Origin of the sequence: Alkalispirochaeta alkalica DSM 8900 (assembly GCF_000373545.1) — a bacterium.
Classification (GTDB): Bacteria; Spirochaetota; Spirochaetia; order DSM-27196; family Alkalispirochaetaceae; genus Alkalispirochaeta; species Alkalispirochaeta alkalica.
Map to the genome: position 1 here is coordinate 112934 of NZ_KB891703.1, position 57671 is coordinate 170604.

The 57671-nt window shown below is 63.7% G+C and carries 38 protein-coding genes (1 of these 38 cut by a window edge); 23 read left to right on the forward strand and 15 right to left on the reverse strand.

The window, feature by feature from the left end:
* Positions 1-493: 493 nt before the first annotated feature.
* The 9 genes from B071_RS16380 (at position 494) to B071_RS16400 (ending at position 9690) form a co-directional block, all read left to right on the forward strand.
* The gene (locus tag B071_RS16380) at positions 494-1255 is read left to right on the forward strand and encodes a PIG-L deacetylase family protein (RefSeq protein ID WP_438829618.1); all 762 of its coding nucleotides are present in this window, start codon (positions 494-496) and stop codon (positions 1253-1255) included.
* Between the two features lie 7 nt (positions 1256-1262).
* Positions 1263-2219: an aldose 1-epimerase gene (locus B071_RS0106995; protein ID WP_018526391.1), complete on the forward strand. Its 957-nt coding sequence runs from the start codon at positions 1263-1265 to the stop codon at positions 2217-2219.
* 245 nt (positions 2220-2464) lie between these two features.
* Entirely contained in the window at positions 2465-2755 is a 291-nt protein-coding gene (locus B071_RS0107000) for a PTS sugar transporter subunit IIB (RefSeq protein ID WP_018526392.1), read from the forward strand.
* Between the two features lie 20 nt (positions 2756-2775).
* Positions 2776-3555 carry a DeoR/GlpR family DNA-binding transcription regulator gene (locus tag B071_RS0107005; RefSeq protein WP_438829619.1) on the forward strand — a complete coding sequence of 260 codons (780 nt, stop codon included), beginning with the start codon at positions 2776-2778 and terminating at the stop codon, positions 3553-3555.
* A 364-nt stretch (positions 3556-3919) separates the two neighbouring features.
* Entirely contained in the window at positions 3920-5449 is a 1530-nt protein-coding gene (locus tag B071_RS16385; RefSeq protein ID WP_438829620.1) for an ABC transporter substrate-binding protein, read from the forward strand.
* Complete coding sequence (locus B071_RS0107015) at positions 5446-6561, forward strand: ABC transporter permease (RefSeq protein WP_018526395.1); 1116 nt, start codon at positions 5446-5448, stop codon at positions 6559-6561. Before B071_RS16385 ends, B071_RS0107015 begins: the two co-directional genes overlap by 4 nt.
* Positions 6562-6962: 401 nt before the next feature.
* On the forward strand, positions 6963-7682 hold the full coding sequence (locus tag B071_RS20470) for an ABC transporter permease (RefSeq protein ID WP_498365800.1): 720 nt from the start codon (positions 6963-6965) through the stop codon (positions 7680-7682).
* A gap of 74 nt (positions 7683-7756) precedes the next feature.
* Positions 7757-8734, forward strand: coding sequence for an ABC transporter ATP-binding protein (locus tag B071_RS19430; RefSeq protein ID WP_498365801.1), 978 nt, complete (start codon positions 7757-7759; stop codon positions 8732-8734).
* 77 nt (positions 8735-8811) lie between these two features.
* Entirely contained in the window at positions 8812-9690 is an 879-nt protein-coding gene (locus tag B071_RS16400) for an ATP-binding cassette domain-containing protein (RefSeq protein WP_438829623.1), read from the forward strand.
* 15 nt (positions 9691-9705) lie between these two features.
* On the opposite strand, the gene B071_RS0107035 is transcribed toward B071_RS16400, so the two are convergent.
* The gene (locus B071_RS0107035; RefSeq protein WP_026245061.1) at positions 9706-10008 is read right to left on the reverse strand and encodes an antibiotic biosynthesis monooxygenase; all 303 of its coding nucleotides are present in this window, start codon (positions 10006-10008) and stop codon (positions 9706-9708) included.
* 1116 nt (positions 10009-11124) lie between these two features.
* Between B071_RS0107035 and B071_RS0107045 the strand changes: the two genes are divergently transcribed.
* The 3 genes from B071_RS0107045 to B071_RS0107055 all read left to right on the forward strand — a co-directional run bounded on the left by B071_RS0107045 (position 11125) and on the right by B071_RS0107055 (position 15454).
* Positions 11125-12867, forward strand: a complete 1743-nt coding sequence (locus B071_RS0107045; RefSeq protein WP_026245062.1) for a formate--tetrahydrofolate ligase — start codon at positions 11125-11127, stop codon at positions 12865-12867.
* A gap of 36 nt (positions 12868-12903) precedes the next feature.
* Positions 12904-14403, forward strand: coding sequence for a phytoene desaturase family protein (locus B071_RS0107050; RefSeq protein WP_018526402.1), 1500 nt, complete (start codon positions 12904-12906; stop codon positions 14401-14403).
* A gap of 217 nt (positions 14404-14620) precedes the next feature.
* The gene (locus B071_RS0107055; protein WP_018526403.1) at positions 14621-15454 is read left to right on the forward strand and encodes a TerB family tellurite resistance protein; all 834 of its coding nucleotides are present in this window, start codon (positions 14621-14623) and stop codon (positions 15452-15454) included.
* A 15-nt stretch (positions 15455-15469) separates the two neighbouring features.
* Here B071_RS0107055 and B071_RS16410 read toward each other — a convergent pair whose 3' ends face one another.
* Together B071_RS16410 and B071_RS16415 are read right to left on the reverse strand one after the other, a co-directional pair.
* Positions 15470-16732, reverse strand: a complete 1263-nt coding sequence (locus B071_RS16410) for a galactokinase (RefSeq protein WP_018526404.1) — start codon at positions 16730-16732, stop codon at positions 15470-15472.
* Positions 16729-17226 (reverse strand): outer membrane protein assembly factor BamD, encoded by a 498-nt coding sequence (locus B071_RS16415; protein WP_018526405.1) that lies wholly within the window; start codon positions 17224-17226, stop codon positions 16729-16731. The genes B071_RS16410 and B071_RS16415 overlap by 4 nt, the downstream gene beginning before the upstream one ends.
* Before the next feature lie 57 nt (positions 17227-17283).
* Between B071_RS16415 and B071_RS0107070 the strand changes: the two genes are divergently transcribed.
* Complete coding sequence (locus B071_RS0107070; RefSeq protein WP_018526406.1) at positions 17284-17991, forward strand: DUF554 domain-containing protein; 708 nt, start codon at positions 17284-17286, stop codon at positions 17989-17991.
* 153 nt (positions 17992-18144) lie between these two features.
* Here B071_RS0107070 and glgP read toward each other — a convergent pair whose 3' ends face one another.
* Both glgP and B071_RS0107080 read right to left on the reverse strand, forming a co-directional pair.
* Positions 18145-20688 (reverse strand): alpha-glucan family phosphorylase, encoded by a 2544-nt coding sequence (gene glgP, locus B071_RS0107075; RefSeq protein WP_026245063.1) that lies wholly within the window; start codon positions 20686-20688, stop codon positions 18145-18147.
* Between the two features lie 33 nt (positions 20689-20721).
* Positions 20722-22056: a homoserine dehydrogenase gene (locus B071_RS0107080; RefSeq protein ID WP_018526408.1), complete on the reverse strand. Its 1335-nt coding sequence runs from the start codon at positions 22054-22056 to the stop codon at positions 20722-20724.
* 1422 nt (positions 22057-23478) lie between these two features.
* Between B071_RS0107080 and B071_RS20270 the strand changes: the two genes are divergently transcribed.
* Positions 23479-24432, forward strand: a complete 954-nt coding sequence (locus B071_RS20270; protein ID WP_438829624.1) for an SPL family radical SAM protein — start codon at positions 23479-23481, stop codon at positions 24430-24432.
* 1164 nt (positions 24433-25596) lie between these two features.
* On the opposite strand, the gene B071_RS0107100 is transcribed toward B071_RS20270, so the two are convergent.
* The 3 genes from B071_RS0107100 to B071_RS16425 form a co-directional block, all read right to left on the reverse strand.
* The gene (locus tag B071_RS0107100; RefSeq protein WP_018526412.1) at positions 25597-26178 is read right to left on the reverse strand and encodes a hypothetical protein; all 582 of its coding nucleotides are present in this window, start codon (positions 26176-26178) and stop codon (positions 25597-25599) included.
* Positions 26179-28270: 2092 nt separating this feature from the next.
* Positions 28271-29392 (reverse strand): ABC transporter ATP-binding protein, encoded by a 1122-nt coding sequence (locus tag B071_RS0107110; RefSeq protein WP_018526414.1) that lies wholly within the window; start codon positions 29390-29392, stop codon positions 28271-28273.
* A 1413-nt stretch (positions 29393-30805) separates the two neighbouring features.
* Positions 30806-32149, reverse strand: a complete 1344-nt coding sequence (locus tag B071_RS16425) for an aminotransferase class I/II-fold pyridoxal phosphate-dependent enzyme (protein WP_083914598.1) — start codon at positions 32147-32149, stop codon at positions 30806-30808.
* Between the two features lie 76 nt (positions 32150-32225).
* On the opposite strand from B071_RS16425, the gene B071_RS0107125 reads away from it, so the two are divergent.
* Positions 32226-33803: a DUF5312 family protein gene (locus tag B071_RS0107125; RefSeq protein WP_498365802.1), complete on the forward strand. Its 1578-nt coding sequence runs from the start codon at positions 32226-32228 to the stop codon at positions 33801-33803.
* On the opposite strand, the gene B071_RS16430 is transcribed toward B071_RS0107125, so the two are convergent.
* The 3 genes from B071_RS16430 to galE form a co-directional block, all read right to left on the reverse strand.
* Positions 33785-34408, reverse strand: a complete 624-nt coding sequence (locus B071_RS16430) for a methylated-DNA--[protein]-cysteine S-methyltransferase (protein ID WP_018526418.1) — start codon at positions 34406-34408, stop codon at positions 33785-33787. The two genes, B071_RS0107125 and B071_RS16430, sit on opposite strands and share 19 nt — an antisense overlap.
* Before the next feature lie 59 nt (positions 34409-34467).
* Positions 34468-35640, reverse strand: a complete 1173-nt coding sequence (gene hflX, locus B071_RS16435) for a GTPase HflX (protein ID WP_018526419.1) — start codon at positions 35638-35640, stop codon at positions 34468-34470.
* Between the two features lie 299 nt (positions 35641-35939).
* The gene (gene galE / locus B071_RS0107140) at positions 35940-36938 is read right to left on the reverse strand and encodes a UDP-glucose 4-epimerase GalE (RefSeq protein WP_040587643.1); all 999 of its coding nucleotides are present in this window, start codon (positions 36936-36938) and stop codon (positions 35940-35942) included.
* 222 nt (positions 36939-37160) lie between these two features.
* On the opposite strand from galE, the gene B071_RS0107145 reads away from it, so the two are divergent.
* Positions 37161-38480, forward strand: a complete 1320-nt coding sequence (locus tag B071_RS0107145; RefSeq protein ID WP_018526421.1) for an ATP-dependent 6-phosphofructokinase — start codon at positions 37161-37163, stop codon at positions 38478-38480.
* Between the two features lie 478 nt (positions 38481-38958).
* Here B071_RS0107145 and B071_RS0107150 read toward each other — a convergent pair whose 3' ends face one another.
* Positions 38959-40548, reverse strand: a complete 1590-nt coding sequence (locus B071_RS0107150; RefSeq protein ID WP_018526422.1) for a glucose-6-phosphate isomerase — start codon at positions 40546-40548, stop codon at positions 38959-38961.
* A gap of 4212 nt (positions 40549-44760) precedes the next feature.
* Positions 44761-45714 (reverse strand): TrmH family RNA methyltransferase, encoded by a 954-nt coding sequence (locus B071_RS0107175; RefSeq protein WP_438829611.1) that lies wholly within the window; start codon positions 45712-45714, stop codon positions 44761-44763.
* On the opposite strand from B071_RS0107175, the gene rlmD reads away from it, so the two are divergent.
* Together rlmD and B071_RS0107185 are read left to right on the forward strand one after the other, a co-directional pair.
* On the forward strand, positions 45713-47128 hold the full coding sequence (gene rlmD, locus B071_RS0107180) for a 23S rRNA (uracil(1939)-C(5))-methyltransferase RlmD (protein ID WP_018526428.1): 1416 nt from the start codon (positions 45713-45715) through the stop codon (positions 47126-47128). The two genes, B071_RS0107175 and rlmD, sit on opposite strands and share 2 nt — an antisense overlap.
* A gap of 536 nt (positions 47129-47664) precedes the next feature.
* The gene (locus B071_RS0107185; protein WP_040587731.1) at positions 47665-48084 is read left to right on the forward strand and encodes an Hsp20/alpha crystallin family protein; all 420 of its coding nucleotides are present in this window, start codon (positions 47665-47667) and stop codon (positions 48082-48084) included.
* Between the two features lie 143 nt (positions 48085-48227).
* Here B071_RS0107185 and B071_RS0107190 read toward each other — a convergent pair whose 3' ends face one another.
* Entirely contained in the window at positions 48228-48962 is a 735-nt protein-coding gene (locus tag B071_RS0107190; protein WP_018526430.1) for an HAD family hydrolase, read from the reverse strand.
* A gap of 178 nt (positions 48963-49140) precedes the next feature.
* Here B071_RS0107190 and B071_RS16440 point away from each other — a divergent pair, with 178 nt between their 5' ends.
* The 5 genes from B071_RS16440 (at position 49141) to B071_RS0107215 (ending at position 54405) form a co-directional block, all read left to right on the forward strand.
* Positions 49141-50181 (forward strand): carbohydrate kinase, encoded by a 1041-nt coding sequence (locus B071_RS16440; RefSeq protein ID WP_018526431.1) that lies wholly within the window; start codon positions 49141-49143, stop codon positions 50179-50181.
* 95 nt (positions 50182-50276) lie between these two features.
* On the forward strand, positions 50277-51206 hold the full coding sequence (locus B071_RS0107200; protein WP_018526432.1) for a pseudouridine-5'-phosphate glycosidase: 930 nt from the start codon (positions 50277-50279) through the stop codon (positions 51204-51206).
* Positions 51207-51471: 265 nt separating this feature from the next.
* Positions 51472-52674 (forward strand): deoxyguanosinetriphosphate triphosphohydrolase family protein, encoded by a 1203-nt coding sequence (locus B071_RS0107205; protein WP_438829626.1) that lies wholly within the window; start codon positions 51472-51474, stop codon positions 52672-52674.
* Positions 52664-53527: a DUF368 domain-containing protein gene (locus B071_RS16445; protein ID WP_018526434.1), complete on the forward strand. Its 864-nt coding sequence runs from the start codon at positions 52664-52666 to the stop codon at positions 53525-53527. Before B071_RS0107205 ends, B071_RS16445 begins: the two co-directional genes overlap by 11 nt.
* On the forward strand, positions 53524-54405 hold the full coding sequence (locus tag B071_RS0107215) for a glycerophosphodiester phosphodiesterase family protein (protein ID WP_018526435.1): 882 nt from the start codon (positions 53524-53526) through the stop codon (positions 54403-54405). Before B071_RS16445 ends, B071_RS0107215 begins: the two co-directional genes overlap by 4 nt.
* Before the next feature lie 1706 nt (positions 54406-56111).
* Here the strand turns inward: B071_RS0107215 and pabB are convergent.
* On the reverse strand, positions 56112-57671 hold the 3' portion of the coding sequence (pabB, locus tag B071_RS16455; RefSeq protein ID WP_018526437.1) for an aminodeoxychorismate synthase component I. The gene runs 396 nt beyond the window's last position; only the last 1560 of its 1956 coding nucleotides appear in the window; its start codon lies beyond the right edge, outside the window — the gene reads right to left on this strand; its stop codon occupies positions 56112-56114.

Genomic DNA, 57671 nt, shown 5'->3' on the forward strand with positions numbered 1-57671 from the left:
TACCTCGAGGGAACCTACGCGGTTCACGGGATCGAGGANGTGATGAACCCCGAGGACACGGTGGTCCTCATCGACCCCTACCCCGAGGAAGAGGATAAATTCGCCCAGGTTCTCAGCGAGGGGGTGGGGCTCCACGTTGTGGCGATCGCTTCCCGGGAGACCCGATTCCCCACGATCCGCATCCCCCAGGCAGGGCCCGAGGCTGTCTANGCCCAGCTCGCTGCAGGGTGGAATCTTCTCGTGGAGACGGGGATCGCCCTGGGGGTGAACCCNGACAAGCCCCAGCGGGCCCGCAAGGTGGGCAACGAGTTTCAGGGCTCCTGAGAGATCGGAGATATCGTGGCTCAGAAATGTCATGACTGAAGAGATGCCATGACTGGAGTATGCCNTGACTGGAGAAAACAGAATGAGCGAGAACGGAACAGAGAGAGGCTATAGCCTGGCCCGACGGTTTCCCGACGGAGCGGTTCGGCGGGGAGCGCTGTCCCGGGTGATGGAGGACTGGAGAGAGGAGGAGCGGTGGCTCTTCTTCTCTCCCCACGACGACGATCTGGCGATCGGTGGGGGGCTGCTGATGGCGATCGCTTCCGCCGAGGGGGTCTCCCAACGGGCCAGGATCGTCACGGACGGACGCATGGGCTACACCAGCGTTACCGGGGCCGACGAGATCGTCCGGGTGCGTCAGGAGGAGACGGCAGCCTCNTTCCAGGTGCTGGGGGTGGAGGACTACGCCTGGTACGGGTATCCGGACTCGCAGCTGCACCTTCATCTGGGGCGGCGGGCTGCCGCCCAGGGCGGCCAGGGCGACCCGCACGGTGTTGCCGGGTTCTGCGGCCTCCAGAACAGCTGTACGGCGGAGCTGCGTTCCTTCCGTCCGACCCGGGTCTTCATCATGTCCTCCGCCGACTACCACCCCGACCACAAGCTGGTTCACCAGGAGGTGCTGATTTCCCTCTTCCACGCCGGAGGTGATATCTGGCCCGAACTGGGACCACCCCTGGAAGAGACCCCCCGGGTCTACGAGATCGCCGCCTATTGTCCCTTTGTGGAGGCGCCCGATCTGGAGATTCGCGCCGGTGCGGCGCTCTTCGAGAAAAAGATCTCCTCCATCGAGGCCTTCGCCTCCCAGGCCCAGATCGCGCATCTCGTGGAGGGACTGCGGCGTGGTGGCCCGGTGGAGTATGTCCGCACCTTTCCCTTCACCTTCTACGATTCCCGGCGCTACGAGGCGCTCTTTTCCCCGGAAGGAGGGTGACACCACCATGATACGTCGTCTTGAGCGCCCTTCCGGGGCACGGCTGTCCGTTGATCTCTCCCGGGGTGGCGCGGTCCGGGATCTTCGGCTGGTGCCCGAGGGCTCCCGCGAGGGGGCGCTGGCTGTTCTGGACGACGGTTCTTCCTCTGAAGAATCGGCCCGCTGGTTCTGCGGGCGTTTGCTGGTCCCCTTTAACGATCGTATTCCCCGGGGGGAATACCGCTGGCAGGGAAGGTTCTTCCAGCTACCCCCGAACGATCCCGATGGGACCGATGCAATTCACGGCTTTCTCTACGAGACTCCTCTGAAGGCGCTGAAAATACAGGAATGCTCCCGTGAGTCGGTGCTGTTCCTGGAGGGAGCCCTGGAACCTCGCGAGGGCTATCCCTTTCCTCTCTTTCTGGAGGTCACCTATACCCTCAGGGACGATTCCCTGCTGGTGGATCTGCTGGTGAAAAATACCGGTCCTGAGACGGCACCGGTCGCGCTGGGATGGCATCCCTATTTCTCGCTACCCGAGGCCGACCGGGTGGACCGGCTCGCCCTGGAGATACCCGCACCGTGCTATTACCAGGTGGATCGTGACCTGATTCCCACGGGGGAGACTCCCTCCGTGGAGGGCTCACCCCGGGATTTTCGCACGCCCCGCCTGATCGGTGACGACGAGATAGACCTGGCCTGGCCCCTGGATGGTTCTCCCCGGGACGGTTCCAGGGTAGTCCTGCACGGGGTGCGGCACCGTCTTGAGCTCTGGTGCGACGACGCTTTCGGAACGGTCCAGGTTTTTATTCCTCCCCACCGGCGATCGATCGCCCTCGAGCCGGTCACGGGGCCAGCCGATGCCTTTAACCGCCCCGTGGCGGGGTCTCCCGGGGTGCTTCCCGGGGCCTTCCTGCGGGGCCGGGCCCGGGTGAGGCTACGGCCCTCGACGCAGGAANAAACCCCGGCCATGGCGAGGTCCTGAAGAACAGAGCCCTGAAGAGCAAGTCCGCTCCGGTCCCCGGTGCAGGNNAAAGGTTCCTCCCGGGACACATAAATTTCCTCCTGCCTCCGTTGTCTTCTCTCGGCGATATCAGTATTCTGTGCTAGAATGGGAGGTCGGCGGTTTTCGTCGTCTTCATGTAATAGAATAATATATAACAGACCTGCCATGTTTTGCTTCGCCCGGAGTGGAGCGACGGGAGCGGCTGAAAAGAGGTTGTCATACAGATGGTCAGAAAAAAGAAGATTCTCGTGGCCTGCGGGACCGCGATTGCGACGTCCACCGTGGTGGCGCGAAAAATTGAAGAAGAGCTGGGAAAGCGAAATATCCCCGTGGAGACCTCGCAGTGCAAGGCTGTGGAAGTTCCCGAGAGGGTTCAGGGCCACGATCTGGTGGTGACCACCACCTTCGTCTCCGGTACGGGTGATGTCCCCGTGATCCATTCCGTTTCCTTTCTCACCGGTGTGGGGCTGGAGCGGGATCTCGAAAAGATTGTGGGGTATCTCACCAGTGACTAGCGGTTGAGCTGGCTATGGCTATGGTGGTGCAGAGCAGAAAGGAACGTCTGCGGGGGGTGCTGAACAAGATCCGTCTGGAACGCCACACCACACTGGAGGAGCTGGCGCGGTTCTTTCAGGTCTCCACGGCCACGATCAGGCGTGACATCAAACGACTCGAGCAGGACTCCACGGTGTTGCAAACCGTGGGGGGCGGGGTGATCTACAAGGCCGACAAGGCGGGGGCACTGGCCCCGGGGCCCATGATCCAGGCCGTAGAGGAAAAGATTCGTATCGCCGAGTACTGTACCGAGCTTGTGCGCGACCAGGACGATATCCTCATCGGTCCGGGTACCACCACCTTTCTCACGGGCAAGATCATGAGCGGCATCGAGGATCGCCACTTTCGGCTGATCACCAGTTCCGTGGAGCTCGCCCTGGAAGCGGGGGTCTCGGAGAACATCCGNCTGGTTTTGCTGGGCGGGGAGGTCTGGAACAAGTACGTGGTGGATCCCCGGGTTGGCCGGGGAGGGTACTTTGATAGCTGTCATCGGGAACACACCACGATCCTCTCGGCCGACGGAATCCACCGCGACCAGGGCATAACCTTCTTCGAGAGCCGCCTGGTTCCCCTGGTGCAGGCCATGATCTCCGTCTCCACCAGGGTTATTCTGGTGGCCGATTCCAGAAAATTCGGCAAGGCCCGGTTCAATCGTGTTGCAAATCTGGACGACCTCAGTTATGTAGTGACCGATGAGAAGGCACCCCAGGAGTACCTGGACCTCTTCCGCAGTCGGGGNATCGAGGTCCATCTTGTCTAGGAGAAGCAGTCTGTCCCGCAGGGGGCTCGCCCTGGCTCTGACACCGGGNCTGGCGGCGATCCTGGTGGTCTCTCTGGTGGTGGGGCTGGCGGGATGCAGCCGGGAGCCCGAAGTCTCCAGGGAGGAGGCCCAGCTCCTGCGCGAACAGCGGCGCAGCACCTTGCTCCAGCAAACCTCCTACCGCCCGGGGCCTCCCGAGTACCGTCCGGGCCAGCCCGGGGGNACCTTTGTGGCCACCCTCACGAGCGACCCCAANTCCTTTAACGACCTCACCGCCCGGGACGGTGATACCCGGGCAATTGTGAATCACCTGAGCGATTACCTGGCCGATTATGACGTGTACCGGCGGGAGTTTATCCCCCGGATGGCCTCCTTCTCCGTGGAGGTCGATCATGACCAGGACAAGCTCCGCGTTTTCTACACCCTTCGGGATGATCTCTACTGGACCACGCCCGACTCGGACCCCGAGACCTGGATTCCCGTGACGGCCGACGATATTGTCTTCTGGTACGATCAGGTCGAGGGCAACCCCAGTCTCCGCCTTCCCGGCTACCCCGGGCAGTTTGTGGAGATGCCCGACGGGAGCAGCGCCCGCGTTACGGTGGAGAAAATCGACACACGCCGGGTGGTTTTCACCTTCCCCCGGATCGTGGCAAACCCGATTCTCTCTACCAATATGCGGGTCTGGCCCCGACATATCTTCGAGCCCGCCAAGGCCGAGGGGGGGAGCGAGGCTCTTCTGGACGTGCTCAGCGTGGACACCGACGTGACCACCATTCCCAGCGTGGGGCCCTACCACATTGTGGAATACACCCCGGGAGTCCGGACGGTGATGAAGCGGAACCCCGCCTACTGGAGACGGGACGAGGCCGGTCAGCGGCTCCCCTATATCGAGCGGCTGATCTACCGGATCGTCCCCGATGAGAACACCGCCTACCTGCTCTTCCGCGAGGGTACCAAGGACAGCCACTCCGTGCGACCCGAGCAGCTGGACGAGCTCCTGCGCATCGGAACCCGCGATTTTTCGATCTATCGCGGAGGGGCCTCTCTGGGGGCCTCGTTTTTCACCTTCAACCAGAACCCTGCCAATATTAACCCCCAGCGACACCGCTGGTTCATGCAACGCGAGTTTCGCCAGGCCATGAGCAGTCTCCTGAACCGGCCCCGGATCGCCCGTCAGGTCTACCGGAGCCTGGCCTCACCGGCCTACCACTTCTTTGCTCCCCCCAACCCCTTCTTCGACGAGGATATCCGGCTGGAGTATACCTACAACCCCGAGCGGGCGCTCGAGTTGCTCGCCGGGATCGGGATCACCCCCGGCGAGGACGGCCTTCTCTACGACGACCGGGGCAACCACATCGAGTTTACCATCAGCCTGGGTGCGGAAAACACCGCAGGAATAGACATGGCCAACATCTTTGCCGATGAGCTGGAAAATGTCGGGATCACCGCCCGGGTACGCCCCATCGACTTCCAGAACCTGGTGGAGCGGCTCACCTCAACCTTCGACTGGGAGGTCGTTCTGGTGACGCTGGGCGTGAACTACTGGCCCGAGAGCGGCAGCAACGTCTGGCAGTCCAGCGGGAACTTTCACCTCTGGCACCCCCTCCAGGAAAGCCCCGCCACGGAGTGGGAGGCCCGTGTGGACTACCTCTATAACGAGGGCCGCTTCACCCTCGATCAGGAACGGCGCAAGGAGATCTACGACGAGTTCCAGCGGATTATCCTGACCGAGCTGCCCCTGCTCTACACGGTCCATCCCTTTTCCTTCTTCGCGATCCGGGATCGCTGGCAAAACGTCTTTTTTGATACCCTGGGCGGCAGCGACAGCATGTACTATTTTCTGCAGGGACCACCATCTGCAGGAGGCGCCATGGGGAGCNNCAATTCATGATCGCCCTCCGGCGAGGCGCTCCCCGGCGGTCCCCGGGAACCCCCGGTGAGGTCCTGCGGCTTCTGGCCCGGCCGGTGATCCTCTTCCGCGAGGCCTTTCCCCTGGCGTCGTTCATCGCGGGACGCCTCTTCTCCATGGTGACAATTCTTTTTTTTGTCGGGCTGGGGGTCTTCGGGCTCATGTCTCTCACCCCGGGGGACATCGTGGATACCTACGTGCGCAGCCAGATGATGATGGACAGCGAGTTTCGCCAGCCCGACCACCAGTACACCGAGGAGGCGATCGCCGCTGCCCGGGCCAGNCTCGGTCTGGATCAGCCCTTTTACATCCAGTACGCAACCTGGCTCAGGCGGGTAGTGGTGGAGCGTGATCTGGGCCGAACCCTGATATCCCGGGCGCCGGTGCTCTTCCTGATCAGGGACCGCATGATCAACAGTCTGATCCTCAACCTGATATCGCTCTTTTTCCTGACGATCATCTCCTTCGCCCTGGGGATCTATTTCAGCACCAAGGCGGGAACGCGCACCGACGTGGTGGCCACCGTGGTGGCCCTGGTGCTGCACGCCTTTCCGGGGCTCCTGCTCCTGATCCTGCTGCAGCTCTTCGCCTCGGTTTCGGGAATCTTTCCCATCACGGCCTATCCCGATTTCCCCTGGTCCGAGGCCCCCCTGAAGTTCACCTTCAGTTACCTTCACCACATTCTGCTCCCCCTGATCGGGGCCTTTCTGGGCGGCATCGGGGGGACCCTGCGCATGATCCGGGCAACCATGCTGGACCAGCTGGGGCAACCCTACATCACGAGCCTGCGCAGCCGGGGAATCAGCGAGGGTCGGGTCTACTTTGCCCACGCCTTCCGCAACACCCTGAACCCCTACATCACCTCCAGCGCCAACCTCCTGGCGAGCCTCTTCTCGGGCTCCCTGATCCTGGAGATTATCTTCTCCTATCCCGGCATCGGCCGCCTCATGTTCGAGGCGGTGCGCCAGGAAGACGTGAACCTGGTGCTGGCAAACATCATGTTTATCAGCTTTCTGGTACTCTCCGGCATGGTGATCAGCGATATTCTGCTCGCCCTGGTGGACCCTCGAATCAAGTTTGGAGCGGACCGGTGAGGAGCCCCGGCGGTATTCTCCTGCGCCGACCCCTGGCGGGCGCCTCGGTGCTGGTCCTGGTGATCCTCTACGGGACCATGATTCTGGCCGAGTTCTGTGCGCCCTACCGGGCGGGAACGGTCTTCCGCGAGCACGCCTACCATCCGCCCAACCTCCGNTTCTATTCCCGGGAGCTGGGGTTCCGGCCGCAGATACAGAAACACGTCCTGATCGATGAGTCGACCTGGCGCTACGCGCCCGTGCGGGGCGAGTACGTGCCGATCCGGTTCTTTACCACCGGTTCGTCCTACCGTCTGGCGGGGGTCCTGCCGGGAAGGGTCCGTCTTTTTGGGACGGACGAGGCCTACGACGAACGGGGCGCCGATTGGGAGCAGGGGGGGCGAACCTATCCCGTCTTTCTTATGGGTGCCGACAACCTGGGCCGGGATCTCTTCTCGAGGATTCTCTACGGCAGCAGGATATCCCTCACCATCGGTTTCATCGGGATATCGATCTCCCTCTCGATCGCCATCGCTCTGGGGGGGCTCGCCGGCTACTACGGAGGCTGGATCGACTGGCTGATCATGCGAATCGCCGAGTTCGTGATCCTCATTCCCGGTCTCTATCTGATCCTCTTTCTGAGGAGCCTTCTCTCGCGGGAACTCGATTCGGGCCAGTCCTTTATGCTGATCACGGTGATCCTCTCCTTTGTGGGGTGGCCCGGGAGCGCCCGCCTTATCCGGGGGCTGGTGCACAGCATCAAGCGCGAGGATTTTGTGGTCAACGCCCGGCTCGAGAGCATTCCCCCCCTGGTGATCATCTTTCGTCACATCATCCCCCAGATGTCCTCGATCCTCATCGTGAGTGTGACTCTGGGGATTCCCGGGTTTATCCTGGGNGAGACCGTCCTGAGCTATCTCGGTCTGGGGATCGTGGACCCCGCCGTGAGCTGGGGAAGCCTCCTGAACCGGGAGATCTCCACCCTGGCGAACCTGAGGAACTTTCCCTGGTTTCTGTATCCCGGGCTCTTTCTGCTTCTGGCCACTCTGGCGTTTAACTTCATCGGTGATCTTCTGCGGGATCTCCTGGATCCCTACCATCGGGAGCGACCCTCCCCCCGGAAACGAAAGGAGACCTCGTGACGACGAAGACAGAACTTCTCGCCGTGGAGGCCCTTCAGGTGGACTTCGCCGTGCCCGGGGGACCGCTCCGGGCGGTGCGGGGCGTCTCTTTCCGCCTCGATCAGGGGGAGATTCTGGGGGTGGTGGGCGAGTCGGGGAGNGGCAAGAGCGTCACGGCCCACTCGATCCTGCGGCTTCTGCCCGGCAACGGAGCGATCACGGGGGGGAAGATCCTCTACCGCGGAGAGGATATCGCCCGCCTGAAGGCGGAGGAGCTGCGCCGGTACCGGGGCAAGGAGGCGGCCATGATCTTTCAGGAGCCGGGCCGCTCCTTTGACCCCCTCTATACCGTGGGNGCCTCCCTGAGCGAGACCCTGCGGGCCCACGCGCCGGAGATCTCNCCCCGGGAGGCCCGTGAACGGTCGATCCGGCTTCTGGAGGAGGTAAAGGTCCCCGATCCGGCCAGGAGGCTCGACAACTTTCCTCACCAGTTTTCCGGGGGGCTTCTGCAGCGAATCATGATCGCCCACGCCCTCGCGGCGGAACCGGCCGTGCTCGTTGCCGACGAGCCCACCACGGCTCTGGATGTGACGATCCAGGCGGGGATCATCGATCTTCTGCTGGATCTGCGGCGGAAGCGCAATCTGGCGATTCTCTTTATTACNCATAACCTGGCTCTNGTTTCGGGCTTTGCCGACCGGCTGGTGGTGATGTACGCCGGGGTCATTCTGGAAGANGGGCCCCCGGGGGATGTCTTGTCCCGGCCCCGGCACCCCTACACCGAGGCGCTCCTGAGGGGGCTTGTTCCTCTGGGCGCGCACCACCGGGACGGGCCCCTGCAGGGGCTGACGGGGGCGCCTCCCGATCCGCTGGCCCCCGAACCGGGGTGCCCNTTTGCTCCCCGGTGCTCCCTGGTGACCGCAGAATGCCGTGGCGGGCTTCCTCCCTGGCGGAGGGAGGGCGAGAGTTCCTTCCGCTGTCTGGTGCCCGGTCCCAAGGGTTCCGGGCCGGTCTCTCCCGGCGCCGGNGCCCCCCCTTCTGGTGAGGGTCCGCACCCTGGAGGAAGCCTGTGATTACCCTGGATCGCGTGGAGAAGCGCTACCCCCTGGATGCGGGATTCTTTGCCCGGCAGGACCGGTTTGTCCACGCCGTGCACGGCCTGAGCCTGGCCGTTGAGCCGGGAGAGATCTACGGCCTGGTGGGTGAATCGGGGTGTGGCAAGACCACCACGGCCCGGTTGATCGTCCGGATGGAGCGTCTNTCGGCGGGGGAGATCACCTTTCGCAGCCGCCAGGGAAAGGAGTATCGCCTTTCGCGGGTCGAGGGACAGGCCTTGAAGGAGATGCGNAGCCGGATTCGCTATATCTTTCAGGACCCTGCCCGCTCGCTGAACCCCCGGATGACCGTTCGGGAGGTGCTTCTCTCGGGGTACCGGTACGCACCGTCCTGGCCGGGGCGCGCCCGGGCCGAGGAAGAGGCCCGGCGAATTCTGGAAGAGGTGGGNCTTCGGGCGGGCGATCTTGACCGGCGTCCGGCCGATTTTTCGGGGGGGCAGCGTCAGCGGATATCCATCGCCCGGGCGCTCATCACGGGGCCGGAGGTGGTTATCTGCGATGAGGTGGTGAGTGCCCTGGACGCTTCCATCCAGGGGCAGATTCTGAATCTGCTTCTTCAGGTGCGGGAGGAGCGGAAATTGACGATGCTCTTTATTGGTCACGATCTGGCCGTGGTGGGGTATATGTGCGACCGGATCGGCGTCATGTACCGGGGGGTNCTGGTGGAGGAGGCCCCGGCGGGGGATCTCCTGAGGGAGCGGCATCACCCCTACACGAGGTATCTCTTCGACGCCCAGCCCGCTCTGGGGCGGCCCCGGAGCGAGACGCNCCTGAAACCTCCTGTTCCTCCGGGCTCGGGAGANCTCACGGTTCCCCCCGTGGCAGACCCTCGGGAGCTGATCATGACCGAGATCGCCCCGGGACACCGGGTGAGCGCCGCTTTTCAGGGNGCCCCGGGNCCGGGGGAGGGGTAGCCCCGAGGTTCGNCCTCAGGATTCGCTCTTCGGGTAGAGGATCGTGAAATCCATGCCGTGGCGGGGGTGGGCCATCATGGGTTCTGCCTGGTCGCGCCATTCCTTGTAGTGCCGGCTCTCCTTGTGGGCCAGGATCGCCCCCGAGTCGCGGTACATCTCGTAGAGCGCGTAGACGCCGGGGTTCTGCTCGTCCTTCAGCACGTCGAAACGAAGAACCCCCGGTTCCTCCAGGGAGGCTTCGTGGTTTTTGGCGGTGATTTCCTCGAACTGGTCGTAATATTCGGGCTTCACGCAAATGATAACGACTCGAACTTCCATTCCTATACGGTACGATACTTGTCCCGGTTTCGCAATCAAAATCTTCTGCTCCGGAGCAGGAGCAGAAGCAGAAGCAGGGATCGGCCGGGAAGCGACGAGGTGCGCCGGGGCCGTCCTTCACAAAGGCCCGGGGCGTCGCCGGATCTTTGACGAAGAGCGGTCCAGGCCGTATCTTTGCGATAGAATAGAGTGCCGGGGGTGCCCCCGGGGCAGCCTGCAGGGCACGATGAGAGAGGAACAAATCAGTTCCGGGACAAGGAGTCTGGTGTGAACAAGAATAGGGTGAACAGGAAGAGCGTGAGCAGAGATAGCGTGAAGAGAGAACCCGATACGAGAAGGAGCGGGACACACCGGAATCCCGGGACGACCCGGAGTCCCGGTAACGGAGGGGCAGGGAAGGCCCCGGTTTTTTTTCGGCGATCCTGGGTTCTGGCCCTGGTGATCGTCCTGGGGGTTTCGGCGGCATCGCCTCTCTGGGGACAGGCCGACCGCCGGGCCGAGGAACGGAGCCGTGTCGATCTGGCGGGGCTCGCCGAGGGGCCGGCTATTATCGGGGGCGGTATCATTCTGGGTGAACCCTCGGGGTTCACGGCAAAACTCTGGTTTACCGAGACGGGGTTCGCCGTCGACGCGGCCCTGGCCTGGTCCTTTCAGGATGACGCGGGTCTCTATCTCCACACGAACGCTCTCTATCACCTGACGATCATCGAGACGGCGGGGGGNCGGTATCTNTCCCCCTTTGTCGGAGGAGGTCTCTCCTATCGGNTCGGGTCTGATCACCGGGTGGAGGTTCGGGTGCCCCTGGGCCTCTCGGTGCTTCCCCTGGAGGAGCTGCCCCTGGAGTTCTTTGCCGAGATAGCACCCGGTGTGGGGATCGTGCCCGATACCTCTCCCAATTTCGGTGCAGGCATCGGGGTTCGCTATTTTCTTCCCTTTTAGGTCCTTTCTGCCGGAATAAGGCAGATCTGGATTTCCCGGGTGGCCGGTGCCGGTTCCGGTGGGGCTGCCGGTGCCGCTGCCGGTTCCGGTGGGGCTGGTGCCCGGGCAGGCGAACCTGCGGGGCGGCGGGTCCAGGTTTTCGTTGTCGGCACCCCTTTTTTGTGGTACAACACAACAATGCGTCTATCAGATCTGGAAATTGCCCAGGCCGCCCAGGTTGAACCGATTGAAACCATCGCGGCCAGACTCGGACTCGCCCCGGNGGAGTGGNTTCCCTGGGGAAGAAACATCGCCAAGGTTGACCCCCTTCTGGCCCGGGGTGAGCGCCACCCCGAAGCACGGTACATCGATGTTACGGCCATCACCCCGACNCCGCTGGGGGAGGGAAAGACAACCACCACCGTCGGCCTGACCCAGGGGCTGGGGGCGATCGGACGAAAGGGGATGTGCGCCATACGGCAGCCCTCGCAGGGGCCCACCTTCGGAATAAAGGGCGGTGCCGCCGGGGGTGGGTACAGCCAGGTTCTCCCCATGGAGGATTTCAACCTCCACCTGACCGGCGACATCCACGCGATCACGGCGGCTCACAACCTGATCGCTGCGGCGATCGATAACCAGATGTACCACGAGTCACGCTGGTCCGATTCCTTCTTCCAGAAGCGGGGGATCCAGAAGGTCCACATCGACCCCTACGAGATATCGTGGAACCGCGTCCTCGATCTGAACGACCGTTCTCTCCGCTCCGTCGTCACCGGTCTGGGAGCGCTCGCCGACGGGCCGCTCCGTCAGGGCGGGTTCGATATTACCGTGGCCAGCGAGCTTATGGCGGTTCTTGCCCTGGCCCGGGACCTGCGGGACCTGCGGGAGCGGATAGGCCGGATCGTGGTGGCCCTGGACCGCAGGGGTGCGCCGGTGACAACCGAGGACCTCGGGGTAGCTGGCGCGGCCACGGTACTGCTCCGGGATGCCCTGTGGCCCAACCTGCTCCAGACTCTGGAAGGCCAGCCCGCCTTTGTTCACGCGGGACCCTTTGCCAATATCGCCCACGGAAACTCCTCGGTCATGGCAGACCGGATCGCCCTGGCCCGGGGCGGTTTTCTGGTGACCGAGAGCGGTTTCGGTGCTGATATCGGCATGGAGAAGTTTTTTGATATCAAGTGCCGGGTCAGCGGGATCATGCCCGATGCGGTTGTTCTGGTCGCCACGATCCGGGCCCTGAAGATGCACGGCGGGGGGCCTNCCGTGACACCGGGCCGCCCCCTGCCGCAGGAATACTGCCAGGANAACCTCGATCTGCTGAGGTCGGGCCTGGACAACCTGCGTGCCCATATCAGGATCGCTGCTCTCTTTGGCGTTCCCCTGGTGGTGGCGGTGAACGCCTTCGACACCGATACGGAGGGGGAGCTCGCGCTGGTTCGCGAGGCGGCGCTCCGCGAGGGGGCNGCCGACGCCGTGGTTACCCGCCATCACGCCCGGGGTGGTGAGGGCGCTGCGGCCCTGGCCGAGGCCGTGGCCCGGGCAGCCGACGCACCCCGCACCACCGAACCGCGNCACCTCTACGANCTTTCGCTTCCTCTGGAGGAGAAGCTGCGTACCGTGGCAACCCGGGTCTACGGGGCCAAAGATATCGAGCTGAGTCCCCTGGCGCGTCGCCAGATCGAACGGTACGAGGAGGAGGGCTACGGCACCATGCCGGTTTGTATCGCCAAGACCCATCTCTCCCTGAGCCACGACCCCGCTTTGAAAAATGCGCCGGAAAACTTTATCTTTCCGGTACGGGAGTTGCGGCCCAGTGCAGGTGCCGGCTTTGTCTACGCTCTGGCCGGGGACATCCGGACAATGCCGGGGCTTCCCAGCGTTCCCGCCTTTCGCGGGGTCGACATCGATGTAGAGACGGGGCAGATCACGGGACTGTTCTAGTACAGCAGAAGGGCGCCGGGGGCGCAGGAGGCAGCGATGAAGCGCGTGTTGGTTGTTGGCGCGGGGTTCGGGGGACTATCAGCGGCGGCGTTCCTTGCCCGGGACGGCTATGATGTTACAGTTCTCGAGAAGAACAGCTGGGTCGGCGGTCGGGCGCGCGAGTTCACGCGGGAGGGGTTCCGCTTTGACATGGGGCCCAGCTGGTACTGGATGCCCCGGGAGCACGACCAGTGGTTTCAGAAGATGGGCCGTTCCCGGGAGGAGTTCTACGAGATCCACCGGGTCGACCCCAGCTATCGCGTCTANTTTGATACCCCTCCCGGGGAGGGGCCGGAGTTCTNCCTGGATATTCCGGCCGACCCCGGTGAAGCACGGAAGGTCTTCGAAGGGATCGAGCCCGGGAGCGGAGAGCGTCTGGGCCGCTACCTGGAGGATTGCGCGGCCAAGTATACCCTGGCCATGGACAGCTTTATCTTCCGCAACTATTATTCGATCTTCGATTTTCTGCACCCCCGGGTTGTGCCGCACCTGCCCCGGCTGAACCTCTTTCAGAGCTACGCNGCGCGGGTGCGGCGACAGGTTCAGAGCCCGGCGCTCCGGAAAATCCTGGAGTTTCCCGTGGTCTTTCTGGGCAGCCGGGCGGGGAAGACNCCTGCGGTCTATACGCTCATGAACCACGTCGATTTTTCTCTNGGGACCTGGTATCCCCAGGGCGGGTTTTCCGCCGTTGCCCGGGCGATGCAGCAGGTCTGCGAGGACCTGGGGGTTCGNTTCCGCCTGGGTCACGAGGTAACGGCCCTCCGTGTGGAGCAGGGGCGTGCCCGGTCCGCATCGGTTCACACCCAGGCGGGCGAGACCTATCAGGAGGAGTTCGATCAGGTGGTGGCCAACGCCGATTATCACCACGTGGAGCAGCAGCTCCTNTCGCCGGAATACCGGTCNGTCTCTCCCGGCCAGTGGGATCGCCTCTCCCTGGCTCCGGCTGTGGTGAACTACTACCTTGCCTTTGATCGGCCCCTGGATGAGTTCCAGCACCATACCTTCTTTTTTGATGCCCCCTGGGAAGAGCATTTTCAGGCGGTCTACGAGAAGCCCCGGTGGATCGATAAGCCCCTCTTCTACCTGCACCTGCCATCCCGGACGGACAGAACCTGTGCGCCTCCGGGAAAGGAGGCGCTCTTTCTCCTGATCCCCGTTGCTCCGGGGCTGGAAGANACCCCNAAACAGCGCCAGATCTATCTGGATCAGGCGCTGGACCGAATGGAGGAGAAAACCGGTCGGCCTTTACGNAAACATCTGATCTTTCAGGAGACCATGTCCCTGCGGGAGTTCTCCCGGGACTACCACGCCTTCAAGGGGAACGCCTTCGGCCTGGGTCAGACCCTCTTTCAGACGGCCTGGTTCAGGTTGAAAAACAGGTCGAAAAAGGTGTCAAATCTTTACTACGCCGGGCAGTATACCGTCCCGGGGACGGGNACAACCATGAGCATGATCAGCGGAGAGGTGGTAGCCTCCCGCCTGCGTGAGGGCCGGTAAGGGGGGACAGACCCCCGGGCTGCCTGGTATGTCGCCAGCCCGGCGCGGGAGAGTTCACGGGGCTGGGCTACCTGTCTGCGGGCCCGGCCTCTGCTTCGACTCGGGCGCGGCTGGGCCGGGTGTGAGGCGCAGGAGCTCTCCAGGGGTACCCTGGCCGGAGTACGCGAGTGCAGACAGGCANCGACAGAGACGCGATTACAGAGAGGATAGAACGGGAATGAGCTGGTTTGGAAAGATACTGGGAGGGACGATCGGTCTGGTGATCGGAGGAGGCCCGCTGGGAGCGGTGGCGGGTGCCGCGATCGGGCACCATCTCTTTGACAAGGAGCCCCAGGAAGCAGGAGCAGCCCGGCAGGGAAGTACCCGGCGGGCCTGGGCCTTCCAGGAGGATCCCNTCCCGGGCGCGCAGGCCCGGCACCGGGAGGAGCGTCGCCGGGAGGACCGTCACCGCGAAGAGCGCCAGGCGGCGTTTTTTCTGGCCCTCTTCTCCATCCTGGGAAAGCTCGCCAAGGCCGACGGCAGAATTACCCGGGAGCAGGGAGAGGCGGTGGTCTCNTTCCTGGACAGGATGGGTGTCACGGGGCAACAGCGCGCCTTTGCGATCCGGGTCTTCAACGAGGCAAAAAATTCGCCCTACTCGGTGGAGGAGTTTGCCCGNCAGTTTGCCCAGTGCACCCGGAACCAGCCCGATCTCCGGGCAAGTCTGATCGANATGCTCTTCGANACGGCGCTGGCAAACAAGGAATTNCATCCCGAGGAAGAGAAGATCATCGCCTCGGTCGCCTCGGTCCTGGGCGTTTCGGCNGGGGAGTTACGGGCGATCAAAGACAAGCATCTCGGTGGAGCCGATTACGCCTTTTCCGTGCTGGGTCTCACGCCCGAGGCGAGCGACGAGGAGTTGCGCCAGACCTACCGCCAGCTGGTGCAGGAGTACCACCCCGACCGGATTGTGGCTCAGGGGATGCCCCAGGAGTTTGTAGAGTACGCTTCGGAACGGTTTCGGGAGATCCAGGAGGCCTGGAACGTGATAAAGCGGGAACGCCGACTCTGAAGCAGCCGGCGGCCGCTACGGCAGGAGTTCCTCCGCCCCCTCCAGGTGGGCGGCCACNAGCCCCTGGGGTCTGATCTCCAGGGGGACCACGGACCCCTCNCCGAAGGCCCGTTCCAGGGCGCGGGTGTATTCGGGGAGCAGATCGTCGGGAATGACCGCCAGCATGGTGCCGGCAAAGCCCCCCCCGTGGACGCGACAAGCTCCTGTAGCCTGGCGGTGTTCCAGGTACGATCTGGTCAGGGCGAGCCCCAGGGCCAGAGACTGATCCCGCGATGCTCCCCCGGTGGTAATATTCTGGAGCAGTCTGGCGCTTGAGTCGCCGCTCTCGTTCATGATCTGGAGAATTTCCGTGGTCTTCCGGGAATCGGCTGCGTCGGCAAAGGCCAGAACCCGATCCTGTTCGTCAAAGAAGTGAAGTGCCCGCAGGATCGCCCGGTCTCCCGCCTGGGACCGGAGCGACGAGAGGTGCGCCAGGAGCTGCTTGCGGGAGCTTCCCGAGAGGGTCTCTGCCCCCAGCCCTTTGGCAACGGCCCCCATCTCCCGGGGAATCGAGGCGTAGTCATCGGTGAGATCGGCGTGGGACCCCCCCGTGTGCACCACCACCAGGGTNTGGTTGGTGCGGGAGAAATCCACGTCCATCCGGTGGATTCGGGGCTCCCGGGGCTCGATGAAGTCGATGGCGTTCATACCGCCCAGGGCCGATGCGAGCTGATCCATGAGCCCGCTGGGCTTGTTCATGTGGGTGTTCTCGGCGTANTTCCCCGCCAGGGCCGCTTCCAGGGGCGAGATATTAACCCCCGCCAGGACAGCGTGAACCCCCGCCAGGGCGACCTCCAGGGCTGCCGATGAGCTGAGTCCGCTTCCCGGGAGAACCCGGCTCTCCATGCACCCCCAGTAGGGGGGGGCGGGCAGATCCCGCTGGGCAAGCCCCTCGGCGACCCCCAGCATGAGCCGCTCCGTGTCGTGGGAGGCCTCATCGGGCCGGGCCAGGTCCAGGGAAAACTCCCGGTCCCAGCCGAGGGAGAGAAGGCGCAGGGTGCTCTCCCGGGGAGCCCGGGCCGGGCCGGCCACAACGAGCGTGTCCTGGGTGATCGCTGCTGCAACGACGCGCCCGTTGTTGTGGTCCGTATGGTTCCCGATTATCTCGGTGCGCCCCGGGGCGCTCACCACCACCGTGGGGTCCGCTCCGTAGGTCCGGCGGTAGCGCCGCTGCAGTTCCGCCACGCGTCGGGGACCGTCGGTTACATGGCTCAGCATCTCCGGGATTGGCAGTATCATTCTGCACCGTCCGCAGCGCTGCCTTCTGCGCCACTCCCGTCGGTGGCTTCACCAGCCCCGGCTTCGGTTCCCCCGGTTCGTTCTTCGATGATCTCCAGGAGCCGTCCCGCGAGCACCAGGGGCCATTCGGGCAGACCCTGCCTCGCCTCTTCGTCCTCGTAGGCGGCAATAATCGCCTCGAAGCCTTCCCGGGCCTCGTCGTAGTTCTTTTGCTTGTAGGAAATAAAGGCGATCTCGTACCTGGCTTCCATGATGGCGCCACGGTCCTCGGGGAAGCGTCGGGAAAACTCGCGGTAATAGCGAAGGGCCAGATTCCACTGGTTCCGGTCGGCCGCTTCCTGGGCTCGCTGGAACATCTCCATGCGGCTGAGATCGGGAGGAATCTCCTCGGGGGTGCTCTCGCAACCCGTCAGGGCCGTTGCGGAGAGGAGAAGCAGAAAAACACAGGCCAGAGCCGGCAGGCTCTTTCCGGAGAGGAAGTGCGACTGTCTCATCGTGAAAAAGCTAGCACGTTTGCAGAGCTCCTGCAAGCTCGATAGAATCATGCTCCTATGATAGCTACAGTGGTGAACGTTGTCGCCGTTATTCTGGGGACGATGGTGGGTCTCCTGGCGGGAAAGGGTCTGGGGGGGAATTTCCGGAGCGTTGTCTTCACCGGTATCGGGGTCGTGACGATCCTTCTGGGAGTCCAGATGGCCCTGGAGACGGAGCGAATTCTCTATCTGGTGATTTCCCTCGTGGTGGGGGGGCTCGCCGGAACGGCCCTGGAGATCGAGGACCGGATCTACCGGTGGGGCGAGATGATCAAGCGAAGGCTCCCCCGGCACGCCGGGTCTGATCATTCCTTCGCCGAGGGGTTCCTGATGGCCACGGTCCTCTTCTGCGTGGGGGCTCTGGCGATTATCGGGGCCTTTCAGGCCGGTGTGGAGCAACGCTATTCGCTGCTTCTGACAAAGTCCGTGATGGATGGAGCCATGGCGGTGCTGCTCACGGCCGCCTACGGTCTGGGTGTGGGGTTCTCGGCGATCCCGATCCTGCTCTATCAGGGGGGGCTGACCCTGGCAGCGGGGCTCCTGTCTCCCCTGGTGACNCCCCTGATGCTGAGCGAGATCAGCGGCGCGGGCGGTGCCATCGTGGTGATGATCGGCCTGAANCTTCTGGAGCTGCGCAAGATAAAGACGGCTGACTTTCTTCCGGCCCTGGTGGTGGTGGTGCTTCTGGTGGTGGCCGACCCCTGGATCGGCAGGTTTATTCTCTAGCGCTGCCGCTGTTCTGCTTCCCCGGTCTGGCTTGAGAGGGGACCGGCCCGGAGGGGAGGCACGGAGTACCCGAAGCCGGCCCGGAGGCCCGGCGNGCCCGAAGGCGCTCCAGGCGTTCCTGTCCGGGCCGGTCCCCGGCGGAGGGTTGGGGGATCACTCGTTCCAGGCGATGAGCCCCGGGACGTAGGGGTGTACCAGATCGGGGTGGTTGGGCATCACCCTGATCGCGTAGCCCTGACGACCCGCCAGCTTGCACCGAACCTTTCCCCGGTAGGTATGAAGGGTCCCTTCGGAGTTGTGGACTTTCATCGCCACGACCTCGGGCTCCTCCAGATCACCCTGGGCGGTAATCCGGCCCGTGTAGAGCTGTACCTCCACCTGATCGGGGGCGATCTCTCCCAGCTGAACAGAGCAGGTCACGGAGAAGGAATCGCCCACCTTCAGGCTCCGGCTGAGCTCATCGTTGAGGGTGCTGATGGAGATCGTCTCCCACTGGGACTGGAGGGTCTGCAGGTAGGCTGCCAGGTCCCGGGGCTGGGCAAAGTCGTCGCGCTTTATCCTNTCGTAGTTCTTCAGGGCGGGGAGGTAGAACTTCTCGGCGTACTGCAGGAGCATCCGGCTTGTAGAAAACTGACCTCCCAGTTTGCTCATGGACTCCTTCATGCGGTGGATCCACTCCCGGGGCAGACCGTCCAGACTCCGGTCGTAGTAGGCCGGAATGATCTCCCGTTCCAGGATGTCGTAGAGGAGTTTGCTNTCTATCTCGTCCTGGAGTTCCTCGTCGGCGTATTCTTCGCCCGCTCCGATGGCGTAGCCCAGCTCGGTGTTGTATCCCTCGTCCCACCAGCCGTCGAGGACGGAGAAGTTCTGGACCCCGTTGATGGCGGCCTTCATGCCGCTGGTTCCGCTGGCCTCCAGGGGCCTCCGGGGTGTGTTGAGCCAGATATCACTGCCCGTGACCAGATGCTTGGCGATCTCCAGATCGTAGTTCTCGAGGAAGACGATCTTGCTCCGTATCTCGGGATCGCTGGCGTAGTGGACGATATCCTTGATGAGGTTCTTGCCGGGGATATCGTGGGGATGGGCCTTGCCCGCGAAGATAAGCTGCACGGGGCGGTCCGGGTTGGTCAGGAGCCGCTTGAGCCGCTCGGGGTCCCGGAAGAGCAGGGTGGCGCGCTTGTAGGTGGCAAAGCGGCGGGCAAAGCTGATGGTCAGGGTGTAGGGCGAGAGGACCTCCTCGGCAAAGGCCTGCTGGACCTGGCTTGCCCCGCGCCGCAGNAGNTGCTGNCGCAGGCGCTTTCGCGCGAAAGCCACGAGCTTGTTCTTTCTGATCTCGTGGGTTCGCCAGAGTTCCTCGTCGGAGATACGGTCCATGCGTTTCCAGATATCCAGATGCGTGGGGTCATCGTCGAAGCGGGGGCCGAAGTAGCGGTCCAGAAGTTCCTTCATCTCGGGGCTCAGAAAGCTCCGGGTGTGAACACCGTTGGTGACATGACCGATGGGGATCTCCTCCCGGGGGAGGTCCTGCCAGATCTGCTGCCACATCTGTCGCGAGACCTCGCCGTGGAGTTTGCTCACGCCGTTGTTGTAGGCGCTGAGACGGATCGCCAGGACGGTCATGCAGAAGGGCTCCTGGGTGTCGGCGGGGTTCTCCCTGCCCAGGGCGATGAACTCTTCCCAGGAAAACCCCGTTCCATCGGTGATCGCGTGGAAGTACTTGTGCATCATGTCGATGCCGAACCGCTCGTTGCCGGCGGGCACGGGGGTGTGGGTGGTAAAGATGTTGGTTGGCCAGAGCGCCTGCATGGCTTCGTGGCGGCTCATTCCCTGGTGCTGGACGTACTCGCGGATTCGCTCGAGTCCCAGGAACGCCGAGTGTCCCTCGTTCATGTGGGTTACGGCGGGGTTGATTCCCAGGGCCCGGAGCGCCCGGATTCCGCCGATTCCCAGGAGAATTTCCTGCTTGATCCGCGTCTCCCGGTCCCCTCCGTAGAGCGATGCCGTGATGCGCCGGTCTTCGGGCGTGTTCTGTTCCACGTTGGCATCGAGGAGGTAGAGGCTGGTTCTGCCGATCCGGGCTTCCCAGATGCAGGCCGTCACCAGGGAGGCGGGAAACTGGACGGTGACCGTTACNTCGGCGCCGTCCTTGTCGGTGACCTTCCGGACGGGCATGTTGTACCAGTCGTTCTCGGGATAGCTCTCCTGCTGGAACCCGTCGGCGTTGAGGTACTGCTGAAAGTAGCCCTGCTGNTAGAGGAGGCCTACCCCGACCAGGGGAAGGCCCAGGTCGCTGGCGCTCTTCATGTGGTCCCCCGAGAGGATTCCCAACCCTCCCGAATAGATGGGGAGACTCACATCGAGGCCGTATTCCATGGAAAAGTAGGCGATGGTATTTTTACGGGAACCCCGGTACCAGGTATCCTTGCCGGACTTGTACCGCCGGAACCGGTCCACCACGGCCCGCAGGGCCGCCAGGTAGGAATCGTCCCGGGAGAGGGCCTCGTAGCGTTCCTGGCTTACCAGCCCCAGCATCCGGACGGGGTTCTGGCCGCTTTTTACCCAGGCATCAAAATCCAGCCTGATAAAAAGGTTGAGCGCATCGTGGTTCCAGCTCAGCCACAGATCGTGGGCGATCTCTTCCAGTGGCTTGAGATCCTTGGGAATCTGGGGGCTCACGCTAAATTCTTGGTATTTCATACCAGTAAACGGTATGGATGTGCCCCCGTTATGTCAACTGATTTTCTCGGGATGTTCGTCAACAATGGGCAGAAGGACCACCTCCTTGCCCGTTATTTCCAGGGCGTTGATCTCCTGCACGGCCCGGTCCAGGGCCTGTCGGGTGCAGGTGTGGGTGGTGATCACCACGGGGATCAGCTCCTGCCCGCGGGCCTGCTCGTTCTGGTGNAGACTGGCGATGCTGATCTGCTCCCTGGCCAGGATCGTGCTGATCGCTGCCAGCACGCCCGGTTTGTCCTCGGCCATGATGCGCAGGTAGAACCGGAGTTCCTCGCTCCCCGCAGGCAGCTGGGTGGCTCCGCCGTTCCGGTCGGGCCAGAAGCCGGTGTGGGCAAAGATGGTGGGGGTGATTCCCAGGGCGAGGCCCAGGACGTCCGAGATCACGGCGCTCGCCGTGGGGTCACCCCCGGCACCGCGTCCGTAGAAGAGGGTGTGGCCCACGGCGTGGCCGTAGATACTCACGGCGTTAAAGGGGCCCTCGACCCAGGCCAGGGGGTGTTCCCGGGAGATGAAGGCCGGACCGACCCACATGGCCACGCCCTGGGGGTGGCGGTGCGCCACGGCCAGGAGCTTCACCACGTAGCCCAGATCCCTGCCGGTGAGGACGTCCTGCTCGTCCAGGTCNTCGATCCCCGAGACGGGGATGCCCGCAAAATCGGGAGATATTCCGAAGGCCAGGGAGCTCATGATGGCGATCTTGTGGGCCGTGTCCCCGCCCTGGACGTCCAGGCTGGGGTCTGCTTCGGCCAGGCCGATTTCCTGGGCCTGCTCCAGGGCATCGGCGTAGGAACTGCCCTTGTGGATCATCTCGGTGAGAATGTAGTTGCTGGTGCCGTTGAGAATACCGTAGACGGCGTCGATCTCGTTGGCCAGAAGGCCATCGGTTATGGCCCGGATAACGGGGATACCCCCGGCGCAGCTCGCCTCGAACCCGATGGTGAGCCCCTGCTGNCGGGCCCTGGCAAAGAGTTCCGGGCCGTGAAGGGCCAGGAGCGCCTTGTTGGCCGTGATGACGTGCTTGCCCGCGTCCAGGGCACGCATGATCAGGGTTCGGGGAAACTCAACTCCCCCGGCCAGCTCGATCACGGCGTCCAGGGAGGGGTCGGCCAGGACCGGTTCGATCCCGGAACAGAAGAGTTCCTCCGGGAGGCCCAGACTGCGGGCGTGATCGAAGGACTTGTCTACCAGGGCAGCTACCTCGATCTCCACGCCGCTGCGACGCAGGAGCAGTTCCTTGTCCTGTATNAGGATGCGGGCCGTTGCCCCTCCGACGGTTCCACACCCCACAAGGGCAACGCGAATACGCTTTCTGGCACTCATGGGCCGCATGGTACGGACTGTTCCTGTCGTTGTCAACGAGGATGCTCCCTGCTATGCTCTTTCCGAGTATGGCGAAATCACGGACCGCGCAATTGCAGATACCGGAACCGATTGGAATGACCCTGGTCTCGGCCGATGCCGCCCGGCAGATCGCCGGGGAAAACCCCCGGTTTGATCTTTTTGATTCCCCCGGGAGCGAGGGGGAGCCCGGCGGGATGGCCCGGGGGGAGCGCTCCCGACTNTTTCCTCTGGTGATNGCCCTGGCGCCCGAATCGCTGCAGGGGGGNGTGCCAGGGCGGGATCTGGAGCGCTTCCTCCGCCATGGCTGTGCGGGGGAAGGCCCTGCAGGAGCTTCNCCCGGCACCCTTGATGAATGCCCCGGGGTGAGCGCTCCCGGGGGGGNCGGCGGGGATCGCACCGGGGGTGATTTCGTGCGGGAGAATCCGCTCCTTCTGGTCTGGGGGCATCGCATGCTGGAGGGGGTCGCCCCGGGGGTTCGGCTTCCGGCGGTGCTGGTGGATATCGGGGCGGGAGAACCGGCGCTCCTCCGGGCTGCCCTGGTCCGGGAGGGCCGGGCCGGTAGCTACAGCTGGCGGGAGATGGACCGGATNTACGGCGTGGCCCGGGAGATCGGTGCCGGGGACCCCGACGATCTGGTAGATCCTTCCCGACCTGCGGGCCCTCTGGTCTCGCGGTATCGGGAACTTCCCCCTGTCCTGCAGGGGGCNCTGAATGCGAACCTCCTGGATCTGCGCACGGCCGGACGCGCAGCGGGGTTGCCCGAGANGCTTCTGGGGCCCCTGCTGAAGCTCTCGGAGNCCCTCTCCTTCAGCCGCAGGCGCCAGTTTCTGGTTGCGGCCGAGGAGTTGTGCCGGGCCGGAGGGGATGCTCCGGTGGGAGCGCTTCTGGAGCGCCTGTGGGGGGATTCTCCGGGGGNGCTCCCCGGACAGCCTTCCGGGAAGGGGTCCGGCGGGTNCGNCGGGGAGAGCTCTCCGGCCCTGGCCGAAGAGGCNTTCAGNGAGGTGATGAACCACCGCTACCCCCGGCTGCGCCGTCTCGAGGCGGCTGTCCGGGCCGTGCAGGAAGGAACTCTGCGGGGAAGCGGTGTCCGCCTGGAGCCGCCANCCCGGTTTGAGGGATCGCGGTACCGTATCTCCTTCGAGGCAGGATCGGTGGAAGAATTACGACGCCGCCTGGGTGCGGTACAGAAGATGGAGCAGGACCTGGATGGATTGCTGGAACTACTATTCCAAGACCCTCTCGACGATTCTCTGGCACCCTGATCTCCCCGGGGAGGAGGGATCCCGTCTGCGGGACCGGGTCGAGGAGCGTATCGCCCGACAGAACNTCCCCCTGGTCTCGCGTTCCTGGAGCGAGGTCGCCGGGAGTTCCCGCGATTCCCTTCCCCCCGAACTGGCCCGGGCCGAGACGATGGTGGTGCGCCCCGGGAGCTCCGCCGACTTTGGCCCCTGCCCGGGAACGCAGGGGCACCGGTGCTGCAATTATCTCACCCAGAACATCTACGTGGGGTGCACCCTGGGGTGTACCTATTGCATCATGCAGAGTTATCTCCGCAACAGGACGCTCGAGGTGCTTCTGCCTCACCAGTCCCGGATCGATCACCTCCGTCGTCTTGCCCGGGAAATGCCCGGCCACACGATTCGTGCAGGCACCGGTGAGGTAGGCGACAGCCTGCTCTACGACCCTCTCTTTGATCTGTCGCGTCCCTTTGTGGAGGGCCTGGCCGATATTCCCAATCTCCGGTTCGAGTTGAAGACCAAAACCGACTATGTGGCGCATCTGCCCGAGGTTCCTCGGGGGTCGTCCCTGGTGGTGGGGTTTTCCCTGAACCCTCCCGGGATCGTGGCNCGGGAAGAGGGGTGGGCGGCGACCCTGGAGGAGCGTCTCGCTGCCGCCCGGCTGGCCCTGGAAAAGGGGTACCGCCTGGCCTTTCATTTTGATCCGATCATCCACCATCCCGGGTGGCGCCAGAGCTACGGTGAGGTGGTGCACCTTCTGGGCGAGTTCTCCGACGCCCCCGTAGAGTGGGTCAGCCTGGGAACGCTCAGNTATCCCCTGCCGCTGCGGGGGGCCATAGAAGAGCGCCCCTACGCCCTGGAGGAGTTTGTCCAGTGCCGTGACGGGAAGATGCGGTATCTNCAGCCGCTGCGCGCGGGAATCTACCGGTTCATGCGGGACGAGCTTCGGCGGGTCCTGCCCGGGGCAGCGGTGTATCTTTGNATGGAAAGCAGCACCCTCTGGCGGGATTTTCTCGAAAAGAGGACGGCCCCGCTGAAACCGATCATGCGGCCCCTGGAGGGGTTCAGCCGGGGGTGCGGGGNAGAAGGGTGTCACGGGACAGAGCGGGGCCCCGAGAGGCGGTAAGCGNNACAGGGCCGGGTAGNACGGCCAGTGGTCATGCCGGTACAGTGCCGGGAGCAGCGCGGCAACAGGAGGCGTTCATGACAGAGAGAATCGCAGCACCACCAGGATCCCGCAGAGGGATCTCGCCACGGTCGGTCCGGTGGGTAATTCTGGCCTGTTTCCTTCCGGCCTGGTCCCTTTTGGCCGGCGCCGGGGCGCTGTGGGCAGATGCAGGTGCACCCGCACCGCCGCCCTTTCGGGCCCCCGGGGTGCCAGCCCGGGAAGCGACCCTGGATCTCTTTGTGCGAGAGCTTCAGGAGGGGGCGCTCCGGGGCGAGACGGTGCGGGTGGTCCGGTACGGCCAGGCGGGGACGCTCCTGAGACCGGGGGTGCTGGAGCTTCCCCGGCAGGGCCGGGCCTTCTCGCTGAAACCCTACGATCTGGTNGTCTCCGTGGAACGGCCCCTGGAGATACGCCGCCTGCCGGACTACGCGGGGCTCTTCGAGGTCGCTCCGGCTTCGATGGTGATCGCCGTCTCGGAGTCCCGGTTCGAACTGCTCCAGGGCTCCCTGGAGTGGATCGACGACCGGGGNGGAGATCTTCTTCTCTCGCTGGGCGATCTCATCCTCTCCGGCCGGGGACGGGTGGAGGTCCAGCGCCGCACCCCGCCGGGCGGGGGAGCTTCCCCGGGAGAGCAGCTCAGGATGAAGGTGATCACGGGACGGTTCGAGCTTCGCCGGGGGGAAGAGCTTCTGGCTGTTCTGGGGAGTGGCCACGAACGGACCCTGGATCTGCCGGGACGCTCCAGCCAGGATGGCCCCGAGGCGGAGGCCTTCGCCCGGTCCCGGGAGGCCCTGGAAACGCTTCTGGAGGAGGCTGTGNTGAGCTTGTACCGGGGGCCGCTCACGGGTGACCGTCTGGTGGCGCTCTGGGAGGCGGTCTGNGATTTCGGCCCCCGCTATGCCCGCGCCGAGGCCCGGGGGTTTGCCGGCATTCCCCACCCCGACGAGGCCCTGCGCTCCCTGGGAGAGGCGCTGCGGCTTCTCAAGGCTTTCTCCTTCAGGCCCGCTCCCTAGGATCGGCGGCGGTTTCCCCGGGGAGGGCCCGGGGACGGGTCGGGATTCACGGTCAGGGGCCCGGAGCCGGGTGAGGATTTCAGGGCCGGATTAGCGGTTCATGGCCGGATCAAAAGAAGGTGGCTTTGGACTGGTCGTCTTTCTTTTTCTTGATCCGCGCCAGATAGGCCGATTCTTCCCGTTCCACGGGCTTGATCAGCTGTCCCTTGAACCGTTTCAGGAGCACCCGCGATGTGCGGGCAAAAAAGAGGACCTTTCTGGCTTCGTAGCCGCCCACGTCTTTGCTCACAACGGGGATCTTCTCGGTCTCAAGAAAATCCAGGGCGAATTTTATGTTACTCTCGGGAATCCTTCCGCTGCTGGTGTTGTGGAGGACGTGGCCCCCCCCGAAAACCTTGGCAACCAGATTCTCCCGGCGNGATCCCTTTTTGATGAGGTCGTTGATGATCAGTTCCATGGCGAACATGCCGTAGCGGCCCGAGGACTCGCGGTAGTAGTCGGAGCTGTGGAGCTCGCCGGGGAGCATGAAATGGTTCATCCCGCCCTGACGCTTTACGGGGTCGTAGAAGGCCACGGCGATGCAGCTACCGAGAATCGTAGCGATTATGATGTCGTCGCTGGTCGAGTAATACTCGCCCGGGTGGATCGTCGAGGTGGTATATCCGAAACGCTGGTCAAAATGGGTGTACATCGTCTTTTTTCACTTCGTCGTTTTTCACATCCCGCCAGATCACATCCCGCCAGATTAGACGCCACGGATTTTGGTGTTCCCGATGCCGGGTGCCGTCAGGTGCCGGACAGCACCGGACAGTCTGCCGCGCCCGCCGGGGTAGCGGCTCAGAAGAGTGTGACATCACCGGCGGCAACGCCCTCCTCGACGGCGAAGCCCGCGATCTCTCCCGCCTGCTGCTTGTGGGTGAAGATGGTGAACCGCTCGATTATCTCGCGCAGCCGTGTGTCCTCGATCGTCCAGGTCTCGAGGTTTTCCTCCTTCAGNGCCTCCCGGTAGCGACTCTCGATACTGTGGCGCATGGCGGCCATCTGATCCTTGAGGGCTCGCATCTCGCCACTGGTATGCCTCAGTTTTTTCCCGTTCTCCCGACTCTGGTTGAAGACGGCGAAGAAGCGTTCCGTGAAGAGGGAGAAGCCCGAGATGATCCGGTTGACCTGTTCGCGACTGGACTCGAGATGACGGTAGTGCTGCTTCATGTCGGACTGGAAGGTATCGGCAAAGTTCGTNTCCTCCTGGTAGAGGGTCCGGTAGTTCTCCATCACCCTGGCCGTAGTCTCGATGAACTCCTGGGTTACGTTCAGGGAGCTTTCCACATCGGAGCCGATCTTCTGGGTGAGTTTTGTCATGTGCTCTGTGCTGGTGCCCATGGNGCGGAGTACGCTCTGCTTCGCCACCTCGATCCGGGCGGCGATGTCGATGCTGCGGAAACGGTTCACCAGGGTATGGAANGTGCGGAAGGTGTTCTGCAAATCCTCCACGTTGCCCGTGATCATCTCGGACTGGGAGAGGAGGTTTGCCTTCCGGCGAAGGTTGGTATTGAGGTCCTTCACCAGCTCTTCCAGTATGCCCGAGATCTCTGTCATCAGGGCATCGAAGGTGATTTCTTCCTGGTTGGCCAGGACCACCGTTCCTTTTACAAAATCCCTCCGCTCCCGGTCCAGCTGTTCCAGCCGTTCGCCGGCGTCGTCGGTGAGGGTGGTGAAGGTTTCCAGGCTCTCGTCGATCTGGCGGGCCACGTCCTCGATCAGGGATTCCGCCAGGGGGGGAATCTGCCTCAGGAAGGCCAGTTCATCCAGCAGCTCCGAGCGGTTCTCCAGCTTCTCCTCGGGCTTGATCACCTCCAGGGCCATGATGATGTGATCGATCGACTGGCGGATCAGATCCTGGAGCTGGATCGCCTCCATCATTCGGTTGATGGGCTGCTGAAGCTCCCTCGATTTTTCTCTCAGTTCCCGGGAGCCTCCGATGAGGCTCTCCACGGCCCGTTCGAACTCCTCGAAGCTTCGGGTCATGCGGGTCTGGAAGGAGACGAAGAAGGACTCCTGTAGCGACCGGGTCTCTTCGAGCTCGCTCTCGAAACCGGAGAAACTGGTGATGAGATCCTTTCCGGCCCTGGANACGGTGTCGCTCAGGGCGATCGTCTTGTTGGAGAGCCGCTTGAGCTCCTCTGTAATGTAACTGAAGGCCCGTCCGGCGTTCCCTGCCTTGAGGGCCACCGTCATGGCGTTCAGGGAGACGATTTCCATATCCTCGCTGTCGAGTTTGATCTGGTCGATGGAGGAGGAGATCGTCTCCAGGCTGGCCACGGCGGACCGCAATTGATCAAAGAGCGCTGTTTCCCGTTCCGAGAGCGCCTGGAAGCGCGATTCCCACTCCTGCACGGCCTGATTGGTCTCGGCCAGGAGCGTTCCGGACCCGGCGCTCCCTCCGGGAGTGTTCTCCCGGGTATCCGCCATGGTGCGGATCGCTTCATCCGAGCGGGTCAGGCTCTGCTGCATCTCCTGGACCAGCGCGGGCAGTGCGCGGGAGAGTCCCAGGAAGATCTTCTCCGTGTCCTTCTCTATCGATTTGAGTGACTGAACGAGGGTCTCTGTTTGATCGTAGGGCAGGGGTGTCATAAGTACTGTCCATGATATGACAGGAAGGGGGTTCTAGGCAATCAAAAAAACCGGTCTGCCCCGTGGGGAAGACCGGTCTGTTCCGGAAAAGCGTTCCGGGGACTCCCCGCAGCGGCCAGCCGCCGCAGGGAATCGTTCTTACTGCTGGTATCTTACTGCTGGTAGGGGTCGATATCGACGTTGAGGGCCTCCTCGGTCTCGATATCGAAGACCACGACCTTATCCATGTTGGGGGTGAGCTTGATGGCGTCGCCCACCTGCACCATATGGGAGGGTGGAACACGCACCACCAGCTGGTTGCTGCCGGTGTTCACGTAGATGTGGATCTCCGCTCCCAGCGGCTCAACCACCTCGACAGAGGCGCTTATGGTGGTGTTTTCGGGTGCATTCTCGGCGGCATACACCATGTCCTCGGGGCGAATGCCGAAGATGATCTCCTTGCCGACCTTCTCCTTGNNTACCTGGGCAACCTTGCCGGTGAGTTCGATCTTGAAGTTNCCCTCGTCACCGTAGATCGTGCCGTTTTCCTCGGTCACCTTCATGGTGAGAAAGTTCATGGCCGGGGAACCGATGAAACCTGCCACAAANCGGTTTGTGGGGTAGTTGTAGAGCGTCAGGGGATCGCCGATCTGCATGATCACCCCGTCCTTCATGACGACGATCTTGTCACCCATGGTCATGGCCTCGACCTGGTCGTGGGTCACGTAGATCATGGTGGCGTTGAGCCGGGTGTGGAGGCTGGAGATCTCGGCCCGCATCTGGACCCGGAGTTTTGCGTCCAGGTTGGAGAGGGGTTCGTCAAAGAGGAAGACCTTGGGATGACGCACGATGGCGCGACCCACGGCGACACGCTGGCGCTGGCCACCCGAGAGCTGCTTGGGCTTGCGGTCCAGGAGTGCCTCGATATCCAGAATGCGCGCGGCCTCGTTGACCCGGGCCTGGATGTCGGCCTTGTCGAATTTGCGGATCTTCAGGCCAAAGGCCATGTTGTCGTGGACGGTCATGTGAGGATAGAGCGCGTAGTTCTGGAAAACCATGGCGATATCCCGATCCTTGGGGGGGACGTCGTTGACCCGCTTGTCGTCGATGGTGAGATCACCGGAGCTGATGTCCTCGAGACCGGCGACCATGCGGAGGGTCGTCGTTTTTCCACACCCCGAGGGACCGACCAGAACTACAAACTCCCGATCCTGGATGTTGATGTTTGCGTCTTTTACCGCGTGGAATCCGTTGTCGTAGACCTTGTTGATGTTCTTCAGTTGAACCGTTGCCATAGGGCACCTCCAAAAATATTTTATTGGAGGTCAGTTTAGGCGGAGATCGGTGAACTGTCAAATCCCGATGGTCGGTTTTGGAGAAAAAAACGTCCTAATCACCACGCTGGTCGTACCAGCGNCGCAGGAGATCGCCCAGGCGCTCACCCGGGGTGGTCCCGTTGGGGGGGGGCTGGTCGGTTTCGCGGTCTGCCTCGCGCAGCAGAAAGGGGAGGACCAGGGCTTGCCGAGCTTCGTCCCAATAGCGGGGGCGCGGCCCGGGAAAATGAAGGGTCTCCGGCTCGGGGACCCGCCCTGCCAGGTCGGGGTAGAAGGTTCTGGTCATCCAGAGGTTNACCCTGGTCAGGGTGGAAAATCCGCCGAAGAANCCGAAGGTATCGACCCGCTGGTCTATCTTGTATTCGATCAGGCTTTTTTGGGTCTCCTCCGATCGAACCCATTCCAGGAAGGCCCGGGCCCGGGCCTCCCGTGGTGTATGCGCCGTGATACCGCCGTAGACCAGATCTTCCAGAACGGGGATTGATCCATCCTCGCGGCGAAGCCAGCGGAAATCCCAGGANTCGCTGGAAAAGAAGCTCCAGTCAAAGAGTTCCGTGGAGGGAAGGTATACCGCCAGGACACGGTTATCCTCGAGCTGCCGGTACCAGGGTTCGTAGAGGAAGCGGGCCCGGTAGGCCTGTTCCTCCCGGGGCGAAGCGCTCCACTTCCCCTGGAACTCCCGGATGGCAGAAAAGGCCGTGTCGAAGGGGTCTGCCTGCCACCGGGGGCCTCCCGAGGGGTGGGGCTCGGGGATCATTCCCTCGATGCGGGCCATCTCGTAGAGAAAGCGGGGGTCCGAGGTGGGGACGAACTTCAGGGGTGGGGTCTGGCGGTCCCTGCCCGGACCGGGGTGCAGGGCGGTTGCTGTCTCCCGGGGGGTGAGGGCGAAGGGTTCGGTTATCCTGGCACGGGAGCGGTCGAAGACCACCGCTCCCAGGTTGAAGGCCAGGGGTGTCCAGGGCGACTGGTCGTTGTCGGGTCTCATGACAGCCCGGGCCGGGGGATTGTTCACCCACTGGCCGATTACTACGTCGGCGTCTACCCGCTGGTGGGTGAGTGCTTCGGTGAGGTTTTTCACGTAGCGGAAGCGCAGGGGCTGGCCCGTCTCGTGCCGGTAAAGTTCTGCCAGGAGGGCTGCATCGGTGTGGTTGCTCCAGAGGGTCAGTGGCTCTTTCGGGCTGCTGCACGCTCCCAGGGTCAGACTCATGGTCAGGGTGAGACCCAGGATCATCCCCAGGGCGAGGCCCTGGCCCAGGACAGGGCTCACGCCCGGGACAGGGCCCCGGCCCGGCCTGGGGCCCGCCCCCGGCGGGGTGGAGCGGCGACCCGTCGGGAGGGGGTGCCGCTGTCGGGTGCTCCGGCCGGGGGCGCGGGTCATGCCTCGATCGACTCCTGTACGGGGTGGGTCTGGGGGCAGGGTGGTGTTCCCAGCGCCTCGGCCACGGAGAAGATCGTCTCGTAGAGTTCCGGCAAATCTTCCCGGTCGATCCCGGCGAAGGCCACGCGGAGATAGCTCTTCCCCACGGAAATTACCCCCACTCCGGCGTCGAGGAGGGCCAGACGGAGCTCCTCGGCGTTATGGGGTGTGCAGTAGAAGCTCATGAAGTAGCCCGAGTTACAGGGCAGGGGCTTGAGCATGGGTGCCCGCTGCTGCGCTTCCTGGGCCTGGAGGATGGTATGGAGGGTCTCGTACCGAGCCTGGAGAATATCCCGGGCAACCGCTTTCTGGGCCTGGTAGGTCTCGCTCTTCAGGAGGCGTATCAGCACGGACTGGGCCGGGGTAGAGGAGCTGCTCACGGTGCCCCGCACCAGACCGGCTATCTTTTTCTCCAGCGCCTCGGCCTGATCGGGGGTAATCCCCTGGAAGGCGCAGGTCATGAACCCCACCCGGAAGCCCCAGGCAAAGTCCTCCTTGGAGGAGCCGTCGATCTTGATCGCCAGCAGGTTGGGGTGCGCCTGGGCAAACTCCCCGAAGATGGAGTGGGGGTAGGCCTCCTTGTCGTAGACGAGACCGAAGTAGGCGTCATCGGCCACGAGGAGGACCGGTACCGACTCGGCCAGGTTCAGCAGGGTCTGCCTGATGAAGGCCACGTCTTCCCGGGAGGGCGTGAAGCCCGCAGGGTTGTTGGGAAAGTTCAGAAGCACCACGAGCTTGCCGCTTCCCGCAGCGGCCCGGGCCCCGTCGGCGAAGGCTTTCCTGTTGAAGCGGTAGTCCTGGTTGAAGAAGGAAAATTCCCGGAGACGGCACTGGCGGCGTTCCTCGAAGATGATGCGGTAGTTTCCCCAGAAAAGGTCGGGAATGAGCACCACATCGCCGGGATCCACAAACAGATCGGCCACGAGGGAGATCCCCGCCGTGAGGCCGGGGACGACCACAGGAAGGGTCGTGGCGACGCCACGGAGCAGGGGGTTTTTTTGGGCAAGAAGATCCCGCCAGATTGTGCGGAGCTCCGGTACGCCCGCTGTGGGAGAATAGGGGACGGCTTCGCGGGTCGAGAGGGGGTGGGTGAGATCTCTGATCATGGGGAGTGTCATGGGTTCGCCCTTTTCGTAGGCCATTCCCACGGTGGCATCAAAACGCACGCCCCGTTCGCGGGCCTCGGCGCTCTGCGCCACGATCCCCTTTGGAAAGAACATCCGCTTACCCAGGTCGGAAAGAAGCCGCATCGCCACCGACCCTTCCAGGCGTGCGTTGAGATCCTCAGCAAGGCTATTCATGGGCGCACTATAGACGATATCATAATTGACGGTAAAGGTCGGTATCGCGTAAGGTTTGCTCGTGGCAAAAGACGGAGTGCAGGGCAGGGGAACAGAACTATCTCGGGACGAGGCGGGAAAGGATGCCGGAGCCAAGGGTGTCCTGGAACGGATTCTGGGGATATTTCTCGGCTTTGGCGATCCCGAGCGGGACCGGAAGCGGGCGCTCAAGGCGATCGGCAAGAGCCTTTCCAAGGATCGGTTCAAGTTCTACAAACCTCGCGGATCCCAGGTGGAGGCGCCTCTGGCGAGGCTGCTCTACGATACCTATCGGGCCGTCTACGCCGTGCGGAAGCTGGTGCAGCCCTCGGACACCTCGGGGGCGCTGAAACTCNTGGTGATCGAATCCCGCATGACCGATCAGCAATACGAGCTGAAGGAGCAGATGGAGGAGCGGGCGCTCCGGGAACGGGCCAAGACGCGGGAGGTCAAGGACCTGGCCGAGGAGGTGCGGGATACCCTGATCAACTTCGTGGGGGCCTTCGATGCCAACCGGGTGAAGGAGATTAATACCACCTACAACGAGCTGCGGGCCTTCGTTCAGTTTTGTAATTTTGACTACTATTTTACCCTCCGCAAGTTCGATTCTGCCATCAGCGAGGATTCCTTCACCTACAAGCCCAAGTTCGATTCGATCGACGCCGAGTACGTGGTGGATGATCTGCGGGACTTTCAGGAGTTCCTCTACGGTCTTCCCCTGGAGACGGACTGGCAGCGGATTTTTGATCTGCTCTCCACGTATCGCGGTGTGGAGGTGGTGGACCGCGATGCCTGGCAGAAGGTGGTAAAGGCGTTGCGCCAGGTCTCGGAATCGCGGATCCTGGAGCGAATCGTGCAGCACGCGGCGGAGGATCCCGAGTGGATAGCCAAGCCGGCTGTGTACAACGCCAGGATTGTGGAGCCCTACCTGAACGAGCTCAAAACCAACGTGGAGGGAATTCTCCAGAAACTCGTGAAGGAACGCCGGAACAACCGGATCGAGAAGCTCGTTCATCAGGTCTTTGGAACTACCGTGGTGGCACGTACCAAAAACTACACCGCCAAGGCGAATGTGGTCTTCCAGAAGAGCGATGTCGAGGGGTTTCTGCATACCGATTCCCTGAATTACCTGAAGGCGTACCTCCTGGATTATTTCAAGAAAGATATGCGCGAGATCGTGCAGGATCTGCTCATTGTNCGGGGGAAGTGGGTCACCAGCGTTCAGGCCCAGCAGGTCTCCGATGCGTACCACGGGGTTCTCGCCGTGTCGGAGCAGATTATCAAGCTCGACGACAGTCTGGCCGATGAGGGCGAGCTGGGTCAGCGTTTGCGCCGCGCCGCCGGGCGGGTGGTAGAGCGGGACCCGGGTACGCAGAAGCAGCTCAAGGAGCTGGTGAAGACAATCAACCAGGAGGCCGAGCGGCTGGTGGCCGAGGCGGCCCAGAATCTGATCGTTATCGGCAAGAACCTGAAGGCCCTGGTGGAGGACGTGGAGCGCAAGGAGCCCGCCATGATCATCAACTGGAAGGAGCTGGATGCTGCCATCGAGGAAGATCTGCGGGAGCAGATGTCGGCGCTCTATCGCCAGCTCTACTACCTGGTGCAGTTGTTGCAGGTCTATACCGCGAAATCCTGAGATCCTGCTCCCTGGCGGGGGGCGATTGTTCCGTGTTCTCCCGGGGGTGTTCCCTTCTGCTCCAGCCTGATGAGATGTTGTTTTGCGCGGCGCCCCTCCCGGGCCGGGACGGAGCGGGTCGCGTAGTTTCCCGTTCCCCCCGAGGCAGGTACAACCCGGTGGCAGGGGACGATGACGGCGATGGGGTTGCGGCCCACGGCGTTTCCCACGGCCCGGGCCGCGTCGCGGCGGCCGATCTTCAGGGCCAGTTCCCCGTAGGTGATGGTGCTCCCGTAGGCGAGTTTCTGCATGGCCTGCCAGACCGCCTGCTGGAACTCCGTTCCCTCCATGTGGAGGGTCAGGGAAAAACGGTCCCGTTTGCCCGCGAAGTATTCTTCCAGCTGGTATTCTACCTCACCGCAGGCGTATTTGTTCTCTTCCCAGGAATGTGGGGGCCAGGAGTGTTGTGAGCTGGAATGTTGCGAACGGGAATGTTCGGCAAGGTGCGGGCGAAAGTCCCGGTAGCTGACGCGGTGGACAACGCCCTGCCGGTCCACGGCAAGAAAGAGATCGCCCGCCGGAGACCGGTAGCGGTGGGTATACCACAGGGTTCTACGGGTCTGCATGGTTCCAATCCTATCACTGCCGGGTGTCGNGGGCAACTGCTGCGGCGGTCTCCCGACGGTTATGCCCGAGGCTGGTGCTCCGGCCCGGGCTCAGGGATTTNCTCCGGGACCGGCTCCGGGGCAGGGGGAAGAATCCGGTGTCGCAGTTCCTCGATGCCTGCTCCCGTGAGAGCCGAGACCCGGAGGATCTGGTCGTCCCGGTGGAGCGAGGGCTGGAGGAGAAGTTCTGCCTGGTCTGTGTCGGGGCAGGTGTCGGTCTTGTTCAGGATGATCAGTCGCGGTACCTGGTGCGCGCCCAGTTTGTGCAGAATCTCCAGGGTNGTTCTGATCTGCAAGGGGGCTTCGGGGTCCGCCGCGTCTACCACCAGGAGTAGCAGGTCCGCTTCCAGGGCCTCTTCCAGGGTCGAATGAAAGGCGTTGATCAGCTCCGGGGGCAGATTCCTGATGAACCCCACCGTGTCTGTGAGGAGTACCGTCTGGTCCGGTCCCGCCGTGAGGCGCCGGGTGACGGGGTCCAGTGTGGCAAAGAGCTGATCGGCGCTCCGCACCCGGGCGTTGGCCAGGGCGTTGAGGAGGGTGGATTTTCCTGCGTTGGTGTAGCCCACCAGGGCAACCCGCCGCACCTTCTCGCGGCGNTCCCGTCGGAGTGCCCGCTGGCGGCCTACCTTGTCCAGNGCTCTCCGGGCAGAGAGGACCCGTTTCTTGAGCTGGCGCCGGTCCATCTCGATCTGCTTTTCCCCTTCGCCCCGGGCGAGGCGGCTTCCTCCGCCCTGGCGCGAGAGGTGTTGCCACATTCCCGCCAGGTGCGACTGGGCGTATTCGGCCCGGGCCAGCTCGACCTGGAGCTGGGCCTCTCTGGTCCGTGCCCGGCGGGCAAAGATTTCCAGGATCACGGCGTGGCGGTCGTAGATCTCCCGCTGGGCCCGGCGGCTCCAGTTTCTCATCTGCACCGGTGTGAGGGGCTGGTCGAAGACGATGATCCGGGCGTCCTCGTCGTCGGCGGCGGCGATGATGCGATCGGCCTGGCCCGTTCCCAGATAGAGCGCCGGTTTGGGNGCGCGCAGACGGATCAGTTCCTGGCCCACCACCAGGAGACCNGCTGTCTTGCAGAGACGGGCCATTTCCCGGAGGCTGGCCTCGGCGCTGGAGCGTTCTTCGGTTGTGAAGGACCCCACCAGGTAGGTTCTGTTTGCCTGGGCTTCCTCGTCGGCGGGCGATAGTGATCGTGTCATCTTCTCTGGTCCTCTCTGCGGGGGGCCTTCCTGTGGTATAGTGAGGGCCGTGGCAACTCACTTTTCATCCNACCGGGACCGCCCGGGTGCTCTTCCATCGGGCGNTTCATCCCCGGGCCGAGCCCCCAATTGCCTGCGGTGCCGCCACTTTTCCGTCACCTGGAATGCCCGCTTCCCCCGGGCCTGCCGCCTCTTCGGGGTTCAGACCCGGCGCATGCCCAGCGCGGTGGTCTACGAGACCACCGGCAGGCACTGCCCGGGTTTTGAGGCTACTCCGGCGCACCGCTGACTTCTGACTGTTAGCGACCGGCCCGGGGGCCCGCCCCGGGGGGGAGATGCTTCCGGTAGGCTTCCCAGCTTGTGCGCACCAGGGTGGGGCCGTCGCTGAAAGAGGGGGNCCACCGGAGAAGCTCCTGTGCCAGGGATGCCGAGGCGACCAGGCGGGCGGGGTCTCCCGGGCGGCGGGGGACCTCCTGGGCCGGGATNGCCTGCCCGGTGATCTCCCGGGCGGCGGNGACCATCTCCCGGACNCTCAGCCCCGATTCGCTCCCCAGATTCACCGTGATCGAGGTGTCTTTNNCGGTGATGTACTCCAGGGCCCGCAGGTGTGCGTCGGCCAGGTCGGTGACGTGGATGTAGTCCCGCACGCCCGTGCCGTCGGGGGTCTCGTAGTCGGTGCCGAAGATTTTCAGCTCATCCCTCATCCCGGCGGCAACTTCCATGATCACCGGCAGAAGGTTGGCAGGGCTTTGCTCCAGCCCGCAGACCTCCCCCTCGGGATCGTATCCGGCGGCGTTGAAATAGCGCAGCGCCGCGAAGCGCAGTCCCCTCAGCTGGTCGTACCAGGCCAGGATGCGTTCGATCTCGAGCTTTGTGAAGCCGTAGAAGTTCTCCGGACGGGTGGGGTGGTTCTCGTCGATGGGGAGGTATTCCGGTTCCCCGTAGACGGCGGCGCTGGAGGAGAAGACCAGGGCCTTCACGCCGGCGGCGGTCATGGCGTTGAGAATGTTCACCGTGCCGTTCAGATTGTTGATCGCGTACTTTTCGGGGGCTTCCATGGACTCCCCCGCCGCCTTGAAGGCTGCCAGGTGGATCACGGCGTCCTGGCCGCGCAGGGCCNCCTCGATCTGGGCNGGAATGAGGATATCTCCGTGTACGAAGGCTGTGCCGGGTTGCAGGTTCTCCCGGAGGCCNCTGGAGAGATTATCAAAAACCGTAACGGCGTGGCCCGATTGGCGCAGCGCCTTCACCACGTGGCTGCCGATATAACCGGCACCACCAATTACCAATACCTTCACGAGTATCGAGACTAGTCTGTCCTGCCGGGGCGGTCAAGCCTGTCCTGCTGGATGTCCCGCTGGACAGTTCCGGCGAGGCTGTGGATACTGGTGACTCACCCGGTAGGGCAGAAGGGGCTTGTCCCGTCGGTCTGTCGGCTGTGCAGAGGTATCTGCACCGGCAGGGTGGTTCCGCGATTACCAGATCTGCGATCGCCAGATCCGCGAGGAAGGAGTGTTTTTGTGTCTCACGATTTTTCTATTGCCCGTCTGGGGGAGGCCACGATTCCCTCACCGATTCCCTACGCCAGCGAGAAGGGAACGGACATGGCCAATTATGTGGGCGACGACGAACGGATTATCTTTAATCCCGCTCTCTCCCGGTCCGGTTCGGAGCACCCCGTCTCGGGCCAGGGGTTGCTCGAGGTGGCCGGCCCCAGGAGGGATATCTATTTTTCTCCGGGCCATGTTCACGCCGGGGTAATCACCTGCGGGGGGCTGTGTCCGGGGATCAACGACGTTATTCGCGCTATCACCCGGTGTCTCTGGTACCGCTACGGCGTGCGGCGCATCACGGGGCTCCGTTTTGGCTACCCCGGGCTTCTGCCCGAGACGGCTGAACCGACGCTGCCGCTCGATCCCGATGTGGTGGACGATATTCACAAGATCGGTGGTACCGTTCTGGGATCCAGCCGGGGCGGGGGCGTCCGGACGGCAGAGATCGTGGATGCCCTGGAACGGCTGAATCTCAACATGCTCTTTACCATCGGTGGTGATGGCACCCAGAAGGGCGCCTTGGCTATCGCCGAGGAGATCGAGCGACGGAACTTGCGAATAACTGTGGTGGGAATCCCCAAGACGATCGATAACGATTTCAGCTTTATTGAACGTTCCTTCGGCTTCGAGACCGCCGTGGCCGAGGCTGCCCAGGCTGTGGCGGCGGCTCACACCGAGGCTCATTCGGCGATTAACGGGATCGGTTTGGTGAAGGTCATGGGTCGCGACAGCGGGTTTATCGCTGCCCACACCGCTCTGGCCAGCCACGAGGCGAACTTCGTGCTGATTCCCGAGGTTCCCTTTTCGCTGAAGGGTGAGCGGGGGCTTCTGCACCTCCTGGAGCGGCGTCTGGATGCGCGGCGTCACGCCGTGATCATCGTGGCCGAGGGTGCGGGACAGGACCTTCTTCCCGATTCGTCGGAGAGCGATGCCAGCGGGAACCGGAAGCTTTCCGATATCGGTATTTTTCTGAAGGATGCGATCTCCCGGCATTTTGCAGATCGGGGCAAGCCCTTTACGCTGAAGTATATAGACCCCAGTTACATGATTCGCAGCGCCGTGGCGGCGCCCACCGATAGCGTGTATTGCTCGCGGCTNGGGAATAACGCCGTTCATGCGGCCATGTCGGGACGAACCAAAATGCTGGTGGGGCTCGTGAACGATCATTTTGTTCATATTCCCATGGCCGTGGCGGTGTCGCGACGCAAGCAGGTGGACCGCGAGGGCAATCTCTGGCGGGATGTTCTGGAGGCGACGCACCAGCCCATGCAGATCGGGCCGGCCTAGCGGGGTGTGCGGATCGGGCGCTCCCTCAGCCAGAGCGGACGAGACCGCCTGGGCGAGGGACGCCAGGAAAAACACCAGGAAAAACAAGGGGCGCCGGGAAAAAGGGACCACCCGGAAGAGACCCGGAGAAGATCCGGGAGAACAGGGGCCGGGAGTGAAAAAGAGGCTCAATCAATAAAAGAGGGTAAAAAAAGGGCCGGCACTGACTGCCGGCCTTTGACACCCCAGTTGATGCACGCCATGACCGCGCTATCAAACTGGAATCCTTTGTTTGTGCCGCCCATGCGGCTGGTAAAAGAAGATTATGTCTCCAGTGCCTCGCTGGCCCCGGGCCATGCTCAGGACCAGCCTACCCTTTTAGGTGGTGCTTCTGTCATCCTNTACCCTCCCGGGAAGGGGCCAATCTCCTTCCCTGTCCTCCTTAAATATCGCACNCCCCCCGGGGGTTGTCAAATTTTTTGGTGATCTTTTCGTGCGATCACCCCGCGCTGACCCCCAGAAGGCGGGCAAAGGCCTGGAGCTCCGGNCCGGGTGCACCCGTCAGAAGCTCCGTGGTGAGGACCTTCCCGAGCTGAACGCCCTCCTGATCGAAGCTGTTCAGATTCCAGGCGAAGCCCTGGAACATCACCTTGTTCTCGTAGTGCGCCAGGAGCGCTCCCAGAGCCTCGGGAGTGAGCTGATCGCCGACGATAAGGGTTGAGGGCCGTCCNCCGGGAAAATGCTTGTTGGGGTTCTCGTGGGCTCGTCCCCGGGCGAAGGCCACGATCTGGGCCGCCAGGTTTGCCTTCAGCTTTGTCTGGCTTGTGGACCCCTCGAAGGTGGTATCGCGGCCCTGCTGGGAGTCGCGGAAGCCGATGAACTGCAGGGGCACCGGGGTTGTTCCCTGGTGGAGGAGCTGATAGAAGCTGTGCTGGCCGTTGGTTCCGGGCTCGCCAAAAACCAGGGGGCCNGTCTGGTAGCCCAGGGGCTCGCCCCGGCGGTTGACGCTCTTGCCGTTGGATTCCATATCGAGCTGCTGCAGGTGGGCGGGGAACCGCGAGAGGGCCTGGCTGTAGGGCAGAACCGCCGTGGCGGCCATGGCCAGAACGTTTCGCTCGTAGAGCCCCAGCAGGGCGTCCAGGAGGGCGGCGTTCTTCCTGATCTCCGGTTCCAGGGCTGCCCGGTCGGCCTGGTGGGCGCCGTCAAGAAGCCGCTGAAAGATTCGGGGGCCGAAGGCGATGGAGAGGACCACGCCTCCCACGGCGCTGGTGGCGGAGTAGCGTCCGCCGATGTAATCATCGATGAAGAAACTCTCCAGATATCCCTCGTTGCGGGCCATGGGGCTGGTCTCGGAGGTCACCGCCACGATGTGTTTCCCGATCTCCAGCCCGGGAGAGCGCTGCGCTGCGAGTTCGGCCACGAACTGTTCGTTCGTGAGCGTCTCCTGGGTTGTGCCGCTTTTGCTCACCAGCACAAAGAGGGTGCTNTCGAAGTCGATATCGGCCAGGACCGCTGCGGCGTCGTCGGGGTCCACGTTGGAGATGAACCGCGCTTCCAGGAGCGGTTCCGAGGCTGCTCTGTGGGTGCGTACCCACTCGGCCAGGGCCAGGTAGAGGGCCCGGGGCCCCAGATCAGAACCGCCGATCCCGACCTGCACCACCGTGGTGAAGGGNTTTCCCGTGGAGCCCTTCAGGACACCNTCGCGAACGCTCCCGGCGAAGGCGGTGAACCGGTCCTGCTGCTCCCGGTAGAAGTCGCGCTGGTTTCTTCCTTCCAGAATGACATCGGCGCCGAGTTGCCCCCGAAGAAGATGGTGCAGCACCAGGCGGTTTTCGCCGGTGTTCATGCGTTCTCCCTCGGCCAGGGCACGGTATTTTTCCGGAAGCTCCTGTTCCCGGGCCAGTTCTGCCAGGATGTCCAGGGTGGCCTCGTCCAGGGGCGATGCTGCCCAGGAGAAGGTGAGCCCCGCTGCGAGGGGGATCTGGCATCTCTCTACCCGCTCGGCCGTGAGGNCGGTCACGTCGAAGGGCGGGGCCTTCCGGAGTTTTTCGTAGGCGCTGGTTTGATCAAGGTTTTTATAGGTGAGCATTGGTTCCTCCCTGGCTGAGTATAGCGGAGTGGCGCCCCCGGAACCAACCCCGATGGAGATATCATCTGCCTCGGGGAGCTTCCCGGCGTGAAGGCTCCCGGTGCCGATTTTCCCGGCGTGGATATTCCCGGTACAGATTCTCCCGGCACGGGTTCTCCCGGTACGGATACAGTGACACGCAGGGTGTCTCTGCGGTACGGTGAGNAAAATGATATTATAAGGAGCGCCGACGATGAAACCAACGCTGGTTGTTCTGGCTGCCGGGATGGGAAGCCGCTACGGAGGGATCAAGCAGATAGATCCGGTGGGCATGAACGGTGAGGCCATCATCGACTATTCGATCTACGATGCGATCAGGACGGGCTTTAACCGGGTGATTTTTGTGATCCGCCGGGAGATCNAGGAGGATGTGAGGGCCTTTTTTGCGGGGAAATTCCCCCCGGACCTTCGGGTGGATTACGTTTACCAGGATCTTTCGGACCTGCCCGGNGGGGCCGTGGTGCCCCCGGAGCGGACCAAGCCCTGGGGGACGGGCCACGCCATGCTTGCCGCCCGCGACGTTGTGGATGCTCCCTTTGCGGTGATCAACGGTGACGATTTCTATGGGCGTCCTGCCCTGGCTGCCATGGCGGAGTACCTGTCCCGGTGTTCCCCGGAGGGCCGCGANTACGCCATGGTGGGGTATCGCCTGGACCGGACCCTCTCGGAGAACGGCACGGTCTCCCGGGGGATCGTGACCCACGATGACCAGGGGTGGCTCACCTCCATTGTGGAGCACACCCGGTTAATCCGGCAGGGCGACCAGGGGATCGCCAGTCTGGACGATCAGGATCAGGCGATTGAGTGGTTCCAGGGACACGAGCCGGTGAGCATGAACCTCTTCGGTTTCACTCCGGCAGCGATGCCCCAGTTTCTGGAGGAGTTCGGCAGGTTTCTGGAAGATCGGGGGAGCGAGCCCAAGAGCGAGTTCTACATTCCCTACGGCATGAATCGTCTGAACCAGGCCGGGACGGCGCGCATGAAGGTGCTGCGGAGCGATTCCGAGTGGTTCGGGGTGACGTATCAGGATGACCGGCCCCAGGTGGTGGCCCGTATCGGGGCCCTGATCGAGGCCGGGGATTATCCCCGCGCGCTCTGGCCCTGCCAGGGCTGAAAAGGCCTCCTGGCTGCCTCGGGGCTGGTGCCCCGGGGCGACGGTTCCGTCGGCGGGTGGTGAGTCAGGGCGCCACCCGGTCCTGGTCGAGCGAGAAGGTCCGGCTCTGTTCTCCGATCAGGCGCTGGCACCGCTCGAGCCCTGCCCGGTATTCGGGGTTGCCCGGCATCGCCTGGAGCGCGGCCTCGTAGCACCCCAGGGCCTGATGCGGCTGGTGATCTTCCAGATAGGCCTCGGCGATCAGCCCCTGAATCCACCCCTCCCGATCCCGTTCCCAGGCGTTATGGAAACAGAAGATNGCCTTTCTGGTGTGATGNTGCTCCTGGAAGACCTGGCCCAGGCGTATCCAGGCGGTGGAGCGGTCTTTCTCGTCGATGGCACGATCCACGGCCCGGCGCAAGGCCGCAGAGCCCCGCAGAAGGTCCCCNTCTTCGATGTACCGGTCGGCCCGCTTGAGCCAGGCGCTCCCGCTGAACCGTACCGGGTCNGCCAGGAACTGNGCCAGTTCTTCCTTGCTCTCGTTGTTCTCTCCAAAGAGGTCCATCTGCTCGCTGGCGTCGGCGTCGTAGATGCGGTAGGCGATCACNGTTTTGTCGGCGCGTTCCACGATGTGGAGCGATGCCGGGGTCTCGTCGACGATTTCTGCCTCGTAGTAGCGGAGCCCCAGCCAGGCGAGCCAGCGATTCACCTCGTCCTTCCCGGCAGCGGGGCTCTCCTCGGGAAGGGGCACGGTGGCATCGACGGCGTCCAGGAAGGACGTGTCCTGGTATGATCCCCGGAGCCAGCTTTTCCGGGTTCCGGGCAGGCGTTTGACCAGGGGTTTTACCCACCACCAGTAGGGACCAAAGTGGCGGTATTCGTTCCGTTTCGCCGCGAGTCGCGGTGCCAGGTGTGTCAGGGTCTCTTCAAGCTCCCGGTCCCGGGCCGTGGCCGGGACGCCTGTGAGCAGGCTGCTGATCTGTTCCTGTGTAAAAAACACGGCTGCTCCTCTCAAGATGAATGATAATCGCGTGTAGTACAGGCTGCCACGTCTCGGTGCACAGGCTTATGTCGGGTCGGACCTGCCGAGGGTATCGACCAGCTCGTGCAACTCCCGGGCCGTCTCCCGGGGCAGCTCCTGCAGAAACTCGTCGCGGATCAGTTTCAGTCCCAGGTATTCCCGTTCGGTGAGCATGATCGCCCCCTGATAGAAGACCCCCGAGGCAAGATCGATCATGCAGGCTGCTACTTCCCGGGCACCGTCGAGCTCATAGGTTTCCACCAGCCGCCGGTATATCCGGGGCCCCGTTTCGGGAAGGTTCAGGTATCGTCCGAAGGTCTCGGCGCTNTCCTGGGCAAGCTTCTCCAGGTGAAAGGTGGTTCGATCCCGCAACTCGGCCAGGAAGGCGTCGCGTGGTGTCATATCCGCTACGATAGCGGGAGAGGGGGTTCGGGTCAACGCTGTTGGCGAAAAGTTTTTGAAGAGGGGGCCATCTTTCCTCTTCTTCCCCGACGGTGATAGGGTCTTGGCATGGAACGGTACGTGGAACCCCGCAGGGTTCAGGAGCTTCTTCTCGCTCCCTCTTCCAGGGTTGATCTCTCCCGGATCCTGGCAGAGCCCGCTTCCCCGGCCGGAGCCACAGAGATTCTGCTCTATCCGCCCGCAGGGCCCCTGCACCGGGGGCGTCCGCCCGCAGCCGCTGGAGCTTCGGGCCCGGCCCGGGGGCTGTTTCTCTCCGGGGGCAGTCAGGGCCTCTGCGCGCTCCTGGGAGAAATCCTGGCCGCTCGGGGAATTTCGGGGGAGATCCCCGGCGGTCCGGATCTGCGCCGGGGGGTATCTGCTGCGGCCGGGCCGATTCGTCTGGTTTTGCCGGATTCCTTTCTCGCCTGGGCCGCAGACCGGACGATCCTCTGGCGTTCCCTGGGCGGTGTTTCCGGGCCCGGTCAGGTGGAGGTCCGCTCCGTGGGGGTTCAGGAGGTCGCTCTGGCGTCGCAGGCCGGCCCGGTCTGGCGGTGCCGGATGGGAGGCGCGGCGTGGATTTTTCTTCCCGGCGGAGGGGAAATCGGGGCTCCGGCGGCGCGGGGAATGGTGCGTCTCAGGGATGCCCTGCGGGGGCTGGGTGTGGAGGGCGAGCTGGAACAGGCCCGACTGCCCCCCTCGGGGGTGGCGCCCGGGGCGCTCCGGTCGGGATCGCAGTTTGTGAGGATATCATCACCGGGGTGGACCGTTTTCTGGCCCCGGGTGNCGCTGGAGCGGCTTCTGGGAGAGCTCTTCTCCCCGACCGAGTCCGGGTCCTTCGAGGCGCTTCAGCGGGGCGGGGCCCTGGTGATGTGCGACCGCTATCTTCGCCAGGGCGGGCTGGGCAGGATGGTGGCAACGNTGCCCCGCACGCCGATCGAGCGGCAGAGNCGGCACGCCCTGCGAACGGTCGAGGAGCTTCTGGCTGCGGGGGGAAGGGCGGCCCGTACCTTCGGGGAGACGGCCTACCGGAGCGGGGACCACTATCGCGCCATGGTGCGGGTGGCGCGGGGGCTCTCGCGGTCCCGGCGGGAGCAGCTCCGGGCTGCTCTGGGACGGCGCGCCTGGGAGCAACTCCTTTTCCACAGTTCCCCGGAGGGGGCCGCCGGGGAACCCTGGGATGCTTTCTGCCGCGCCTGTGATCTTCTGGTGGGTGATCTGGAGCGCCGGGTCGGCAGCCCCGGCCGGAGGCCTCCCCCGGCGGCCGCTTCGGTGGTGGAGCGCTTCTACATCGAGCCCCGCCGGGAACGGCTCCAGGCGGTGTGGAAAGAGCAGATCGCTTCGGGCCGTCTGGAGGGTGTCCTCGAGGAGGCTCGTCTTTCCTGGCTCCGGGGTGCCCTGCAGCGGCTGCCCCGGGCGGTGCTGATCCAGGCGGGGTGCGGCGATTCATCCCGTGTCCAGATGCGCCTCTCCTCGGCCTTCTCGCGCCGGGGCCGAAGGATGTATCTGGAGGACGTGGCGGTACTCCAGGAGCAGCTCCGTCGCCGGGGAGGATCCCTCGGGCAGGAACCTTCCTGGGAGGACCTGCTCGTCTCGCGTCAGGCCGTGCTCAAGGCGGCCCTCAGGGCCTGTCCGGACCGGAGGGTAACTCCCGGCTGATGATCTCCCGGGCGTGGCGGACGCTCCCGAAGAGCCAGCGGTGAAGGAGGTGCTCCTGCTCTTCCCGGGGGATCTGCCAGTCCAGGGAGCTCTCTCTCAGCCGCTCCGTCAGGGTGTGGAGGGTTACCGCCGCCGAGACGGAGATATTGAGGCTCTCCACGAAGCCCGTCATGGGAATCCGCAGGTACTCGTCGGCTGCGGCCAGGGCCGTGTCGGTGAGGCCCTCCTTTTCGGTGCCGAAGAGAAGCGCCAGGGGCCCCTGTTCCAGGGATATCTCCCGGGGTGTCACNTCCCTGCGGTGGGGGGTGGTCGCCACGATGCGGTATCCCCTGGCCCGGAGCGCCTCGATACAGGCCAGGGTCGCCCGGGGAGGTTCTTCCGGACCCGAGGGGTCCGGGCCGGGCAACCCGTAGCGATGGACCGTGAGCCACTGGGATGTGCCGAGTTCGACCCCGGGATTGATGCGGTAACGGTTCCTGTTCTCGATAATATGCACGTCCTGAACCCCGAAGGCATCGCAGGAGCGAAGTATGGCGCTGCCGTTGTGGGGCTGAAAGATATCTTCCACGGCAAGGGTGATGTGGCGGGTTCTGGCTGCAAGAACCTGGTCCATCCGTTCCTGGCGGCGGGGAGTGACGAAGCGCCGCAGCAGNTCAATCTCGGCGAGACGCCGTTCCCGGGAGATCGTCCGGGCTTGTTCCTCCTGGTGAGGGCTCTCCTGCTCGAGGTATCGGGGTTCTGTCTGGTCTGTGTTCATCGCAGCAATTATCCCCGGCCCGGGGAGATCTGTCCACGGGCGGNAGGGTGTCGTTGACAACTCCGGCGGTGGGGGGTACAAGGTGGCGAGTACAAGGCGACGGGAACATGGCGGCGGGTACAACCCGGGGGGGTGAACCCCCTTCAGGAGGGAAATCATGAAAAAAGAGCTCGCGGGGATTCGGATTTCCCGGGTAGACAGCCGGGGACGGGGCAGGGGAACCTACACGCTGCCCGATGGGCAGGAGCGCTCTGTGGCAGTTACGGGTGCGCTTCCCGGCGATCTGGTGGATGTACGGGTGCGACGGCGAAAGGCCGGAACAATCCTGGGAGATATTCTGGCTCTCCACGAGTCGGCCTGCTCCCGGAGGGAGCCCNGGTGTTCGCATTTCGGTTCCTGCGGCGGATGTACCCTTCAGGATATCTCCTATGCTGACCAGCTTCTGCTCAAGCAGGCCACGGTGGAGGCGGCCTTCCGCGAGGCCGAGCTGGACGAGCTGGCCGAGGCGGTGCCCGGGATGGCTCCGATCCTCGCCTCGCCCCGGGAGTTCGGGTACCGGAACAAGCTGGAGTTCTCCTTCGGTGCCGAGCGCTGGCTCGACGAGGAGGAGATTCTTCGGGCTGGAGAGATCACCGATCGNCGGGGGTTGGGGTTTCACGCCCCGGGCCGTTTCGACCGCGTTCTTGATCTGGAGGAGTGCCATCTGCAACCCCACCCGTCGGAGGCGATTCGTTCGTTTCTGGGAGATCTGGCCCGGGAGGCGGGCTATACCTTTTACCACGCCCGGGAACACCGGGGACTGTTGCGCCTGCTGATCATCCGTACCGCCCTGACGGGAGACCTCATGGTGACCATCATGTTCGGCGAGGATGAGCCCCGGCAGCGGGAAGAAATCCTGCAGGCCCTGGGCCAGGCCTTTCCGGAGATCACCTCCCTGAACTACGTAATCAATACCAGCCTGAACGACAGCATCTATCCCCATCGGGTGGTCCTCTGGAGGGGCGAGCCCGGTATCACCGAGAAATGCGGGGATCTGCTCCTGGGGATTCATCCCAAAGCGTTCTACCAGACCAACCCCGAGCAGGCTCTGAGGCTCTATCAGTCTGCGCTGGCCCTGGCGCAGCTGAAGCCCCAGGACCTTCTTTTCGATCTCTACAGCGGTATCGGGAGCATCGCCCTCTCCGCAGCGCCGCGGGTCGGGCGTGTCGTGGGGATCGAGTCCGTGGACGATGCCGTCCAGGCGGCCCGGGAAAACGCCAGGAGGAACGGGATCGGGAACGCCTCTTTCGAGGCGGGAGAGGTCGAGAAGGTTCTGCCCCAGGTGATCGAACGGGAAGGGGTGCCCCGGGTTGTGATGGTGGACCCGCCCCGGGCCGGGATGCATCCCGCCGCGAGAAAGGCCCTGGCGGGGCTCCTGCCGGAGACGATCGTCTACATCAGCTGCAACCCCCGCACCCAGGCGGCGGATCTCGGAGCGTTTCTCCGGGACTACGGGATCGAGCATATACAGCCCGTGGATATGTTTCCCCAGACCCGTCACGTGGAAAATATCGTCCTGCTCCGGCGCCGCTAGGGCCAGCCCGGTCCGGACCCTGTCAGAACTCGGGCGGGACCCGGGCAACCCGAAGCNTCGGACCGGTGATCCTCCGGGTCACGGGGTCGCCGGTCTGACGGTCTGCCCGTCTGATGGGCCAGCGGCCCGGCGGGCAAAAAAGGAACACCTTCGACCCTGCTCGATGCCCGGTTTGTTTCTTTTTGACACANCTTNACCGGGTTGTTTTGACCCTGTTTCATTTTTGCCCGGTTTCTTCGCCGAACCCTCNCGGAGAGTTGGTATGAAGTTGGTACTGCAATTCGAGATNTTCCATTCGTAATTCATTGTCAGGAAAGAGNTTATAAAAATCTTTCCGGNTTTTGCTGATAGTTGGCACGGTTTGTGCTTATCTATTATCAGAACGGTGCAGTGACGGCGAGGAGACAAAAGAGACGCCAGANGGGTCTCGGCCTCGGCCGAAAACCAGGAGAACCTGCACCAGAAACGACAGGAGGTACGATATGAACTATGTAACGGTACGACGACCCATGACGGTGGCTGGTGGTGACGGAACGATGCTNGATTCCTTTGACCGGCTCTTCTCGTCGGTCTTCGGAAGCACTCCCGGGTGGGATACCTTCAAGCCGGCCGTGGATGTTCGGGCAGAGGAAAAGGAATACCTCGTGGAAGTTGATCTTCCCGGTATCTCCGAGGATCAGATNGATGTCCACGTCGAGGACGGGTTGCTGGTGATCGCCTCCCNCAAGGAAGAGCGGAACCTGAACAAAGCGGAAGGGGATCAGGATGGCTCCCGGTATGTCCTGCGCGAGCGACGGGTTGGCGAGTTCTACCGGAGTTTCTCCCTGCCCAAGGATGCAGACCCGGAGAAGATCCACGCCACCTACAGGAACGGTGTTCTNTCGGTNACCCTGCCCAAGAAGCCCGAGGCAAAGCCCCGGCAGATCAAGATTACCCGCGGCTANAACCGCGCGTGAAGGGGCCAGGCCNGCCGAGGCTGNCCTGGCCGTGTCCCTGCACGGAAGACCCCGCCGAAGATAATCAGGAAATACAACGGGACACACCTCTGGTCATACATCAGGACATACAGGTGAAGGCGAAACCGGAATCTTCCCCGTAGCTACCCCCGGGGCGTATCCAGGCTCTGGCTCAGCAGGGCCGTTANCTCATCCAGGGAGTGGCAGATTCGGTCAGCGGCGCCCAGGTCAACCTGGCCGGAATTGGGGTTCGCGAAGGCGATACAGCTCATGCCAGCCCCCCTGGCTGCAGCCACCCCGGCGGGGGCGTCCTCAACTACCAGACACACCTGGGGAGCGCACCCCAGACCCCGCGCCGCCAGGAGGAAAATCTCGGGGTCCGGTTTGCTCCGGGGCAGGGTAGCTCCGCTCAGAGTGACCGAAAAGAACCGCCCCAGGGGCGTGCGGGTCAGGGCGTACTCGATCTGCTCCATCGGTGCCGACGAAGCGAGCGCCCGGGGAACTCCCCGGTCCTCCAGGAATTCCAGAAGGGCCAGGACCCCCGGGACCAGAGGGACCCCCTCCCGNTCCAGGCATTCCCGGTAGAGTTCCTCTTCCCGNCGAAGCAACTCTTCCCGCGAGCGCGCGAGGCCGTACTCCCGGCGAACCAGATCCCACATGTTGGGACTGCTCATTCCCANAANCCGGGCGTGTTCCCGGGCCGAGAGGGAGAGTCCCGATTCCCGGAAAATCTGCTGTTCCACCCGCTGGTGCAGGGGCTCGCTGTCGATCAGAACCCCGTCCATATCGAAAATAACCGCGTCGAAAAGGAGGGGCTCACCCGAGAGAGAGCCCCCGTCGGAGGAGGAAGAAGAAGTTGTGGCGTATAGATCGTTCATGGGGCGAGTCTATCAGGAAGGGGCTTCTTTCGGAGCCCCCGGACTCCCCCTGTTCCCCCCCCGGCCCGGCAAAACCTCTTCTTGACACCGAATAAGCACAAGATTATTATTAAGCAGTAGTTTATATACCGTCCCCTTCGGTGAGGGCATCGACGAGGGTACCGGTGAAGGAGCGCCCATGACAAACCGGGAGCGGGAAATACTCCGGATCATCACGGAGAATCCCATGATTTCCCAGCAGGACCTGGCCGAGCGTCTCGGAATCCGGCGATCCTCCGTGGCGGTTCACATATCGCGCCTGATCAGCAAGGGGCGCATCGCCGGTCGGGGCTATATCCTGGGGGGGGCTCCCCCGGTGGTTGTTGTGGGCGGTTCCAACATGGATATCCAGGGCTATCCNGACCAGCCCCTGCGCCGGCGCGACTCGAACCCGGGCCGGGTTGTTCTCTCGCCCGGGGGGGTGGGCCGGAACATCGCCGAGAGTCTGGCCCGCCTGGAGGTGCCGGTGAAGCTCCTCTCCGTTGTGGGGGCGGACGATCACGGACGGCAGATTCTGGAACACTCCCGGGCCGCCGGGGTGGACGTATCCCACGTCCTGGTGACGCCGGATCAAGCCACGGCGGTCTATCTCTCCATCCTCGACGAGGCCGGTGACATGGAGCTGGCCCTCGCCCAGGGCAGCATCAACAGCTTGCTGGACCGGGAGTACCTGAAGCAGAAACGGAGCGTCCTGGAGAACGCCGCCGCCCTGGTGGTAGAGGCAAACCTGGATCAGGAGGTGATCGAAACGCTCTGCCGCACCGTCCGGGGAATCCCCGTCTTTGTCGATCCGGTCTCGTCGGTCAAGGCACGAAAGCTCCGGTCCGTACTCGATNCAATTCACACGATCAAGCCCAACGCGCTGGAGGCGCAGGAGCTCACCGGGGTGGAGATTGCCAGCGAGGGCGACCTTGAAAAAGCTGCCCGGGAATTGCTTCGGGCAGGGGTNCGGAACGTGGCGCTCTCCTGGGGGAGTGCCGGCACCTACTACCTCAATGCTCGCGAGAGCGGCTGGGTGCGCCCCGAGGCGGTGNAGCGGGTGGTGAGCGCCACCGGCGCGGGTGACGCCTTTCTGGCCGGGCTNGTCCGGAGTTTTCTCCTGGGGCAGGAGTTTTCCCGGGGTGTGCGCCTGGGCTCCGACCTGGCCCGGAGCGTTCTGACGGGGCAGGAGGAGNAATAACCATTATTCCCGGGTTCTGAGTGGCCCGGATCTGAACCGCGGACCCCGATCCCCTGGGGAGAGGGGCCGAAAGAATCATCGTGAAGGAGTTTCCCATGAACCGATCGCAGTACCAGACGTTTCTGGATATCCATCCCCGGGTAGCCGAGGCGCTTCGTCAGGGCGAGCCCGTGGTGGCCCTGGAGTCCACCATCATCTCTCACGGCATGCCCTATCCCCGGAATATCGAGATGGCCCGCGCCGTGGAGGACCTGGTCCGTCAGGGAGGAGCNGTGCCCGCCACGATCGGGATCGTGGGGGGGCGCCTCAAGGCGGGGCTTNCCGAGGAGGAGATAGAGCTCCTGGCCAGCACTCCCGGGGTGGTCAAGGTCTCCCGGCGCGATCTCCCCGTTGTTGTGGCCCGGTCCATGCACGGCGCCACCACGGTGGCCTCCACCATGATCGTGGCAGATCTGGCAGGAATCGGGGTCTTCGTCACCGGCGGAATCGGNGGAGTTCACCGGGGTGCTGAGCAGACCATGGACATATCGGCGGACCTGCAGGAGCTGGCGCGAACCAGTGTGGCCGTGGTCTGCGCCGGGGCAAAATCCATCCTCGACATCGGTCTCACCCTGGAATANCTCGAGACNCGGGGGGTTCCCGTTCTTGGTTACGGNACCGATGATTTTCCCGCCTTCTACACCCGGTCCAGCGGCTTTGGAGTGGACTATCGTCTGGACTCGCCCCGGGAAGTGGCCCAGGTCTTGCGGACCAAGCGTGATCTTGGACTCTCGGGGGGTGTTGTTCTGGCNAATCCCGTGCCAGCGGAGTACGAGATGGATCCCGTCGCGATCGATCGGGCTATCGAACAGGCCCTGGAAGAGGCCCGGGAAGGGGGCATTTCCGGCAAGGAAACCACCCCCTTCCTGCTTTCCCGGGTCAAGGATCTCACCGGTGGAGCAAGTCTGAATACCAACATCCAGCTGGTCTACAACAACGCCCGCGTCGGGGCAGCCGTGGCCTCGGCTCTTTCCCGGGAAGTGTAACGCCCGGNGCCAGGGATGCCCCCCCGGGGATGGGACAGGTTGTCCTCTCCCCGGTTTCCCGCTACTCTGTGGGCTTGCCAACGTCGNGCCGATCGTTTCAAGGAGCAGGCCTGTGAATCCAGAGGGAAATCTCTTCTTTCAAAATACACTCGGCCCCGAGGAGCTTCGGGCGCGTCCGGTCTCCCGGCCGGGCGATGCCACGGACCTGCGGGGGCATTTCTTCCGGGACACCACGGCGATCATTCACTGTTACGCCTTCCGCCGGATGAAGCACAAAACCCAGGTTTTTTTCGCCCCCCGCAACGACCACATCTGCACGCGCATCGAGCACGTGATGCACGTCTCCACCATCGCGGCGGCGATCTGCCGGGCCCTTCACCTGGATGTCGATCTCGCCTGGGCCATCGGCATGGGCCACGATCTGGGGCACTCACCCTTTGGCCACCTGGGGGAACGAATCCTCTCGCGGCTGCGGGGGGGGCAGGAGTTTCGGCATGAGATGTACAGCCTCCGCGTGGTGGATCATCTGGCGAACCACGGCCGGGGACTCAACCTGACCTACGCGGTTCGGGACGGAATCATCAACCACTGTGGCGAAAAGTTCGAGCAGCACCTCCAGCCCGACCATCAGGTGAAGGATCTGCCGACGATCACCGCCCGGGACCACCTGCCCTCGACCTGGGAGGGTGTGGTGGTTCGCATGGCCGACAAGATTGCCTACCTGGGCAGGGATCTGGAGGACGCCATGCAACTGGGGCTGGTGGCACCCCGGGATATCCCCCCGGCGGGGCAGAAGCACCTGGGAACGAGCAACGCCGANATCATCGATGCCCTGGTGAACGATCTGATCAGAACATCTCTCGCCTCGGGGGTGGTGGGGTTCTCCGACGATATCTACCAGGCTTTTGTGGAGGTCAAGGATTTCAACTACCGGAGAATCTACACGAGTCCCGCCCTGACGGAGTATCACCAGTATTTCGAGCGGNTTCTCTCCACCCTCTTCACCTACTTGTGCGACGTCTTCGACCGTTACGGCCTGGACCAGGAGGGGTACCGCCGGGAGCGGAATACCCTGGCCGTTCGCTTTGGCGACTATCTGGCAAAGATGAGCTCCTTCTACGAGCAGGAATCTTCGGGGCCCGAGCAGGTGGTCTTCGACTACATCGCCGGCATGACCGATGATTTTGCCATCGAGAGCGTGAGGGAGCTCATGATGCCCCGCCAGTTTTTCTCCCAGTACGATCATCTCGAGCTGGGCCTCGACGCACCGGGTCCGGCACTCCGGGAAGATCTTGTCTCCCGGGCGGACCAGCTCCCCCGGGCGGACCAGCTCCCCCGGGCAGGCCAGCTCTTCCAGGAAGGGCAGGCAGGCCAGGATCGTGGGGATGCCCCGGAGAACGCCGGGAGAGCCAACAGAGCCGGGAGAGCCGGCAGAGCCAGCAGAGAGGACCACCAGAATGATCTATGACAAGAAACCCCTCTCGCCGGTGAACTTTCTCAAGGGGATCGCCATCGGGATGGCCAACATCATCCCCGGAGTGAGCGGCGGGACGATCGCCGTCATAACGGGCATCTACGATGAACTGATCGACGCTTTTGGCAATTTCCTTGGACGTCCCCCGGGGTGGCGCAGGAACCTGCTCTTCCTCGTGCCCGTTGTGGGTGGCATTCTGGCGGGAAGCGTTCTCTTTGCCCGGCTTCTGGGTCTTCTCCTGGACTCCGCTCCTGGCCCCACCACCTTCGGGTTCATCGGGCTCATCCTGGGGAGCGCACCAGCCATGGTTCGCCGGGCCGGGGTGTCCTCGCTGCGCCCCCTCTCGGGGCTGCTCTTCTGCGCCGGTCTGGCCGTGGTTCTCTGGATGGGGCTGGCCCCCCGGCCCGAGGCGGCCGAGGCCGTCACCGCGATCGATCCGGCTACGGCGGCAATCCTCTTCGGGGCCGCCTTTGTGGCGAGCATCGCCATGCTCATTCCCGGGGTAAGCGGGAGCTTCCTGCTCCTGCTCATGGGAATGTACGGAACCCTGCGCGAGGGGTTCAGTTCCCTGAACATCCCCGTGATCCTGATCTTTGCCCTGGGCACGGGGACGGGAGTTGTGCTGGTCTCAAAACTGATTGCGGCGCTTCTGGCAAAGTTCCACGAAGAGACCTACTGGGTGATCATCGGGCTTGTGCTGGGAAGCGCCGTGGCGCTCTTCCCCGGCCTCGGTTCGGGGTTCATGATCCTGGCCGATCTGGGAGGGTTCCTGATCGGCGTGGCAGCCAGCCTTCTTCTGGGGACCGATGCCAGGGAATGGGTTGTGAAGAGGAGAGAGAACAGATGAAACGGATAATCCTCTGGGGAGCCCTGGTGCTCGTCTCGGCAGCGGGCGGTGCCTGGGTCGCTCTGGGCCTTACGGCCCGACCGGCCCGGTCCCATCCCTTTTTTCAGGGTCTTCCCCGGGATCGGGCGCTTGTCATTGCCCACCGGGGCGGCGCAGAGCTGTGGCCTGAAAATACCCTGGACGCCTTTCGCGGTGCCCTGGCGATCGGCGCCGACATCCTGGAAATGGACGTTCACGGCACGGCCGAGGGCGTGCCCGTGGTCATTCACGACGAGACGGTGGACCGCACCACCAGCGGAACGGGCCGGGTTCGCTCCTTCACCCTGAAGGAACTCCAGGAACTGGATGCCGCTCATCAGTGGGAGAACCTGCGGGACACGGGTATCACCGTTCCCACCCTCCGTCAGGTCTTTGAGGAAATTCCCCGGGAGATACCTCTGGTAGTGGAGATCAAGGAATCGAANCCCGCCCTGACCGACGCCGTGGCGGATCTGGTNCTGGAGTTCCGTCGGGAAGCAACAACCCTCCTGGGAAGTTTTCACCAGGATGTGCTTCGCCAGCTCCGGNACCGCGACGTCCGTTTTGCCACCCACCTGGTTCAGGAAGAGGTGATTCCCTTTNTGGCAGCGTCCCTGTTCTTTTCCGAGGGGCTCTACTCACCACCCGGGGANGCCCTGCTCGTTCCGCCCCGGAGCGGNATCATCCCCCTGGCCACCAGGCGTTTTGTCAGGGCAGCCCGGAACCGGAACCTCTTTTTTGCCGTCTGGACCGTGAACGACCCCGATCAGATGCGNCGNCTTCTGGCNCGGGGAGTCCAGGGGATTATCACCGATCGGCCCGATCTTGCTGTTTCGGCCGTGACCGACGCAGCGCCCTGAGCGGAAGCCCCGGCAGAAGAGCNGTCAGGGCCTGGAGCCCCGCCANAGCCAGGGCCATCACCAGCGCAACGGCGAAGACCAGGCCAACCCCCTCGAGGGAGTTGGCGATCTCCGGATCGGCCAGGTAGAATCCTCCCAGGCTCATCATGACCGTTCCCCCCAGGAGCTTGATCCACCGGGCCTGGCCCTCGCCGAAACGCAGGCGCCCCAGGGTGGCCAGGGCAGCCAGAACGATCCCTATCTCGATCAGCAGATAGACCAGCAGATAGAGACCCAGAAGCAGCGCAAAGGATCCGCCCGGAAGCCCCTGGGGCCCGGCGGCACTGGTGATGGTGCGACTCCAGATCAGGGGGAACCCGGCGGTGCAGGGCAGCTCTGCCAGGGCGATCCCCGCAGCAAAGAGCGCTGTCATCCCGGCCAGGCCCGCCGGTGATGCCGTTGTGACGGCCAGGGTTCTGCTCCAGGCGCCGATAGGTCGACGCAGAACCCGGGGGATCGCCAGGGAGAAGCCCCGGTGGAAGGCAAAGAAATCCTTGGCGTTGATCGCCCCCATCGCGGCAGCCATACTCCCCACCAGGATGCGCAGGGGCCAGGAGGCCCCGGCGGCGGTGAAGATATTCAGGAGCCCCAGGATGAAGGCCCCGTAGATCGTAGCCGTCACCACCAGAAAGACCCCTCCCACCAGCAGAATCCGCCTGCGGGATCGGCTGTGCGCGATGAGCCCCAGCAGGAGCGTCAGAACCCAGAGCGAGCAGGGGTTGAAGCCGTCCACGAAGGCGATCGCCGCCGTTATCGCCACCCGGCTGGACTCCTCGGGAGTGAAGGTCCCGAACAGGGGGAGCGTCAGCTCCCGCGAGGGCGTTCCCCCCTGGACCGCCTCCTCCAGCTGTCGGCCGATCGTCTCGTTGAAACCGATCCAGCTCTGCTCTTCCAGAAAGAACTGGGGAACCCCCGTGGCGGAAAGGCCGTAATGATCGAGGGTCTCGCGGAAGACCTGGCGGTTCTGCTGGTCCTGGAAGACCTCGTAGCGTTCCACGGTGATATGGGGATAGCGCTGCTCCAGCCGGTCCAGGAGCGGTTTTGCTGTCTCGCAGTGGGGACACCCGATGCCCCAGAAAAACCGCAGGACTCCGGGGGAGCCCGGGGGGGCAGGACCTGCGGGACTGGCAGAACCGGTCCCGGAAGGTNTGGCCATTTCCAGAGCCCGGGGATCGAGGGGCATGAACTCCCCCCGGTCGAGAAAAAAAATCACCTCCCGGGGCACCATCTTTTCGATCGCGTAGTTCCCCTGGTAGGCGTTGTTGCCGATGAAAAGCACCGGCGGAGTCCGGTAGGACGTCCCCAGCTGGTCCAGAAGCCCGGCCACGCGGACCTCCTCCCGGGGNTGCAGAATATCGAAGGCCTCTACCTCAAAGGTTACCCCGAAGAAATCTTCCAGCTCCGGGATNGTGCGATCCAGGATAGTATCGCAGTGAGCGCAGGTGATGTCGCCGAAATAGGTCACGGGGATCGCCGTCTCCGCCGGGAGCGGGAGGGGAAGGAGCACCGCCAGCCCCAGGGCAAGGNCTGCGANCACCCTGGCCGGGGAGATTCTTCCGCTGGTCCTCCCGGTGTTCTCCTTCGAGCCGTTTNCCGGTGTGATCCCCCCTGTTCCCGTGGTTCCNGCGCTCGTNGTNCTGGCTTTCATGGTCCCGGCCTTCATGGTCCTAGAGTATAGGGGGCAGCAGGACCGAATCGTCAAGGGTTGCCTCGATCCACCCCCGAATCGAGTTCACCAGGTAGAGCGTTACCTCTTTTCTGAGCACCCCCTCCAGGAGCGGGAGCGGGAGAACCTCCTCCACCAGGGGCATCCCCCCGGGCGTCCAGGGTGTGGTTCCCCGGGGAGGGTTCAGGAGGGACTCCCGGAAGACCCCCGGAAGGAGCCCNTCCGAGAGGGGGGGCGTCGCCAGGTAGGGGGNCTCAGGCGANGANGGGTCCCGGCGTTCCAGGACGATCGAGGTGGTGCACCCCTCGGTAAGGTTNCCCCGGGTATTGAAGAGAAGTACCTCCNNCGCCTGGGGGTGNGCCGCCAGGTGCTCTTCGTAGAGCCCGCGCCGGGTGGTTTTGTGGTAGAGCCAGGCCCTCCCGGGCGAGACAGGGCTCGTTGCCAGGGCGGTGCGCCACCGGGGCAGCGGCCCNCCGGGCGGTCCTCCCCGGGCAGAGGAGAACTCCTCCGGCAGGGGGGCCCCCTGGATCTCCAGACGCGGACCCAGGACAAGACGCACGCGCCAGTCCCCGGAGTGCTCCCCTTCGGGCAGGCTCCGGGGGNCGGTGGTCGCGNCGCTTCCGGCTACGGCCTGGCCGGCGGAATCCCCGCCCTTTCGGGCGAGGGCCTCGCCGATCGCGCTGTGCAGGCTGGCCTGATCCAGAAACTCCGGGGGCAGGGTGATTCCGAAGTACCGGGCGCTCTCGCTGGCCCGTTTCAGGTGACCNTCAAAGCGGTCCACGCCCCGGAGGGGATTCCAGCGGACCGTCTCGAGGAGGTGGAACGCCGGGTCGGGAGCNCCCAGGATCGAGGCCTTGGTTGCGCACTCCTGATACTCCCGTTGAGGATCGGAATCCCAGACGATCCCGCTCCCCACACCAAACCGTGCGCAGCCTCTGGACCGGTCTACCAGGACCGTCCTGATCGCCACGTTCAGACGNAGCCGCTGGTCCGGCTCGATGATCCCCACCGAGCCGGTGTAGAACCCCCGGGGTTCGTCCTCCAGGAGCCGTATCAGTTCCATGGTGCGTTTTTTTGGAGCCCCCGTGATGCTGGCGCAGGGAAAGGTCGCTTCCAGGAGTTCCGGCAGAGTGACGTCGGACTCGGCCGTCACGGAGGAGACCATCTGCAGAACCCGGGGATATCGCTCCACCCTGAAGAGCTCCGGCACCGTCACCGAACCGGTCCGGGCGATTCGCCCCAGGTCGTTGCGTATCATGTCGGTGATCATGAGATTTTCCGCCCGCTCCTTGGGGCAGTGNCGCAGCCGCTCCAGATTGACCTGATCNTCCCGGAGTGTGCGGCCCCTCGGAGCGGTACCCTTCATGGGAAGGGCCCGAATCTGCTCGCCCTGACGGTGGAGGAAGAGCTCCGGCGAGGCCGAGAGGAGCGCCTGTCCCCCCTCAAAATCAAGAAAGGCCGCGAAGGCTCCGCCCTGGGCCGCGCAGATATCGAAAAAGAACGCCCGGGGGTCGCCCNAAAAGGTGCTTCGCAGGGGGTAGGTAAAGTTCACCTGGTAGGT

Excerpts from the sequence above, each read along its gene's own strand:
- B071_RS0107000 (WP_018526392.1), top strand. The coding sequence starts at position 2,465 with ATGGTCAGAAAAAAGAAGATTCTCGTGGCCTGCGGGACCGCGATTGCG.
- B071_RS0107035 (WP_026245061.1), bottom strand. The coding sequence starts at position 10,008 with ATGGAAGTTCGAGTCGTTATCATTTGCGTGAAGCCCGAATATTACGAC.
- B071_RS16415 (WP_018526405.1), bottom strand. The coding sequence starts at position 17,226 with ATGAGACAGTCGCACTTCCTCTCCGGAAAGAGCCTGCCGGCTCTGGCC.
- B071_RS16425 (WP_083914598.1), bottom strand. The coding sequence starts at position 32,149 with ATGAATAGCCTTGCTGAGGATCTCAACGCACGCCTGGAAGGGTCGGTG.
- B071_RS16430 (WP_018526418.1), bottom strand. The coding sequence starts at position 34,408 with ATGCAGACCCGTAGAACCCTGTGGTATACCCACCGCTACCGGTCTCCG.
- B071_RS16445 (WP_018526434.1), top strand. The coding sequence starts at position 52,664 with ATGATCTATGACAAGAAACCCCTCTCGCCGGTGAACTTTCTCAAGGGG.